This is a genomic window from Sphingobium sp. SJ10-10 (assembly GCF_036038995.2).
Lineage (GTDB): Bacteria > Pseudomonadota > Alphaproteobacteria > Sphingomonadales > Sphingomonadaceae > Sphingobium.
The window spans coordinates 906,509-963,572 of sequence record NZ_CP158132.1 but is presented as its reverse complement, the minus strand read 5'-3'; the positions used below and the strand labels follow the sequence as shown (position 1 = coordinate 963,572).

The 57,064-nt window shown below is 63.0% G+C and carries 51 protein-coding genes (2 of these 51 cut by a window edge); 25 read left to right on the top strand and 26 right to left on the bottom strand.

Going from position 1 to position 57,064, the window contains the following annotated elements; all coding sequences use genetic code 11:
* Positions 1–413 carry the 3' portion of a GTPase Era gene (era, locus tag VVT58_RS04615; protein ID WP_327754757.1) on the top strand. It extends 496 nt beyond the left edge of the window, so 413 of the gene's 909 nt are visible here — the last part of the coding sequence; the start codon falls outside the window, past its left edge; its stop codon occupies positions 411–413.
* Between the two features lie 164 nt (positions 414–577).
* Here era and topA read toward each other — a convergent pair whose 3' ends face one another.
* The 3 genes from topA to plsY form a co-directional block, all read right to left on the bottom strand.
* Positions 578–3,130 (bottom strand): type I DNA topoisomerase, encoded by a 2,553-nt coding sequence (gene topA, locus VVT58_RS04610; protein ID WP_327754756.1) that lies wholly within the window; start codon positions 3,128–3,130, stop codon positions 578–580.
* A 115-nt stretch (positions 3,131–3,245) separates the two neighbouring features.
* The gene (gene dprA, locus VVT58_RS04605) at positions 3,246–4,328 is read right to left on the bottom strand and encodes a DNA-processing protein DprA (RefSeq protein WP_327754755.1); all 1,083 of its coding nucleotides are present in this window, start codon (positions 4,326–4,328) and stop codon (positions 3,246–3,248) included.
* On the bottom strand, positions 4,325–4,942 hold the full coding sequence (gene plsY / locus VVT58_RS04600; RefSeq protein WP_327754754.1) for a glycerol-3-phosphate 1-O-acyltransferase PlsY: 618 nt from the start codon (positions 4,940–4,942) through the stop codon (positions 4,325–4,327). The genes dprA and plsY overlap by 4 nt, the downstream gene beginning before the upstream one ends.
* 221 nt (positions 4,943–5,163) lie before the next feature.
* Between plsY and murI the strand changes: the two genes are divergently transcribed.
* Positions 5,164–5,967 carry a glutamate racemase gene (gene murI, locus VVT58_RS04595; protein ID WP_327754812.1) on the top strand — a complete coding sequence of 268 codons (804 nt, stop codon included), beginning with the start codon at positions 5,164–5,166 and terminating at the stop codon, positions 5,965–5,967.
* 152 nt (positions 5,968–6,119) lie between these two features.
* Entirely contained in the window at positions 6,120–7,340 is a 1,221-nt protein-coding gene (hemA, locus tag VVT58_RS04590; protein WP_327754753.1) for a 5-aminolevulinate synthase, read from the top strand.
* Between the two features lie 129 nt (positions 7,341–7,469).
* Here the strand turns inward: hemA and VVT58_RS04585 are convergent, their stop codons facing one another.
* Positions 7,470–8,117, bottom strand: a complete 648-nt coding sequence (locus tag VVT58_RS04585) for a class I SAM-dependent methyltransferase (RefSeq protein WP_327754752.1) — start codon at positions 8,115–8,117, stop codon at positions 7,470–7,472.
* Positions 8,117–9,334, bottom strand: a complete 1,218-nt coding sequence (locus tag VVT58_RS04580) for a DUF3419 family protein (protein WP_327754751.1) — start codon at positions 9,332–9,334, stop codon at positions 8,117–8,119. Before VVT58_RS04580 ends, VVT58_RS04585 begins: the two co-directional genes overlap by 1 nt.
* A gap of 133 nt (positions 9,335–9,467) precedes the next feature.
* Here VVT58_RS04580 and VVT58_RS04575 point away from each other — a divergent pair, with 133 nt between their 5' ends.
* From VVT58_RS04575 to VVT58_RS04545, 7 genes are all read left to right on the top strand, one after another.
* Positions 9,468–10,460 carry a ligase-associated DNA damage response exonuclease gene (locus VVT58_RS04575; RefSeq protein ID WP_327754750.1) on the top strand — a complete coding sequence of 331 codons (993 nt, stop codon included), beginning with the start codon at positions 9,468–9,470 and terminating at the stop codon, positions 10,458–10,460.
* Complete coding sequence (locus tag VVT58_RS04570; RefSeq protein WP_327754749.1) at positions 10,460–12,043, top strand: cisplatin damage response ATP-dependent DNA ligase; 1,584 nt, start codon at positions 10,460–10,462, stop codon at positions 12,041–12,043. Before VVT58_RS04575 ends, VVT58_RS04570 begins: the two co-directional genes overlap by 1 nt.
* 52 nt (positions 12,044–12,095) lie before the next feature.
* Complete coding sequence (locus VVT58_RS04565; RefSeq protein WP_327754748.1) at positions 12,096–12,683, top strand: hypothetical protein; 588 nt, start codon at positions 12,096–12,098, stop codon at positions 12,681–12,683.
* Positions 12,684–12,770: 87 nt separating this feature from the next.
* Positions 12,771–13,121, top strand: a complete 351-nt coding sequence (locus VVT58_RS04560) for a GFA family protein (RefSeq protein WP_327754747.1) — start codon at positions 12,771–12,773, stop codon at positions 13,119–13,121.
* Between the two features lie 84 nt (positions 13,122–13,205).
* Positions 13,206–14,423, top strand: a complete 1,218-nt coding sequence (locus VVT58_RS04555; RefSeq protein ID WP_327754746.1) for a saccharopine dehydrogenase family protein — start codon at positions 13,206–13,208, stop codon at positions 14,421–14,423.
* A 108-nt stretch (positions 14,424–14,531) separates the two neighbouring features.
* On the top strand, positions 14,532–15,719 hold the full coding sequence (locus VVT58_RS04550) for a carboxynorspermidine decarboxylase (protein ID WP_327754745.1): 1,188 nt from the start codon (positions 14,532–14,534) through the stop codon (positions 15,717–15,719).
* 147 nt (positions 15,720–15,866) lie between these two features.
* Entirely contained in the window at positions 15,867–17,060 is a 1,194-nt protein-coding gene (locus tag VVT58_RS04545) for a type III PLP-dependent enzyme (protein WP_327754744.1), read from the top strand.
* 70 nt (positions 17,061–17,130) lie between these two features.
* Here VVT58_RS04545 and VVT58_RS04540 read toward each other — a convergent pair whose 3' ends face one another.
* The 7 genes from VVT58_RS04540 to VVT58_RS04510 form a co-directional block, all read right to left on the bottom strand.
* Positions 17,131–18,339 (bottom strand): class I SAM-dependent RNA methyltransferase, encoded by a 1,209-nt coding sequence (locus VVT58_RS04540; protein WP_327754743.1) that lies wholly within the window; start codon positions 18,337–18,339, stop codon positions 17,131–17,133.
* A 14-nt stretch (positions 18,340–18,353) separates the two neighbouring features.
* A complete protein-coding gene (locus tag VVT58_RS04535) occupies positions 18,354–19,748 on the bottom strand; it encodes an NAD(P)H-hydrate dehydratase (protein WP_327754811.1) in 1,395 nt (464 codons plus the stop codon).
* Complete coding sequence (locus VVT58_RS04530; protein ID WP_352000023.1) at positions 19,738–20,076, bottom strand: hypothetical protein; 339 nt, start codon at positions 20,074–20,076, stop codon at positions 19,738–19,740. Before VVT58_RS04530 ends, VVT58_RS04535 begins: the two co-directional genes overlap by 11 nt.
* Positions 20,077–20,137: 61 nt before the next feature.
* Complete coding sequence (locus VVT58_RS04525; RefSeq protein ID WP_327754741.1) at positions 20,138–20,854, bottom strand: N-formylglutamate amidohydrolase; 717 nt, start codon at positions 20,852–20,854, stop codon at positions 20,138–20,140.
* Positions 20,851–21,750: a 4-(cytidine 5'-diphospho)-2-C-methyl-D-erythritol kinase gene (locus VVT58_RS04520; RefSeq protein ID WP_327754740.1), complete on the bottom strand. Its 900-nt coding sequence runs from the start codon at positions 21,748–21,750 to the stop codon at positions 20,851–20,853. Before VVT58_RS04520 ends, VVT58_RS04525 begins: the two co-directional genes overlap by 4 nt.
* The gene (locus tag VVT58_RS04515; RefSeq protein ID WP_327754810.1) at positions 21,737–23,359 is read right to left on the bottom strand and encodes a tetratricopeptide repeat protein; all 1,623 of its coding nucleotides are present in this window, start codon (positions 23,357–23,359) and stop codon (positions 21,737–21,739) included. The genes VVT58_RS04520 and VVT58_RS04515 overlap by 14 nt, the downstream gene beginning before the upstream one ends.
* A gap of 19 nt (positions 23,360–23,378) precedes the next feature.
* Positions 23,379–25,031 carry an electron transfer flavoprotein-ubiquinone oxidoreductase gene (locus VVT58_RS04510; RefSeq protein ID WP_327754739.1) on the bottom strand — a complete coding sequence of 551 codons (1,653 nt, stop codon included), beginning with the start codon at positions 25,029–25,031 and terminating at the stop codon, positions 23,379–23,381.
* Between the two features lie 380 nt (positions 25,032–25,411).
* On the opposite strand from VVT58_RS04510, the gene VVT58_RS04505 reads away from it, so the two are divergent.
* The 3 genes from VVT58_RS04505 to moaB are packed head-to-tail and all read left to right on the top strand — an operon-like array spanning position 25,412 to position 28,202.
* Positions 25,412–25,876: a uracil-DNA glycosylase family protein gene (locus VVT58_RS04505; RefSeq protein ID WP_237229794.1), complete on the top strand. Its 465-nt coding sequence runs from the start codon at positions 25,412–25,414 to the stop codon at positions 25,874–25,876.
* The gene (locus VVT58_RS04500; protein WP_327754738.1) at positions 25,873–27,675 is read left to right on the top strand and encodes a lytic transglycosylase domain-containing protein; all 1,803 of its coding nucleotides are present in this window, start codon (positions 25,873–25,875) and stop codon (positions 27,673–27,675) included. Before VVT58_RS04505 ends, VVT58_RS04500 begins: the two co-directional genes overlap by 4 nt.
* Positions 27,675–28,202 (top strand): molybdenum cofactor biosynthesis protein B, encoded by a 528-nt coding sequence (gene moaB / locus VVT58_RS04495; RefSeq protein WP_327754737.1) that lies wholly within the window; start codon positions 27,675–27,677, stop codon positions 28,200–28,202. Before VVT58_RS04500 ends, moaB begins: the two co-directional genes overlap by 1 nt.
* Before the next feature lie 13 nt (positions 28,203–28,215).
* On the opposite strand, the gene VVT58_RS04490 is transcribed toward moaB, so the two are convergent.
* The gene (locus VVT58_RS04490; protein ID WP_327754736.1) at positions 28,216–28,725 is read right to left on the bottom strand and encodes a YbjN domain-containing protein; all 510 of its coding nucleotides are present in this window, start codon (positions 28,723–28,725) and stop codon (positions 28,216–28,218) included.
* An 81-nt stretch (positions 28,726–28,806) separates the two neighbouring features.
* Between VVT58_RS04490 and VVT58_RS04485 the strand changes: the two genes are divergently transcribed.
* The gene (locus VVT58_RS04485; RefSeq protein ID WP_327754735.1) at positions 28,807–29,874 is read left to right on the top strand and encodes a PA0069 family radical SAM protein; all 1,068 of its coding nucleotides are present in this window, start codon (positions 28,807–28,809) and stop codon (positions 29,872–29,874) included.
* Between the two features lie 8 nt (positions 29,875–29,882).
* Here VVT58_RS04485 and dnaE read toward each other — a convergent pair whose 3' ends face one another.
* A complete protein-coding gene (gene dnaE, locus VVT58_RS04480; protein WP_327754734.1) occupies positions 29,883–33,419 on the bottom strand; it encodes a DNA polymerase III subunit alpha in 3,537 nt (1,178 codons plus the stop codon).
* 128 nt (positions 33,420–33,547) lie between these two features.
* Between dnaE and VVT58_RS04475 the strand changes: the two genes are divergently transcribed.
* Positions 33,548–35,356 carry a diguanylate cyclase gene (locus tag VVT58_RS04475; protein WP_327754733.1) on the top strand — a complete coding sequence of 603 codons (1,809 nt, stop codon included), beginning with the start codon at positions 33,548–33,550 and terminating at the stop codon, positions 35,354–35,356.
* On the opposite strand, the gene VVT58_RS04470 is transcribed toward VVT58_RS04475, so the two are convergent.
* Together VVT58_RS04470 and VVT58_RS04465 are read right to left on the bottom strand one after the other, a co-directional pair.
* A complete protein-coding gene (locus tag VVT58_RS04470) occupies positions 35,342–36,031 on the bottom strand; it encodes an ABC transporter ATP-binding protein (protein WP_327754732.1) in 690 nt (229 codons plus the stop codon). The two genes, VVT58_RS04475 and VVT58_RS04470, sit on opposite strands and share 15 nt — an antisense overlap.
* The gene (locus VVT58_RS04465) at positions 36,024–37,274 is read right to left on the bottom strand and encodes a lipoprotein-releasing ABC transporter permease subunit (protein WP_327754731.1); all 1,251 of its coding nucleotides are present in this window, start codon (positions 37,272–37,274) and stop codon (positions 36,024–36,026) included. Before VVT58_RS04465 ends, VVT58_RS04470 begins: the two co-directional genes overlap by 8 nt.
* A gap of 481 nt (positions 37,275–37,755) precedes the next feature.
* Between VVT58_RS04465 and VVT58_RS04460 the strand changes: the two genes are divergently transcribed.
* Positions 37,756–38,220, top strand: a complete 465-nt coding sequence (locus VVT58_RS04460; protein ID WP_066557912.1) for an Hsp20 family protein — start codon at positions 37,756–37,758, stop codon at positions 38,218–38,220.
* 55 nt (positions 38,221–38,275) lie between these two features.
* Here the strand turns inward: VVT58_RS04460 and VVT58_RS04455 are convergent, their stop codons facing one another.
* The 8 genes from VVT58_RS04455 to ccmC form a co-directional block, all read right to left on the bottom strand.
* Positions 38,276–40,204 carry a potassium transporter Kup gene (locus tag VVT58_RS04455; RefSeq protein WP_327754730.1) on the bottom strand — a complete coding sequence of 643 codons (1,929 nt, stop codon included), beginning with the start codon at positions 40,202–40,204 and terminating at the stop codon, positions 38,276–38,278.
* Positions 40,205–40,344: 140 nt separating this feature from the next.
* Positions 40,345–41,016 (bottom strand): cytochrome C biosynthesis protein, encoded by a 672-nt coding sequence (locus VVT58_RS04450; protein WP_327754729.1) that lies wholly within the window; start codon positions 41,014–41,016, stop codon positions 40,345–40,347.
* A complete protein-coding gene (locus tag VVT58_RS04445; protein WP_327754728.1) occupies positions 41,013–41,423 on the bottom strand; it encodes a cytochrome c-type biogenesis protein in 411 nt (136 codons plus the stop codon). Before VVT58_RS04445 ends, VVT58_RS04450 begins: the two co-directional genes overlap by 4 nt.
* Positions 41,420–41,947 carry a DsbE family thiol:disulfide interchange protein gene (locus tag VVT58_RS04440; protein WP_327754727.1) on the bottom strand — a complete coding sequence of 176 codons (528 nt, stop codon included), beginning with the start codon at positions 41,945–41,947 and terminating at the stop codon, positions 41,420–41,422. Before VVT58_RS04440 ends, VVT58_RS04445 begins: the two co-directional genes overlap by 4 nt.
* Positions 41,944–43,884 (bottom strand): heme lyase CcmF/NrfE family subunit, encoded by a 1,941-nt coding sequence (locus VVT58_RS04435; protein WP_327754726.1) that lies wholly within the window; start codon positions 43,882–43,884, stop codon positions 41,944–41,946. The genes VVT58_RS04440 and VVT58_RS04435 overlap by 4 nt, the downstream gene beginning before the upstream one ends.
* A gap of 12 nt (positions 43,885–43,896) precedes the next feature.
* Positions 43,897–44,343, bottom strand: a complete 447-nt coding sequence (gene ccmE / locus VVT58_RS04430; RefSeq protein WP_327754725.1) for a cytochrome c maturation protein CcmE — start codon at positions 44,341–44,343, stop codon at positions 43,897–43,899.
* On the bottom strand, positions 44,340–44,465 hold the full coding sequence (locus VVT58_RS04425) for a hypothetical protein (protein WP_254911672.1): 126 nt from the start codon (positions 44,463–44,465) through the stop codon (positions 44,340–44,342). Before VVT58_RS04425 ends, ccmE begins: the two co-directional genes overlap by 4 nt.
* Before the next feature lie 3 nt (positions 44,466–44,468).
* Entirely contained in the window at positions 44,469–45,191 is a 723-nt protein-coding gene (gene ccmC / locus VVT58_RS04420) for a heme ABC transporter permease CcmC (protein WP_327754724.1), read from the bottom strand.
* 184 nt (positions 45,192–45,375) lie between these two features.
* Here ccmC and purF point away from each other — a divergent pair, with 184 nt between their 5' ends.
* Together purF and VVT58_RS04410 are read left to right on the top strand one after the other, a co-directional pair.
* A complete protein-coding gene (purF, locus tag VVT58_RS04415; protein WP_066557927.1) occupies positions 45,376–46,854 on the top strand; it encodes an amidophosphoribosyltransferase in 1,479 nt (492 codons plus the stop codon).
* A gap of 84 nt (positions 46,855–46,938) precedes the next feature.
* Positions 46,939–47,664, top strand: coding sequence for an SDR family NAD(P)-dependent oxidoreductase (locus tag VVT58_RS04410; RefSeq protein WP_327754723.1), 726 nt, complete (start codon positions 46,939–46,941; stop codon positions 47,662–47,664).
* A gap of 191 nt (positions 47,665–47,855) precedes the next feature.
* Here the strand turns inward: VVT58_RS04410 and VVT58_RS04405 are convergent, their stop codons facing one another.
* Positions 47,856–49,121, bottom strand: a complete 1,266-nt coding sequence (locus VVT58_RS04405) for a cyclopropane-fatty-acyl-phospholipid synthase family protein (RefSeq protein ID WP_327754722.1) — start codon at positions 49,119–49,121, stop codon at positions 47,856–47,858.
* Positions 49,122–49,156: 35 nt separating this feature from the next.
* On the bottom strand, positions 49,157–50,533 hold the full coding sequence (locus VVT58_RS04400) for a deoxyribodipyrimidine photo-lyase (protein ID WP_327754809.1): 1,377 nt from the start codon (positions 50,531–50,533) through the stop codon (positions 49,157–49,159).
* A 198-nt stretch (positions 50,534–50,731) separates the two neighbouring features.
* Between VVT58_RS04400 and VVT58_RS04395 the strand changes: the two genes are divergently transcribed.
* The 7 genes in view from VVT58_RS04395 to VVT58_RS04365 are tightly spaced (at most 46 nt apart) and all read left to right on the top strand, a layout consistent with a single transcriptional unit that may run on beyond the window.
* On the top strand, positions 50,732–51,217 hold the full coding sequence (locus tag VVT58_RS04395; RefSeq protein ID WP_327754721.1) for an RNA pyrophosphohydrolase: 486 nt from the start codon (positions 50,732–50,734) through the stop codon (positions 51,215–51,217).
* A 42-nt stretch (positions 51,218–51,259) separates the two neighbouring features.
* Complete coding sequence (locus VVT58_RS04390) at positions 51,260–52,159, top strand: DUF481 domain-containing protein (RefSeq protein ID WP_327754720.1); 900 nt, start codon at positions 51,260–51,262, stop codon at positions 52,157–52,159.
* 46 nt (positions 52,160–52,205) lie between these two features.
* Complete coding sequence (locus VVT58_RS04385) at positions 52,206–53,429, top strand: hydrolase (RefSeq protein ID WP_327754719.1); 1,224 nt, start codon at positions 52,206–52,208, stop codon at positions 53,427–53,429.
* Positions 53,426–54,445 (top strand): arginine N-succinyltransferase, encoded by a 1,020-nt coding sequence (locus VVT58_RS04380; RefSeq protein WP_327754718.1) that lies wholly within the window; start codon positions 53,426–53,428, stop codon positions 54,443–54,445. Before VVT58_RS04385 ends, VVT58_RS04380 begins: the two co-directional genes overlap by 4 nt.
* Positions 54,442–55,701: an N-succinylarginine dihydrolase gene (locus tag VVT58_RS04375; protein ID WP_327754717.1), complete on the top strand. Its 1,260-nt coding sequence runs from the start codon at positions 54,442–54,444 to the stop codon at positions 55,699–55,701. The genes VVT58_RS04380 and VVT58_RS04375 overlap by 4 nt, the downstream gene beginning before the upstream one ends.
* A gap of 25 nt (positions 55,702–55,726) precedes the next feature.
* A complete protein-coding gene (locus VVT58_RS04370; protein ID WP_066557959.1) occupies positions 55,727–55,954 on the top strand; it encodes a hypothetical protein in 228 nt (75 codons plus the stop codon).
* A gap of 38 nt (positions 55,955–55,992) precedes the next feature.
* Positions 55,993–57,064 carry the 5' portion of a cobyric acid synthase gene (locus tag VVT58_RS04365; protein ID WP_327754716.1) on the top strand. The gene runs 380 nt beyond the window's last position, so 1,072 of the gene's 1,452 nt are visible here — the first part of the coding sequence; it begins with the start codon at positions 55,993–55,995; its stop codon lies beyond the right edge, outside the window.

Sequence of the window (57,064 nt, the reverse complement as noted above, 5' to 3'; positions counted from 1 at the left end):
TCAAGACCGCCTTCGCCAACGCCATGCCCGAAGGCCCCTGGCACTTCCCGGAAGATCAGGTGTCCGACGCCACCGACCGCATGCTGGCGGCGGAGATCACGCGTGAGCAGCTCTATCACCAGCTTCACGCCGAACTTCCCTATGCCGCCGCCGTCGACACGGAAAAATATAGCGAACGCGAGGACGGTTCGGTCGAAATCCACCAACAGATCCTGGTCGGCCGGTCCAGCCAGCGCGCCATCGTGCTCGGCAAGGGCGGCCAGCGTCTCAAGGAAATCGGCTCAAAGGCCCGCGCCGAATTGGCAAACCTGCTGGGCGTCAAGGTCCACCTCTACCTCCACGTCAAGGTGAAGGAAGACTGGGAGGACGACCGGTTCATCTACCGGGATATCGGGCTGGACTGGGTGGAGTAGGGCGCCCAATCAATCAAACCCCAATTAATCAAACCCCAATTAATCAAACCCCAATTAATCAAACCATCGTCATCCCCGCGAAAGCGGGGATCCATCTCCTTTACGTTGAGCTTGGCGCAAGGTTGAGAAATGGATTCCCGCCTTCGCGGGAATGACGAAGTTGATTATTCCGCCGCCACCTTCTTCTTGGCCGGAGCCTTCTTGGCAGCAGGCTTCTTCGCCGCAGCCTTTTTCGCAGGCGCCTTCTTCCCCTTCTTCGCAGGCGCCGCAGCAGCCCGCGCATCGATCAATTGCGCCGCCTCCTCCAGCGTCAAGGCATCCTGCTCGACGGTCTTGGGCAGCGTCGCATTGGTCGTGCCGTCGGTCACATAAGGCCCATAGCGCCCCGCCATCAGCTTGATCTCTGCCTCCGTGCGCGGATGCTTGCCCAGCACCTTGAGCGGCTCCCGCGAGGATGAGCCACGCCCGCCCTTGTTCGCCGCATCGGCCAGCTTGGCCACGGCACTGTTCATGCCCACCTCGAAAATCTCGGCGGTGGAGGAGAGCCGCCCATATTTGCCGTCATGCAGCAGATAAGGCCCGAAGCGCCCGATATTGGCGACGATCGGCTTGCCCGTCTCCGGATGCAGCCCAATTTCACGCGGCAGGCTGAGCAGCTTCACCGCCCAGTCGAGCGTCATTTCGCCATCGGGCAAATCCTTGGGGATGGAGCCGCGCTTGGCCTCCTTGCCCTCGCCCATCTCGATATAGGGACCGAAGCGCCCGGACTTCCTGACGATGTCCTGCCCGGTTTCGGGATGCTGGCCCAGCACCTCCGGCCCGCTATCCTCGCCGCCTTCCTTGCCGCCCGGCTGCCCGAACTTGCGCGTAAATTTGCACTCAGGGTAATTGGAGCAGGCGATGAACGCGCCAAAACGCCCGCCACGCAGCGACAATTGCCCTTCGCCACACATAGGGCAGGCACGCGGATTGCTGCCGTCCGCCTTGGGCGGGAACAGCATCGGCTCCAGGAACTTGTCCAGTTCGGCAGTGATGTCGGAAGGCTTCTGCTCCATCACCTCGGCGGTCTTTGGCTTGAAGTCGCGCCAGAAGGCTTCCAGCACCGCCTGCCACTGGGCACGGCCGCCGGAAATCTCGTCCAGTTCGTCTTCAAGGCCCGCCGTGAAGTCATAGGACACGTAACGCTCGAAGAAACGTTCGAGGAAGGCCGTCACCAGCCGCCCGCTCTCCTCCGCGAAGAAGCGGTTCTTCTCGATCCGCACATAGTCGCGGTCCTTGAGCACCTGAAGCGTCGAGGCATAGGTGGACGGACGCCCGATCCCCAATTCCTCCAGCTTTTTCACAAGGCTCGCTTCCGAATAGCGCGGCGGCGGCTGCGTGAAATGCTGCTCGGCCATCACCTTCTTCTTGGCCGGCGCGTCGCCCGTCGCCATGCGCGGCAGCAGCTTGCTGTCATCGTCTTCCGTGTCGTCCCGGCCTTCTTCGTAAAGCGCCAGGAAGCCGGGGAAGATCACGACTTGCCCCGTCGCGCGCAGAGCATGCTGCCCGGTGCCATCCACCAGATCGATCGTCGTCCGCTCCAGCCGCGCCGAAGCCATCTGGCTCGCCAGCGCCCGCTTGAAGATCAGGTCGTAAAGCCGCGCATGATCGCCCGACCCCACCTTGTCCCGATAAAATTCGGTCGGGCGAATGGCCTCGTGCGCTTCCTGCGCGTTCTTGGCCTTGGTCTGATATTGGCGCGGCTTTTCGGGCAGATAACCGCCGTCATAGCGGTCTGCAATCGCCTTGCGCGCGGCGGAAATGGCGCTGCCGTCCATCTGCACGCCGTCGGTACGCATATAGGTGATCGCGCCATCCTCGTAGAGCTGCTGCGCGATCCGCATCGTGTGGCTGGCCGAGAAACCGAGCTTGCGCGCCGCTTCCTGCTGCAAGGTCGATGTCGTGAAAGGCGGCGGAGGGTTGCGCGATACCGGCTTGGTCTCGACCTTCTCGACAGTGAAGCGCCCGGCCTCCACGTCCGCCTTCGCGGCCATGGCGTCGCCTTCCTTGCCGATGGTCAGCCGCTCGATCTTCTCGCCGCGCCAGCGCACCAGCCGCGCGACAAAAGCCTGCCCGCCTTGCTCCATCTCGGCCGCGACCGACCAATATTCTTGAGCGACGAAGCTCTCGATCTCGCGCTCGCGTTCGACGACGAGCCGCAGCGCCACCGACTGCACGCGCCCCGCCGATTTCGCGCCGGGCAACTTGCGCCACAACACCGGCGACAGGGTGAAGCCCACCAGATAGTCCAGCGCCCGCCGCGCCCGATAGGCGTCGATCAAATCCTCATCCAAGGCACGCGGCTGCGCCATCGCCTCGGTCACCGCCTGCTTGGTGATCGCGTTGAAGGTCACGCGGTCCACCTTGGCGGGCAGCGCCTTCTTGGCGCGCAACACCTCCTGCACATGCCAACTGATCGCCTCACCCTCGCGATCAGGGTCAGTCGCCAGGATCAGGCGCGTCGCCTTCCGGGCTTCGTCGGTAATGGCCTTGAGCTGCTTGCCCTTGTCGCCATAATTTTCCCACTGCATGGCAAAGCCCGCATCGGGATCGACCGACCCGTCCTTGGCGGGCAGGTCGCGGATATGACCATAGCTCGCAAGCACATGGAAATCGCCACCCAGATATTTCTCGATGGTCTTCGCCTTGGCGGGCGATTCAACGATGACAAGCTGCATTCATGCCCCGATTAAAAAATCTCTCACGTACACGCGCGAGTCTGAAAGCTGTTGGCGCCCCGCGTCAAGCGCCAGCGATGTAGGCCGAGTTCATCCCCGGCGCCAGTGCGCAGGATCATGAAATGCTGACCTTTCCGCCCGCATGCCGCTCCAGCCGGGCCGCGAGTTCCAGTTCCAGCAGCACGGTCTGCACCAGTGCGGGGCCAAGGCCCGACAGTCGGATCAGCTCATCCACCGGCACAGGGGCAGACCCCAGCAGGGAAATGACCGCCGCCCGCTCCCGCTCGGCCACATCGCAGGATGGCGGTTCGCCCGCAAAATCCGCTCCGGCCTGACGCACCATGCGGGAATCGATCACGCCGATCGCCTCGATCACATCGGCGGCATTCTGGACCAGCACCGCGCCCTCGCGGATCAACTGGTTGCAGCCCTGCGCACGCGGACCGAGCGGTGAACCGGGCACCGCCATCACCTCCCGCCCCGCCTCGCCAGCCAGACGCGCCGTGATCAGGGAACCGGACTTGGGCGCGGCTTCGACAACGACGGTCCCCTTGGCCAGCCCGGCGATGATCCTGTTCCGCGCCGGAAATTGCCGTGCCAGAGGCTGGGTGCCCGGCGGATGTTCGGTCACGACCAGGCCTTCGCTCGCCAGTTGCTCCTGCAATTCGGCATTTTCGGGAGGAAAGGCGATGTCGATGCCGCAGGCGATGACGGCTATGGTGCCGCTCTCCAACGCACCCTGATGCGCGGCCGTATCGATCCCGCGCGCCAGTCCCGACACCACGACCGCCCCGCGCTGCCCCAGATCCTGCGCCAGCATCCGCGCAAAGCGGCAGGCCGCCGCGGATGCGTTGCGCGCTCCCACCATCGCCACGCATTCCCGCGCCGCCAGCGAGACATCGCCCCGCACGATCAGCGCAGGCGGAGCGCCCTCCATCACGTCCAGCAGATAGGGATAGTCGGCATCCCCCATGATCAGATAACGCCCACCCACGGCCCGGCTGCGCGCAATCTCCTGCTCGACGGCCTTCGCATCGATGATGCTTGCCTTGCCGCCGCCACGCGCCGCCAGATCGGGCAGAGCCTGCAAAGCCTCCCCCGCTGTTCCGAAGCGCGCCATCAACTGGCGGAATGTCACAGGCCCGATGCGCGGCGAACGGATCAGGCGCAGGCGGTTGAACCGCTCCTGCTCGCTCATTCCTCGACTACTGCGTTCTTCTTCGAAGCGCCGACCTTGGGCTCGGTTCCCTTTGCAAGCCGCGCGATATTCTCCCGGTGCCGCCACAGCACGATCAATGCCAGCGCCAATGCAACCGGCAGCAAATCGAACCGTCCGAAGCACCACATGGCGACCGGCGCGCTCACCGCCGCCGACATGCCGCCCACGGACGACCTTTTGGTCCCGAACAGCGCTCCCAGCCAGACGATCGCGAAGATAATCCCGGCAGGCCAGTAAAGCGCCGTCACCACGCCCATCATGGTCGCCACGCCCTTGCCGCCCGCAAAGCGCAGCCAGACCGGATAGCAATGCCCCATAAAGGCCATGGCGCCTGCCATCGGCCCGCCCCCCTCGACCAGCGCCGCGCCGATCAGCACGGCGGCCGCGCCCTTCAGCAGATCGAGCAGCAGGGTCGCCGCCGCCAGCCCCTTGCGCCCGGTCCGCAGGACATTGGTCGCGCCGATATTGCCCGACCCGATCTTGCGCAGGTCGCCCGCCCCGGTGAAGCGCGTCAGCAACAGCCCAAAGGGGATGGATCCCAGCAGATAACCGATCAGCAGGACGAACGCGGGAATTAGCCAGGGAGGAGTCATGATCTCGCCGTAATAGTTGCGGCGCGACCATAGCGTTCCCGGCGCACCGGGCAATGCCCAAAGCGCCCCATCGGAACAGGCATCTCCCTGATTTACGCCGGATCATGTTCAGGCGCGGACAGCAATGCGCTTGCTGGAAGAGGGCATGACCGATCCGAACGCATGGGCAGGTCCGGCGACCCGTTGACACCGGCGCCGGACGCCGCAACATGTCGGTCACAATGACAGTCGCACCCCATGCTCCCCTGCTGTTCTTCGATTCCGGCGTCGGCGGACTTTCCATTCTCGCGCCCACGCGGGCCGCGCTGCCCCATGCGCCGATCGTCTATGCGGCGGACAGCGCGGGCTTCCCCTATGGCACCAAGAGCGAGGCGGAGATCGCCGCGCGCGTGCCCGCGCTGCTTGGCCGCCTGGTGGAACGCTATCGCCCGCGCCTTGCGGTCATCGCCTGCAACACCGCATCCACCATCGCCCTTTCCGCTGTGAGGGCGGCGCTGGACATACCGGTCGTCGGCACCGTCCCTGCGATCAAGCCTGCCGCCCTGCTCTCGCAAAGCCGGGTGTTCGGCGTCCTCGGCACGGATGCAACCGTCCGCCAACCCTATGTGGACCGCCTTGCCGCCGAATTCGGTTCGGATTGCACCGTCCTGCGTCATGGTTCGGCGGCTCTCGTGCAACTGGCCGAAACGAAACTGCGCGGCGAACCGCTGGACCCCGCCATCGCCAGGGACGCCCTTGCCGGCCTGTTCGACCAGCCCGGCGGCGACCGGATGGACATAGTGGTCCTTGCCTGCACGCATTTCCCGCTGGTGGAGGATGAACTGGCTGCCGCCTCCCCCCGCCCGCTTCGATTCGTGCACGGCGGCGAAGGAATTGCGCGCCGCATCGCTTATCTCACCCAGGGACAGGAATGGCCCGCCGCTCCGCCCCCCGGAACGGCCGTCTTCACGCGACTGGACGAGAGCATCGAACCGCTTCGCCCTGCTCTTCGGGGCTATGGTTTGCAGCAGATCGATTGTCTTTGAAGGGGTGGACCTTTGGTCCAATCGCAAGCCATTCTATCAGCGTGATAGGTAATTCTCCCTAAGGCTGCGAGCGGTTATCACTGGTAATAGGCCACCACAGCAGGTAAATGCCCCCCTTAAAGAGGGGATGCGGGAATAGGGACAGGGCTTAAGTGAACTACAAGCACATCTTCACGCAGGCGATCGACCGGCTCCATAGCGAAGGTCGCTATCGGGTGTTCATCGACATCCTGCGCAACAAGGGCGCTTTTCCCAACGCCCGCTGCTTCCACGGTCATAATGGCCCGAAGCCGATCACCGTCTGGTGCTCCAACGACTATCTCGCCATGGGTCAGCATCCCAAGGTCGTCGCCGCCATGGAAGAGGCGCTGCATGATGTCGGCGCAGGTTCCGGCGGCACCCGCAATATCGGCGGCAACACCCATTATCATGTCGATCTGGAAGCCGAGCTGGCCGATCTGCACGGCAAGGAAGCCGCGCTGCTCTTCACCTCGGGCTATGTCTCGAACGAAGCGACCCTTTCGACCCTCGCCAAGATCCTGCCCGGCTGCATCATCTTCTCGGACGAGCTGAACCATGCTTCGATGATCGCGGGCATCCGCAATTCGGGCTGCGAAAAGCGCGTCTTCCGTCACAATGACGTAGAGCATCTGCGCGAACTGCTCGCCGCCGAAGATCCCGAAGTGCCCAAGCTGATCGCCTTCGAAAGCGTCTATTCGATGGATGGCGACATCGCCCCCATCGCGGAAATCTGCGATCTGGCGGACGAATATAACGCGCTCACCTATCTGGACGAAGTCCATGCTGTCGGCATGTACGGCGCCCGTGGCGGCGGCATTTCCGAACGGGATGAAGTCGCCGATCGCGTGACCATTATCGAGGGCACGCTGGGCAAGGCGTTCGGTGTCATGGGTGGTTATATCGCGGCCGACCAGATGATCGTCGATGTGATCCGCAGCTATGCGCCGGGCTTCATCTTCACGACCTCGCTATCGCCGGTGCTGGTCGCAGGCGTGCTGGCGAGCGTCCGCCACCTCAAGCAATCGAGCGAGGAGCGTGAAGGGCAGCAGGCGTCCGCCGCGACGCTCAAGCGCCTGATGGCCGAAGCTGGCTTGCCAGTCATGCCGTCGGTGACGCACATCGTCCCGCTGATGGTGGGCGATCCGGTCAAGGCCAAGCGGATCAGCGACATCCTGCTCGCGGAATATGGCGCCTATGTGCAGCCGATCAATTATCCCACGGTCCCGCGCGGTACGGAGCGTCTGCGCTTCACGCCGGGACCGGCGCACACCGAAGAGATGATGGGCGATCTGGTCAAGGCGCTGGTGGAAATCTGGGACCGGCTGGAACTGGAACTCAAGAAGGCAGCCTGACGACGCCTTTGCAAATATCGTTGAGGGTGGAAAGCGTACCTTCTGCTTTCCTTAAAGTACACCGTGCTCCTGCCTGCGCAGGAGCACGTATCGCTTAACGGCCGCAACTGACCAGAAAACAACCCGAACTCACACCCGGATCAGCCCACCCCTGACCGCATAGCCGCGATACAAGCTCCGGCTATGCGGAAAGCCGCCCATATCGGCCGCCAATCTTCCGATCGCCTGCTTGAGTTCCGCTCGCGGCGACACATGAAAACGCGCCAGCCAGCCAAATAGCGCCTGCTTCCAAAAGGCGGGCAGATCGTCCTGCTGACCGAAATCCACGACCTCCAGCTTGCCGCCATGCGCCACACAGCCCACCGCCTGCCTTAAAGCGCCTTCCCAATCCGGGATCATCGACAGCGCGTAGCTGATGAACACCCGCTCGAAATCCGTCCGCCCGAACAGCGCCGCCGCATCGAACGCACAGGCGTCTCCCTGCGCCAGCACGACCCGATCGGCCATGCCCGCCTTCGCCACGGCCTTGCGCGCCGTCTCCAGCATCGCCTCGCTGATGTCGACGCCGTAAAGCCGCGCCTCCGGCCAGGCCTTGCCCACGGCGATCAAATTCCGCCCGGTCCCGCAGCCGATTTCCAACACCGCCCCGCCCCGCGGCGGGGCAAGATCGGCAATCAGCCCATCCCGTCCCAGCAGGTAGAATTTCCGCGACAAGTCGTAAATATGCCGCTGATGCCGATAGACGCTGTCCATCAGCCCGCCATGCCCGCTGCCCATCACGCGTCCTTCAGCACATAAAGATGCACGCCGCCATAAATGGCCGATCGGTCCCGCGCCGTGTAATCGAGCGACTCCTCCGCCCGATAATCCCAGCGCGAGAGCACCGCATCGTCCACTCGTCCGGGCAGGATGCTCGGCTCGCCCGCCGTCCGGAACAGCACTCTCGCCCCCGACCGCGCCGTCCGCGTGATCTGCGCCCAGAGCGCGTTCAACTGCGCATCGTCCATCCAGTCCTGCGCATCGAGCAATATGTAGCGATCCGCCGATCCAGCCTCTTGCGACGCCAGAAAATCAGTGAAATTCACATGCCGGACATCCACCCGCCCGGCGCGCTCGACCACTGCCTGATGGTTGGCCGCCTGCAAATAGGGCGGCAACGGCCCCTCGCCCCCGTCATAGCCACGCCCAAAGGCCTGCACGGCGAAATAATTGTCCTTGAGGTCGAAATCGCAGGCCAGCTTCTCCAGCCGCGCCTTCAGCACGCTGTCCATCCGGTCGTCGCCCGCCAGCGCCTCATATTGCGCCGGCGGAATGCCCAGGCCGAAGAGCGAAGCCGGCTGGCTCGTCAGCCAGCGCATGAAGGCACTGTCGAACACGGGCGCCAGTTCAGCCTCGAAAATGGCGCGCTGCTCTTCCCGGCTCCGGGCGTCCAGCATCCGGCGCGGATTGACGCCATGCAACCGCGCCAGCAGATGCGCAGCGCCGATAAAGCGCCCCAGCAGCCCATGCTTGTAGATCCCCCGCGCAAACCCCCCGATGCGCCGCCGCCCGATAAAATCGCGGCCTTCCCAATAGCGCCGCGTCGCATCGTCCAGATGCGGCGCCACGAAGGTCCGGTAGGCCGCCACATTCTCCTTGCAGTCCGCCTTGGCGAAGAAGCGATGAAACGCCTCATAATCCGGCAAGGCCCGCGCCGCCGCCAGCTTCAGCCGATTGAGCGCGATATGCGCGGTATTGAGGTCCACCGCCGTGATCTTCGCCGGATCGGCGGTCAGATAGCTCAGCACATTGCACCCGCCCGAAGCGATGGTGACGACATGGCTGTCCGGCGCGATCGCCAACGCCTCCATATCGACCTCCGGATCTTCCCAGATCTGGGCATAAACCAGCCCCCGGAACGCGAAGGTAAAGGCGCGCTCCAGCAATCCCTGCCTGGAAAGATGCCGATGCCGATGCACCGCGCGGGTAACATTCCGATGAGCCCTAGATGCCATAAACCGTGCCTCCTCGCTGCCGGGGTCGTCCGGGCGCATAGGGCGGCGGCATGTCGCCCGCGTGACAATGAGGTTACGGCAATGTGAAGCACCTTGCGGAACCAACCCGCGCCATCCACCTTCTTTGCTAGCAATGCCTCACTGGATCGAACCGCACCCCACCGGCATCTATGTCCGCCCCGCCAATGCCTGGATCGATCCGTCGGTCCCGCAGGAGCGCGCCCTCGTCACCCACGGCCATGCCGACCATGCCAGGGGTGGCCACGGCCATGTCTGGGCCACGGAAGAAACCCTCGCCATCATGGCCCTGCGCTACGGCACGGCTTGCGGCACGGCGGTTCCCTATGGCGAGGAAATCCGCATGAACGGCGTCACGATCAGCTACGTCCCCGCCGGCCATGTCCTTGGCTCCGCCCAGATCGTCCTCAGCCACGCGGGCGAACGCGTCGTCGTGACCGGCGATTACAAGCGCCGCCCCGACCCCACCTGCAAAGCTTTCGAACCCGTCCCCTGCGACATCTTCGTCACCGAAGCGACCTTCGGCCTGCCGGTCTTCCGCCATCCCGACACAGGCAGCGAAGTCGACCGCCTCCTCGCCGCCCTCCATGCCAATCCCGATCGCTGCGTCCTCGTCGGCGCCTATGCCCTTGGCAAGGCCCAACGCCTCATCTGCGAATTGCGGGCGAGAGGGCATCACGATCCCATCCACATCCATGGCGCGCTGGAGAGGATGTGCGCGCTCTACCAACAATTCGGCGTCGACTTGGGCGATCTCCGCTCCGCCACCGGCCTTCCCGCCAAGGAGATGCGCGGCCGCATCGTCGTCTCGCCGCCGTCAGCGCTCAACGACCGCTGGAGCCGCCGCCTGCCCGATCCGATCACCGCCATGGCTTCAGGCTGGATGCGCATCCGCCAGCGCGCCCGTCAGCGCAATGTCGAACTGCCGCTGGTCATCTCCGACCATGCCGACTGGGACGAGCTGACCGACACCATCCGCGAAGTCGCCCCATCGGAAACCTGGATCACCCATGGGCGGGAGGAAGCATTGCTCCACTGGTGCATGACCCACCAGATGCGGGCGCGAGCCCTGGCATTGGTAGGCCGCGAAGATGAGGATGAGGGGTAATGCGCGCCTTCTCCCAACTGCTGGACGGCCTGGTCTACACACGTTCCCGCAACGGCAAGCTGGACCTTATCGCCAGCTACATGGCGCAAGCGCCTGATCCCGACCGTGGCTGGGCGCTCGCCGCCTTGACCGGCAATCTCGACCTGAAAGCCGTCAAGGCCTCCACCATAGCCGAAATGACCCGCGCCCGTGTCGATCCGGTCCTGTTCGAAATGAGCCGTGACTATGTCGGAGACCTGGCCGAAACCGTATCCCTCCTCTGGCCGAAACCCGCGGATCAGTCGCCGGAAATAGATGACGGCTCCCTCACCCTGTCGGCCATGGTCGACCGCCTCCATGCCACCAGCCGAGCCGCCGCCCCCGATACCCTGGCCCGGATGATGGATCATCTCGATGCGTCGGGCCGCTTCGCGCTGCTCAAGCTCGCCACCGGCGGCCTGCGCGTCGGCATCTCCGCCCGCCTCGCCAAGACCGGCTTCGCCCAAGCCTTCGGCCTCGATGTCGACGATGTGGAGGAATGCTGGCACGCCCTCACCCCGCCCTACACTCCTCTCTTCGCCTGGGCAGAGGGCAAGGCCGAGCGCCCCGACCCGGCAGGCACGCCCTTCTTCCGCCCCTTCATGCTCGCCCACCCTTTGGAAGCGGAAAGCGTCGACCTCAACCACTATGCCGCCGAGTGGAAATGGGACGGCATCCGCATCCAGATCGTCGGCACGCCCAGCGAGACCCGCCTCTACAGCCGCGCCGGAGACGACATCACCGGCAGCTTCCCCGACATAGCGCAGACCTTCCGCCACCATGCGGTCCTGGACGGCGAACTGCTCGTCAAAGGCGAATTCCAGGGAGGAGGAGCCGCCAGCTTCAACGCCCTCCAGCAACGCCTTGGCCGCAAGGCGGTGACGGCGAAGATGATGGACGACTATCCCGCCTTCGTCCGCCTCTACGACATATTGCTCGACGCCGACGAAGACCTGCGCGCGCTCCCCTGGGAGCAACGCCGCATGCGCCTTGAAACCACGGTGCCCCAGCTTGATCCACAGCGCTTCGACATTTCCGCTCTCATCGAAGCATCCGACTTTGAAACGCTGGCCGACCTCCGCGCAGGCGCCCGCGATGCCGCCATCGAAGGCGTGATGCTCAAGCGCCGCGACAGCCCCTATGTCGCGGGGCGCAAGGCGGCGCTCTGGTATAAATGGAAACGCGATCCGCTGACCGCCGACTGCGTGATGATGTACGCCCAGCGCGGCCACGGCAAACGCTCATCCTTCTATTCGGACTACACCTTTGGTTGCTGGACGGATGAAGGCGAACTGCTGCCAGTGGGAAAGGCCTATAGCGGCTTCACCGACGAGGAACTGAAATGGCTGGACCGTTTCGTGCGGGGAAATACGATCAACCGCTTCGGCCCGGTGCGCGAGGTGGAAAAGTCGCTGGTACTGGAGGTCGCTTTCGACAGCATCCACGAAAGCAAGCGGCATAAGTCCGGCCTTGCCATGCGCTTTCCCCGGATTGCGCGCATTCGCCGCGACAAGCCTGCGCATGAGGCGGATACGGTGGCAGGGTTGCGGCGGTTGGTGAGCTAGCCCGTTAAAAAGCTGACTTCCTTCTCAATTCAGAACGGAATACCCTTTCAGCATGGATCAACGTCAATTTAGTCGCGCCGAAGGAAGTTTGAGAATTTGCGCGCAGAAGGCCGATGCCTTGGAGAAAGCGATATTCGCTGCTGATGCTTGGCATCTATGGTCCGAGTTCCTCATAGAGCACCAACGTTGGTTCATCAGAATGCGTCATGCTCTCGCGCGCGGCCCCTCATCGGCTTGGCACGGCAAATTATTGAAGGTGCGACGCGACGACCCCATGCTTCAATACATGGAACATGCAAGGCATGCCGATGAGCATGGACTAGAAGATATTGCGACGATTACCGGCGGTATTCAAATTAAAGGAAATGGCAGCAAAATACCAATAAAGGTACAAGGACGCATAACGAGCGACCGAATTTGGATGCGCGCTACCCAGGGAAACAAACCTGCCATTGTTACTTCTAAACCAGAAGACCTTGAAGTTAAACCAGTTATCAACCGGAACATTAAATATCCCGTTCCACTGGAACACCTTCAATCACCGATTGGCAGTAAGCATCCTCGCGTGTTTGCTCGGTTATCCCAAGACTTTATGAGTGCACGGATGTATGAGGTTCGCGAAAATTTCGGCCTCTACTGAGCATTACGGAGAGTTTTGTCATATTCAGACGACCGGTTCGTCCGACTTTGTCCAGACATGAATTCGTTGTGCAAAAGGAGAGCCATCATGCCCTACACCGGAAGCTGCCACTGCGGCGCCGTCACCTTCACCGTAGCCGCCGACGCGCCGACCGAAGCGATGAGCTGCAACTGCTCCCATTGCCGCCGCAAGGGCTTCCTGCTGACCTTCGTGCCCGCCGACCAGTTCACCCTCGACAGCGGCGCAGACAGACTGACCGACTATCAATTCTACAAGCACAAGATCACGCATCAATTCTGCACCGTCTGCGGTTGCCAAGCTTTCGCGCAGGGCAAAGGACCGGACGGCTCAACCATGCAGGCTATCAACCTGCGCTGCGTGCCCTCCGTCGATCTCGACGCGCTCAACATCAAGAAAGTCGACGGCGCCAGCTTCTGACAGTCTGACTTTGCGCTGTCACGCACAGCCCCTATATGGGCGCTTTCGCGCGTCAGGCGCGGCTTGAGATATGGAGCAGTTGAATTGAGCAAGGTTCTGGTCATTGGCGCGGGCGGCGTCGGGTCTGTCGCGGTTCACAAGATGGCCCAAGTGAGCCTGACAAACAGTGACATTTTCAGCCATATCACGCTCGCCAGCCGCCGCATCGTGAGCTGCGAGAAAGTGGCCGAATCGGTCAAGGCGCGCACCGGCGTCACCATCGACGTGGCGCAGGTCGACGCCGACAATGTCGAAGAAACCATCGCCCTGATCGAGAAGGTCCAGCCCAAACTGGTCGTGAACCTGGCCCTGCCCTATCAGGACCTGGCGATCATGGACGCCTGCCTCGCGACCAAGACCGACTATCTCGACACCGCCAATTACGAGCCCCGCGACACCGCCAAGTTCGAATATAGCTGGCAATGGGCCTATCAGGAGCGCTTCAAGGAAGCCGGCATCATGGCGCTGCTGGGTTCGGGCTTCGACCCCGGCGTCACCAGCGTGTTTGCCAGCTACATCAAGAAGCATCTGCTCGACCGGATCGACACGCTCGACATTCTCGACTGCAATGGCGGCGACCATGGCCAGCATTTCGCCACCAACTTCAACCCGGAAATCAACATCCGCGAAGTCACCGCCCCCTCGCGCCACTGGGAAGGCGGCAAGTGGGTCGAAGGCCCGGCCCTGAAGCACAAGCAGGTGTTCGACTTCGAGTCTGTGGGGCAGAAGAACATGTACCTCATGTATCATGAGGAACTGGAATCGCTCGCCAAATTCTACCCGGAAATCAAGCGTATTCGTTTCTGGATGACCTTTGGCGATGCGTATCTGAAGCATCTCGAAGTGCTCCAGAATGTCGGCATGACCCGCATCGATCCGGTGATCTACAACGGGCAGGAAATCATCCCGCTCCAGTTCCTCAAGGCCGTGCTGCCCGAACCGTCGAGCCTGGGCTCGACCACCAAGGGCAAGACCAACATTGGCGACATCGCGACCGGCCATAAGGACGGCCAGCAAAAGACCGTCTATGTCTACAATGTCTGCGACCATGAGGACGCCTATGCCGAGACCGGCAATCAGGCGGTCAGCTACACCACCGGCGTCCCGGCGATGATCGGCGCGGCGATGATGCTGACCGGCGCGTGGAAGGGTGAAGGCGTGTTCAACATCGAGCAGTTCGATCCCGATCCCTTCATGGACATGCTGAACAAGCACGGTCTGCCCTGGCAGGTCAAGGAACTGGCCGCGCCGCTGGATTTTTGACGGTCCCGCAAGGGATCGTCACCCCAGCGAAGGCTGGGGTCTCGCGCCTCTAAGTTGTACCCTATCGCCTGAGATGCCAGCTTCCGCTGGCATGACGGAGTATACCCCATGGAAACCAAAGCCGGCGATCCCGCCGCCTTCGCCCATTTCGACCTGAGCCGCGTCCCCTCGCCCGCCTTCGTGGTGGATGAGGCCGCGGTGCGCCGCAACCTCAGCGTCCTGCGCGACATCCGCGACCGCGCAGGCATCAAGGTGCTGGGCGCGCTCAAGGCCTTCTCCATGTGGTCGCTTGGCGGCGTCGTCGCGGAATATCTCGACGGCGTCTGCGCCTCCGGCATCTACGAAGCCCGCCTCGGCCGCGAGGAATATGTCGGCCCCCATGGAGACAAGGAGGTCGCAACCTACTGCGCCGCCTACAAGCCCGAAGACCTGGCCGAAATCCTCAAAATCTCCGACCATGTCATCTTCAACAGCCCCGGCCAGATCGCCCGCCTGAAGCCCGTCATCGACGATGCGCGAAAGAACGGTGTGAACTTCGACATCGGCCTGCGCATCAACCCCCTCCATGCCGAGGGCGAAGTGCCCAAATATGACCCCTCGCAGCCGCACAGCCGCCTGGGTTTTCCCATCGACCAACTCCGCGCCGAGCATCTGGAGGGCGTCGACGGCCTCCACGTCCACAATCTCTGCGAACAGGATTTCCTGCCGCTGGAGCGTACCTGGGCCGCAATCGAATCCCGCGTCATGCCCCATGTCGGCGGCCTCAAATGGCTGAACTTCGGCGGCGGCCACCACGTCACCCGCTCCGACTATCAGATCGACGACCTGATAGCCTTTCTGCATCGCATCAAGGCGGCAACGAGCCTGGAACTCTATATCGAGCCGGGCGAAGCCATGGCCCTCGACGCAGGCATCCTGGTCGGAGAAATACTCGACGTGATCGACAACGGTATGCCGGTGGCGATCACCGACATCTCCGCCACATGCCACATGCCCGATGTCATCGAAGCGCCCTACCGCCCCGCCATGCTGCACGAGGAAACGGAAGGCCAGCCCACCCGACTCGGTGGCCCCTCCTGCCTCGCCGGAGACATTATCGGTGACTATCGAGTCCCCGGCGGCGCGACTCCGGGGCGCCGCATCGCCTTCCTCGATCAGGCGCATTATTCGATGGTAAAGACCAATACATTCAACGGCGTGCCCTTGCCATCCATCTGGCTCTGGAACTCGGAAACCGACGAACTCAAGCAAATCCGCCAGTTTTCCTACGAGGACTTTAAGTCCCGTCTCTCCTGACGCACATTTCATAGCCGCCCGCGCAACAAAATTTACGCATGCGCTTTACAGGGGGGACCCCTCAGCATATATCGGCCGTCCGCTGCCCCATGGGACTTCCACCGCAAGGCAGCTTTTTGCCAACGACTACACTGGAGGTCCCTTGAGTTGCACAAGCATCATAGCGCGCTGGGGGTAGCGACCACCCTCAAACCGGCAGCACCGGTAACGCTTATTCGTCCCCAGGCAGCAGCCCGGGCCGCCCGATTCTTCGCGGAGAAGTTTCCGGGGCGCTCGCTCTATGCGGTCAAGGCGAATCCGTCTCCCGATCTGATCCGTACGCTGTTCGCTTGCGGGATCACGCATTTCGACGTGGCCTCGATCGCGGAAGTGCGCCTCGTCGCGGAGACACTGGAGGGTCAGGCGAAACTCTGCTTCATGCACCCGGTCAAGGCCGAGGAAGCAATTGCAGAGGCTTACCTTGTCCATGGCGTGCGCACCTTTTCGCTCGACACGATGGACGAGCTGGAAAAGATACTGCGCGCCACAGACGATGCGACCGACCTTGAGCTGTGCGTGCGCCTGCGCGTTTCGTCCGAACATTCGGAACTCAGCCTCGCGTCCAAATTCGGCGCGGAGCTGGGCGAAACCCGCGAACTGCTGATGGCCACACGTCAGGCGGCCGATGCGCTGGGCATCTGCTTCCACGTCGGCAGCCAGGCCATGTCCCCGCAAGCCTATAGCGACGCCATCGAGCGCGTCCGCGCCGCGATCGTGGACGCGGCCGTCACGGTCGACATCATCGATGTCGGCGGCGGCTTCCCGTCAGTTTATCCCGGCATGGAACCGCCCGCGCTGGAGGCTTATTTCGACGCGATCCATCGCGGCTTCGAAAGCCTCCCGGTCAGCTATTCGTCGGAACTGTGGTGCGAACCCGGCCGCGCTTTATCGGCGGAGTATAGCTCGGTCGTCGTGCGGGTCGAGCGCCGTCGCGGCACCGAACTCTACATCAACGACGGCGCCTATGGCGCGCTGTTCGACGCGGCGCATATCGGCTGGCGCTTCCCTGTTGCCCTGCTGCGTGAGGAAGAGAGCGAGGCGGAACTGACCGGCTTCTCCTTCTACGGCCCGACCTGCGACGATATGGACCATATGGTCGGCCCCTTCATGCTGCCGGAAGATGTGCAGGCGGGTGACTATATCGAGATCGGAATGCTCGGCGCCTATGGCGCGGCGATGCGCACCGGTTTCAACGGCTTCACGTCCGAAGCGGTTATCGAGGTCGAGGATGAGCCCATGGCCAGCCTCTATGTCGACGCCGTCCCGGCCCGCCGTCGCGCAACTGTCATCAAACTGGGGTAGAGGCTCAGGCCTCCCCTTAGGAGAGGATGCAAGGTCCCTCGCCGCACTCCCCCGCGGCGAGGGACTAATCCTATCCGCGCCGGAAAATCCCGACCAGTTCCACATGGGTCGACCAGCGGAACTGCCCGACCGGGCGCACGCTCTCCAACCTGTATCCTCCGGCGATCAGATGCACCGCATCACGCGCAAAGCTGGCCGGATTGCAGGAAATATAGGCGATGACCGGCGCATTCGATGCAGCAAGCTGCATCACTTGTTCCCTCGCCCCGGCACGAGGCGGATCGATGACGATCCCCGCGAAACGATTGATTTCCGCGGGCGTCAGCGGCCGCCTGAACAAATCCCGATGATCCGCCACCATCCGCCGCTGCGCCCTGTTCGCCGCTGATTTCAGTGAGAGGATGAGATCACGGGCCGCTTCCGCCGCGTAGACCGGCCGGCTCTGGCCCAGAGCCAGCGCGAATGTGCCAAGCCCGCAGAAAAGATCGGCAATGGCGCCCTCTGACGGCATGGCTTGCTGCGCATCATGGACCAGCGCGGCTTCGCCGTCCCGCGTTGCCTGGAGAAAGGCGAAGGGTGGGAAAGCGACCGGCACGCCGCCAAAGTTGACCGTGACGGGTTCCGGCTCCCACCGGGTCTGCGGACCATCCCCCTCATCGATGGTCAGCCGGGCCAGCGCATGCATCTGCGCGAAAGCCAGCAGCGCTTCATCGGCGGCCAGACCTTCGATCCGCACCCCTTCCAGCAGCAGGTCAACACCCTGATCGGTCAGCGACATGCGGACATGCGCGGCGCGCTTGTCCGGCAGGATGATCCCGCACAACGTCCTGAGCGGCGCCAGCAGAGCGAACAGCGCGGGATCGAGTATTTCGCACATCGTCAGGTCGACCAGCATATGACTGCCCGATTCCGCAAAGCCGATGACGACTTTCCGCCCCTGCCTACTGGCCCGGAGAGAAGCACGGCGCCGGGCCTTTGGAGGCGAGATATGCGGCCGCAGGAGCGTGCCGGGCTCCACGCCCTGCCCGGCCAGGGCTCCAGCGACGCGGGCTGTCACGAAATCGGCATAGCTCGCATCGTCGATATGCTGAAGTTCGCACCCGCCGCAGATCGGAAAGTGCACGCATGGCGGGTCGACATGATGCGGCCCCCGCAAAATGCTGCCGTCAGCCGCGATCCGGTCGCCCGGCGCGGTCAGCGGAACATGGCGGCCATTGGCGGTCACGCCGTCCCCTTTGGCGGCGATGCGGACGATGATGTCAGTGTCGAGCTGGGTCACGTTCTTAGTCTTGGTTACAGGCGGCAGGCGATAGCCGCTGGCAGCTCCACAAGCAAATCATCCGCAATGAAAGCCGCGCCAGCCCGCCGTGCCGCCTCCCCATGCAGCCATAGCGCTTCGCATGCCGCCAGGAACCCATCGCCCGTGACGGCGAGCCGCCCGGCAACCAGACCTGCCAGAACATCCCCGGTTCCCGCCGTGGAAAGCCAGGAGGAACTGACCGAAGACAGAACGGCGCGCCCATCGGGTGCGGCAATGATGCTGTCGCTTCCCTTGTAGATCAGGATCGCGCGGGAGCGCTTTGCCGCCTCCAGAGCCCGGTCTATCTTGCTGCCCGGCAAATCTCCGAACAGCCGAGCGAATTCGCCCTCATGGGGCGTCAGGATCGAGCCGGGCGGAATGGCGTCCAGCCCTTCCTCCGCCAGCAGGAACAATGCATCGGCATCGAGGACAAGCGGATGCCTGGCAGCCAGCGCCGGTCGCAGCCTGTCCAAAGCGCTGCTGTCGCGCCCTAGCCCCGGTCCGACCAGAACTGCCTTGATCCTGGGATCGTTTAGCGATCTCGCGACATCGGCAGCATTGTCGGCGCGCTGGGTGACGAGAGCGCCCGGTCCTCCATGATCCCTGTCCTGAACGATGTGACGGACCATGCCTGCCCCTGCGCGAGCGGCTGCCTGGCTGGCGAGCAGGCCCGCTCCGCCCATTTCGCCGCCGACCACAGCCACCAGCCCTCGGCTATATTTGTGCGCGAAGGATCCCGGCTGATGCAATTGCGGTGGCGAAAGCCGGTGTATTTGCGCGCCGGACACATCGATGCCGATATCGGCGCAGACCAGCCGCTGCCAGCAGCCTGCCGCCGGTTGCAGCATATGGGCCGGCTTGAGCGCGCCCAAGGCAATGCAGACCCCCAATACCGGCACGTCGGAGAGCAATTCACCCGTATCCGTCTGGACCCCGCTCGGCAGATCCACGGCATAGCTGAAACTTGCCCGTTCCGTGAGCGTGCGCAATTTTACGGCTGGCTCCGCGTCCAATCCACGCGACAGGCCCGTACCGAACAGCGCGTCCACAACCTGCGTCGCAGGCGCGGCGTCGGCAAGGGACTCGACAGGCGCTCCCCAGGCCGCACGCGCCTTGAGACCGGAGTCCGTGCGGCTTTCGCCCAGGGCCGCGACGCGAACCGGCACGCCCCGCGCCCGCAGCAGCCGCGCGATCACGAAGCCGTCACCGCCATTATTGCCCGGACCGCACAGGACCAGCAGATCGCGCTTTCCACCCGCTCGCCAGATGATCTCCGCCGCGGCGGCGCCTGCCCTCTCCATCAGTGCATATTCCGGGACACCAGCGGCGATGACCGCCTGTTCAGCCTCTTTCATCTGCGCCGCTGTCAGGATCGCATCATTCCGCATCATTTCTTCCTCCAGCGAACTGCGCAGGCAGGCGGTAGCGATCCTGCCCGGCGCGCAATTCAATCTCGCCCTTGCCCGCAATGAGGATAGCGGCGTTTTCCGCTCCATCGGCGGGCACGACGCCGCGTCCGTCATGCACGATCAGAAAGCGACGAAAGCCGCCATCGGCATGGCGGATGGTCAGAAGATCATGATCGTGTTCGACCGGGCAATCGTCCTTCCAGGCGGCATCTGCGCCGATCGCGCAAGGGATCATTTCATGGCCCTCGTCGGCCAGACCCCCAGAGCCTGAAGGACGGCCGCATCCGGCCAGCGCTAAACACAACAACAAGCTCCCCTTCAAGGCCCGGTGTAGATGCATGGCTCTGATCATCCCGCTGTGCCGCCGTTCAGGCAAGTCGGCTGCGGCATTCCAGCACGACGGGAGCCAATATTCCGGCAAAATGCCTTTGCCCTTCTCCATCGCTGACCAGATCCTGCCGCATCTCTATACCCAGATAGGGGATGCCATTTGCCTCCGCATGGCGGTTCATTGTGGCGTTCAGCACCTTGCCCGAATAGGGCAGTTGGTCCCCCACCTTGAGTCCCGCCGCCGCCAGCAAAGGGATGGCGATCCGCGCCGCCCTGTCGTCCTGGTTATAAAGGACGCCGATATCCCAGGGGCGCTTCTGATCGGGATCGCTGGCCAGCCGGGGCGTGAAGCTGTGGACGGACAGGAGGAACGGAGACGACATGCCGTCGAGCAGCCATGCGACATGATGATGATAGGGATGATGGAAACGGATCATCCGCTCCGCCAGGTCGGCATGGCGGTTGCCCGGAATGACATGGCCGTCGCTCATGACCGGAAGCAGGCCCGGCGCGTCATCCTCCCGGTTGAGGTCGATCACAAGGCGGGAAACGCCGCCCAGCACGGCCTTGCAGCGCAATTCTTCGGCCAGCAGGGCGCTGACCTCCGCCACGCCGATGTCGACGGCGATATGATCGTTCAGCAATGCGGCATCGATCCCCAGGTCGACATCGTCCGGCACATGGGCGGAAGCATGGTCGGCAATGATCAGGATGTTCAGATCACCGCCGTCGACCTCGGTATACGCCTCGTTCATGCCGTCCTGATCCTCGTTTCCGCGACCCACCATGCGCCATGATCGGCGCGAAGCCTCTCCGCTGCCGCAGCCCTGTGACGATCCGTCTCGAACAGCGCGAAGCAGGTCGCGCCTGACCCCGACATGCGGGCGAGGCGCACTCCATCGCACGCTCTCAATGCCGCCAGCACATCCGCAATGACCGGAGCCGCTGCCATGGCTGGAGCCTCCAGATCGTTCCGTCCAGCGGCAATCAATTGCTCCAGATCGGTTGCCTCCAATGGGCCGCGATCCACCCGATCCCAGCCGCTAAAAACCTGCGCGGTGGAAACGGCGACGCCCGGATTGACCAGCAAGATCGGCATAGCGGAAAGCCCCGCGAGCGCCTGCTGCTGCAACACTTCCCCCCGTCCTCGCACCATCTGCGAAACGCTGCTGACGCAAGCGGGAACGTCCGAACCGAGCGTCAGCGCAATCCGTTCCAGCGTCTCACCAGCCACCGGCGCATTCCAGAGCCGCCTGAGCAATCGAAGGGTAGCCGCGGCGTCGGCGGAACCGCCGCCAATGCCCGATGCGACCGGCAAAATCTTGCTCAACCTGAGATCGGCGCCAAAGCCCTCCCCCAAATGAGCTTGCAATGCGCGTGCCGCCCTTATCACCAGATTGTCGGGGTCCGCGTCCAAGGAATGACCAAAGGGGCCGTCAATATCCAGCCCGATCATGCCGTCAGCCCGGATACGGCCCGACAGCCTGTCCCCCAATTCGGTAAAGACGAACAGGCTTTCGAGCGCATGATAGCCGTCCGCCCGCTTATGCCGGACGTGCAGCGCCAGATTGATCTTGGCAAAAGCGGTTTCGACCAGTTCGCCCGCATCCGCCGGGCAGGCAGCAGGCGCTTCCGCGTCAACGTGCGGCATATTCGGGCTTCATCCCCTCTCTGGTCTTGGCGGCCAGACGCTGCGCCGTCTCTCCCTCCGCAAAAACCGCCGCCGCGCGCCAGGCATAGCGGGCCTCGTATCGCCGTCCCGCCGCCCAGAGCGCATCGCCCAGATGTTCGTTGATGGTCGCGTCCGCTGGCGCACCCGCCGCCGCCCGTTCCAGCATCGGCACGGCGGCATCGATGTCGCCCGTCACGAACTGCGCCCAGCCCAGGGAATCCGTGATCGACGAGTCCTGCGGCTTCAAGGCGCTCGCCTTCTTCAGCAATTCCACCGCCGCATCCATATTCTGCCGCCGCTCGATCTGCGCATAGCCCAGATAGTTCAGCACCGTGGGTTCATTGGGCGCCAGCCTCGCCGCCCGTTCCAGCACTGCCCGCGCTTCGTTCCAATGCGCGCCCTGTTCCAGCGCGCTGCCTTCGAACAATAGCAGCGCCCAAGGGACGGCATCGGCCGGGTAGCCGGCCTGCGCCGTGCGGAAAGCTGAGGCGGCGCCCTCAAAATCCTTCTCCTGCGCCAGTAACTGGCCCAGCCTTACATGGCGTTCCGGCTCCGCGTCCGGCACGGCGGCCAGAGCGCGGGCAAGGCCGATCGCCTCCGCCCGCTTGCCCGCCGCCGCCAGCGCTTCTACCAGTTCGGCCTGCGCCAACGCCCCGTACCAGCCGGGGGCGGGAACCATGCGCGCCTCCTCGATCGCATAGGCCGCATGGCCGGCCCGGCTCAGCAAGTCCGCGGCGACGATATGGGCGGCGGGACCATCAGGATCGACAAAGGCGGCGATGCGCGCAAGCCGGATGCCCAGCGTTCCCGTACTGCCGTCCGACGAAATATCGGACGCCAACCGGGTAAGCAGACGGGCGAAACCTTGTCCCGCCGTCAGCGCTTTGCCATGGAGCGAAAGCGCTTTGCCACTGGCGACATCCGCCCTGGCCTGCGCGAAATTGGCTTCCTTTTCAGGCAGAAGCGCCAATGCTTCGGCCTTCGCTCCCCGTGCGGCCAATTGCCCCGCGAAGATCAGCCGCAGCGCGTCCATCTCCCCGGTCCGCAAGGCAAGAGCGCGGTTTATCGCGGACTGCGCGCTTGGGAGATCGCCGTTGCGCAAGGCCTGAAACGCCAGATGCTCGTCCAGATAGCGTCTCGCTAGGGATGCGAAGCGATCGGCGGGATCGATGACGGGCGGCGCATATCGCCCCTCGCCCACCGAAATCCAGCTACGGGTGATCGGCGCCAGAAAGGCGAAATTGCCCTCCGCCACCATCCGGTCGACAAGCAGGCGAGCGCCCGGCCAATCCTTCCGGTTCAGCGCCCCGGCGATCTGGAGCAAGGTGCCGTCACGCGGCAACAGGCCATCGCTTTCCAGCACTGTTGCGGAGCGCAGCGCCAGAGCCATGTCGCCGCTGATCACCGCCTGAAAATAGGAACGCCGGGCAACCTCCAGGCTGGCGGGATCGCCCGCCAGCGCTTCCCGATAGCTATTCAGCGCAAGTCCGGGAGCACCATCGCCATCGGCCAGGCGCCCCCGCATATAGGCATGCAATGCGCTGCCAGGGTCCACCGATGCGCCCGCCGCAGCGGGCAGCACCAGCATCATCGCAGCAAATAGACGCCTACATATTGGGATAGTTCGGCCCTCCACCGCCTTCGGGCACGACCCAGTTGATGTTCTGGGTCGGATCCTTGATGTCGCACGTCTTGCAGTGGACGCAGTTCTGCGCGTTGATCTGGAAGCGGGGATTGCCCTCGTCCAGCCCGACCACTTCATAGACGCCCGCCGGACAATAGCGTTGCGCCGGCTCGTCATAAAGGGGCAGGTTGTAGGAAATCGGGATCGACGGGTCTTTCAGTTGCAAATGGACCGGCTGGTCTTCCTCATGATTGGTGTTCGACAAGAACACCGAGGACAAGCGATCGAAGCTGATCACGCCGTCGGGCTTGGGATAGTCGATCTTTTTGCTGACTTCCTTGCGCCACAGCTTCTCGCAATCGGGCTTGTGCTTCATCGTGAAAGGCAAGCCGATCTTGAGCGTGCGCATCCACATGTCGATGCCCGCGAGCACAGTGCCGATGGTGTTGCCGAATTTCGACAGCAGCGGTTCGGCATTCTTGACCAGTTGCAGCTCGCTCGCGATCCAGCTCGACCGCAGACGATCCTCATAATCATGCAGCACGTCGCGGGCGCGCTCGTTCTGAATCGCCTCGAACGCCGCTTCGGCCGCCAGCATGCCGGACTTCATCGCCGTATGCGTGCCCTTGATGCGCGGCACGTTCACGAAGCCCGCCGAACAGCCGATCAACGCGCCGCCGGGGAAGACCAGCTTCGGGATCGACTGCCAGCCGCCCTCGTTGATGGCGCGCGCGCCATAGGAGACGCGGCGGCCGCCCTCCAGATATTTGCGGATTTCCGGATGCTGTTTCCAGCGCTGGAATTCCTCGAACGGATAGAGATAGGGGTTGCGGTAGCCGAGGCCGACCACGAAGCCCAAAGCCACCTGCCCATTGGCCTGATGGTAGAGGAAACCGCCGCCATAGGCATCGGTCAGCGGCCAGCCCTGGGTGTGAATCACCAGACCCGGCTTGTGCTTGGCGGGATCGATATCCCACAATTCCTTCATGCCGATGCCGTAGACCTGCGGCTCGCTGTCGGCATCCAGCGCGAACTGGCGCTTCAGGATCTTGGTCAGGTGCCCGCGCGCACCCTCCGCGAAGAAGGTATATTTGGCGTGCAGTTCCAGCCCCGGCTGATAATCGGGCTTGCGATTGCCTTCGCGGTCGATGCCCATGTCGCCGGTCGCGACGCCCTTCACCGATCCATCCTCATTGTAGAGGATTTCCGCCGCCGCAAAGCCAGGAAAAATCTCGACGCCCAGCCCCTCTGCCTGCTCGGCCAGCCAGCGGCAGAGATTGCCCAGCGATCCGGTATAGGTGCCCTTATTGTGCATCCAGCCCGGCGTCATGATGTGCGGCATGCTCATCTTGCCGCCCTTGGTCAGGAACCAGTGCTGGTTGTCCGTCACCGGCACTTCCGCCATCGGACAGCCCATGTCCCGCCATTGCGGGAACAGCTCGTCCAAGGCCTTCGGATCGACGACCGCGCCCGACAGGATATGCGCGCCGATTTCCGAACCCTTTTCCAGCACGCAAACCGACAATTCCTGCCCGGCTTCGTTCGCAAGCTGCTTCAACCGGATAGCCGATGACAGCCCAGCCGGGCCACCGCCGACGATGACGATGTCATAGGGCATCGAATCCCGTTCGCTCATAGTCCCTCCATTTTGCGGGCGCCGTCGGTTTTCCTCCCCAATCCGGTCGCCGCACTACCCAAACGTTTTGACACTCAGCGCGATGAAGAAACTTGACCACGGCGTCAACCTCTGGCCCAAGACAATCAATGCGGGGAATATTGCGGGAAAATTTGGCGGAGGCCGCCAATGCCTATATGGCGTGGTGGAATCTGGCCGGCGTGGATTGCGCGGTCGGTGAGGAGCCGGTCGATTGGTTGCGCCCAGCTCAGGCGCCCACTCGGACGCCGGTTTCCGTCCCCGGCGACATTCCCGCGCAAGCCAAGCCCCATAATTTCGAGACGTTCCTGACCTGGCTTGCCGAGGATGCGACGCAGCCGGAACGGCGATGGCCAGGCGCCATGATCCTGCCCGAAGGACCGACCCATGCGCCTCTGATGGTGATCACCGATATGCCCGATCCTGCGGACATCGGCGCCGGAGCCCTGCTCAGCGACCGGGCCGGGCAGCTATTCGATGCGATGTTGCGGGCGATCGGCCTGAAGCGTGCCGACATTCATCTGGCGTCCCTCTTCCTATCCCGGCCGCCGGGCGCCATGGTCGAGGCATCGGATCTGACGGCCGCAGCCGCACGGATGCGCACGCATGTGATGCTCGCCGCGCCGCGACGGTTATTATTGCTGGGCGACCGAACGATCCGCACCCTGTTGCCTGCGGCCGATTCAGGTTCACGGGTTTTTAACCATGATGGCGGCACCTTATCCGTCTTCGCCACATTTCATCCGCGTTTGTTGCTTGGGCAACCCGCGGCAAAGGCAGAATGTTGGCGTATATTGCAAGGTTTGATTGAGGAAATGCCCGAGTGATTCGCGCCGTAACCCGTTCGTCCTGGCTGGCCGCCGTTGCCTTCACAACATTGGCGGCCATGCCCGCAAACGCCGATACGACCAGCGCGGTATCCGCCCTTTCCATGGGCATGCCTTCATCCCCGCTTCAATTGAGCGAGGCAGATAAAAGCCGGTATAGCGCCATTTACGGAGCCTTGCGCGACCAGAAATGGACTGATGCCAGGGCAATGATCACCGCGCTGGATGCGCAGGACGCCATCCGCCCCGTCGCCCTGGCCGAACTTTATCTCGGCAAGAATTCGCCAAAGGTCGAATTGTTCGAACTGCTCGATCTGATCAACAAGGCGCCATGGCTCGACAAGGCCGATCAGCTTTCCCGGCTGGCGCAAAAACGCGGCGCGACCATCTTGCCGACGCTGCCGCAGGTGCAGAAGATGGTCTGGCTGGGCAGCGCGCCGCGCCGCGAATATGTTCCGGCCGTCAAGACCGACGCCCTGGCCCAGACGCTGGTCGGCCAGATTCAGCCCTTCATCAAGAATGATGATCCGGCCGGTGCCGAAGCGCTGCTCTTCAGTGGCGAAGCTGGTCTGACGCCCGAGGGACTGACCGAAGTGCGGCAGCGCATCGCCTGGGCCTATTATATCGAAAGCGACGACGCCAATGCCCGGCGCATGGCGGCAAGGGCCCTGGAAAGCCGCAGCGGCGGCGATTGGGCGGTTCAGGCCTATTGGACGACCGGCCTTGCCGCCTGGCGCCAGAATGATTGCCGCGCCGCCGCGCCTGCCTTCGCCAATGTCACGGCACTGGCAGGCAATAGCGACATGCGCGCGGCGGGCGCCTATTGGGCGGCACGCGCCTATATGGTTTGCGGAGAGCCTGAAAAGGTCGAAAATCTGCTGAAGACCGCCGCCCGTTCGGACGAAAGCTTTTATGGCCTGCTGGCGCGTGAAACGCTGGCGGTGCCGCTGGGCGGCGGGCCGGTCGCGCCTCGCTTCGGCGCTGCGGAATGGCAGCAACTCAAGGACAGCCCGAATGTGCGGGCGGCGATCGCTCTGGCTGCAATCGGTGAGAATGCGCGGGCGGACCAGATGCTTCGCTATCAGGCGAAGATCGGCGGGACCGGGCAATATGATGCGCTGCTTCGCCTGGCCGGCGCGCTGAGCCTACCGGAAACGCAGCTCTGGCTGGCCCATAACGGCCCGGTGGGCAAGCAGCCGGGCAGTTTCGCGCGCTTTCCGGCGCCCGATTGGCGGCCGGACGGCGGATGGCGTGTCGATCCGGCGCTGGTCTATGCCCACACGCTTCAGGAATCGGGTTTCCGCCGGGATGTCGTCAGCAGCGCCGGTGCGCGTGGCCTGATGCAGGTGCTGCCCAGCACCGGCAATCTGATGGGGCTAGCCGCGTCCGACCAGTTGTTCGTGCCGTCGACCAATATGGAATATGGCCAGCGCTATCTGGAAAATCTGCGCGACATGAGCGCGACCGGCGGATTGCTGCCCAAGGTCATGGCCGCCTATAATGCCGGTCCTCTGCCGGTCGAGCGTTGGAACAGCGAAGTGAAGGACAATGGCGATCCGCTGCTGTTCATCGAATCGCTGCCTTATTATGAGACCCGCGCCTATGTGAACATCGTGATGCGCAATTACTGGATGTATCAGATCCAGGCGAAGGGCAGCGCGGAGTCGCTGGCGGGCATGGCGCAGGGTCTGTGGCCGACCTTCCCAGGGGCCAAGGGCACGCGCCTCGTACGCCTGACGCCCAGGACGCCGATGGCCAGCGCAAATGTCAGCGCCAGCATCGCGGGCGGCTCCGACTGATGCCAATCGACGAAGGCAGGCCATTCCTGCCGGTCCGCATTGCGCTGCTGACGGTGTCGGACAGCCGCACAGCCGCTGACGATCGGTCCGGCGACATTTTGGCCGAACGCATAGCAGCGGCCGGTCACGTCCTGGCGACCCGTCATATCGAACGAGACGAACGATCGGCCATCGTCGCCCGTCTTCATGCCTGGATCGACGATCCGCAGATCGACTGCATCATCACCACGGGCGGAACGGGAGTCACCGGCCGGGATGTCACACCCGAGGCACTGGCGCAGGTGCAGGACAAGGAAATTCCCGGCTTTGGCGAACTGTTCCGCTGGCTCAGCTTTCAGACCATCGGCACATCGACGATCCAGTCACGCGCCACCGCCTGCGTCGCGCGGGGCACCTATATTTTCGCGCTGCCCGGATCGACCGGCGCGGTGAAGGACGCTTGGGACGGCATCCTCATCAGCCAACTCGACAATCGTTTCCGGCCCTGCAATTTTGTCGAATTGATGCCGCGTTTGACCGAACGCTAAGCGGCTTGAAAGATTATTTCTCGGGTGCCGGGTTGTCCTTGAAGAACTTTCCAGCCTCGCCCAGCATCACCGCCCACCAGTCGACCACATCCGCAAAATTCTTCTGATTGAGGCCGCCTACAGTCGTCACGTCATAGGCCAGGGCCAGTGACCCATCATCCCAGACCGACATCTGCGCGAACCGCTTGTCCTTGTTCCACTTATTGGCAAGTTGGGGCGTATTGCCGCCGTCATCCTCAAAGCTCACCTGAAATTGCAGGGAGCCGCACTGGCGCGTCTGCTCGCACTCATAGAAGAAGATCGTGTAATTATATCCGCTGGCCGCGCTCTCTATCTTCGGATTTCCGGTCTGGGCGCTCTTGCTCAAGGCGGCCTTATATCCTTCGGCCTGCAAAGCCCGGATCACCGTTTGCGGATCGCTCGCGCAAACCAGATTCGCGCCGCAAGGATCAGCATCAGCAGCTAGGCAAGGCGCTGCCAGCATAGCTATCCACAATCCCGCGATCACGGCAATCTTCCGCATAATGCCCCCTCTTTATCCTGAGCCATAGGTGCTGCGGCCGGAGCCTCTTGTCAATATGTTCTCTTTATGTTCTAATACTGCATGGCTGCGGAAAAGGGCAGAGGCGCGACACTGAACGGCGAAAGCCGCCGTTTCAACATGCCCGAGCGGATCGCGGATGGCGATTGGCTAGACGCCTTGCCGGAGATTGACGGCGCACCAACCAGACGGCGCACCGAGGTCACCGTAGAGCAGCCTCGCACGATCATCAGCCGCAACAACTCTCCCGACATCGCGTTCAACCAGTCGATCAACGCCTATCGAGGGTGCGAACATGGTTGCATCTACTGTTTCGCGCGCCCGACCCATGCCTATCATGATCTGTCGCCGGGCATCGATTTCGAAACCCGCCTGTTCGCCAAGCCCAATGCCGCTGAACTGCTGCGCAAGGAACTTTCCAGCAAATCCCATATGGTCACTCCGATCGCCATGGGTACCAATACCGATCCCTATCAGCCGATCGAACGGGATTGGAAGATTACAAGGCAATGCATTGAAATATTATGGGAATTCCGTCATCCTGTCTATATCACGACCAAGTCGGACCGGATATTGCGCGACATCGATCTGCTGGCTTCGATGGCCGAGGAAGGGCTGGTGGCGGTGATGATTTCAGTCACGTCGCTCGATCCGGCAACAGCCCGGACGCTGGAACCGCGCGCGCCGCATCCGCTTCGCAGGATCGAGGCGATCCGTATATTGTCGCAGGCCGGAGTGCCGGTCGTGGCCAGCATATCGCCGGTCATCCCCGCCATCACCGACCATGAGATAGAGGCTCTCGTCGCCTGCGTCGCATCCGCCGGGGCACGGAACGCAAGCTATATCCCCATCCGGTTGCCGCACGAAGTCGCCCCCTTGTTCCGCGCCTGGCTGGACGAACATTATCCCGATCGGGCGGCAAAAGTGATGGCCATCATCAAGGATATGCGGGGCGGTCGCGACAATGACCCGAATTTCGGCACTCGCATGCGCGGTCAGGGCGTCTGGGCGGACCTGATCCGCGCCCGCTTCCAAAAGGCGCGCAAACGAGCAGGCTTTACCGGAGAACGCGTGACCCTGCGCACGGATCTTTTCCGCAGACCGGAAGGAGCGCAAATGCGGCTATTTTGATATGAATATCACCCCGCCACCAGCCGCAAGCCGGACCGCCGGTTGCGCGCGCGATAACCGTCGGCCTTCGCTTCCATCCGTTCGAAATAGCCGATGTGCAGACCTGCTATCGTCGCGATGCTGTCCACCTGATCCGCGCCGATCAGATAATCGTCGCCCAGAAACAGCCGCGCCGCCTTGCCGCCGCCCACTGGCGCCCGAAGGAACACTTCGCTCCGCCCTCCCCTTGCGCGCGTCAATAGTTGCGCCAGGGCATCGATCGCCGCTACATCGCTGACATCGACGACCAACTCCATGCGAGAACTATTGGCCAGTTGACGGAAAGGCTCGACACCCCGGATCGTCACACGCGGCGTTTCCTCGCCCGGCAGCCGATCCAGCTCCACCATCAGCAAAGCGCAATCGCCTTCGCGGGCCATGTCCTCGATGGCCTTGCAGGCATCCTCATCGAAACAACTCGCCTGAAACTGGCCACTACTGTCGGAGAAAGTGGCGGCGGCGTAGCGGGCGCCACGCTTGGTTTCGCGCCATCGCACATCCTCGACCATGGCTGCCATCACGCCATTGGCCCGGCCGCCCTCAGCAACAGGTTCGGTGCAAATGGCGCCATAGCTTTTCGCCCCCCGCGCTTCAGCCAGATGCCGGTAACGATCGACCGGATGCGCGGAAAAATAGAAGCCGAATGCGTCCTTCTCCTGCGCCATGCGGTCCGCCGTCGACCAGGTCTGATGCGGCGGAATGCGAACATCCGCATGTGGCGTTTCGACATCCCCAAACAGGCCGCCCTGCCCGCTTTCTCGCGCCTCCGCAGCGCTGGAGGCCACGCTGAGGATCGTTTCGACCGCTGCATGAACCCCGGCCCGGTCCGCATGCACGCCGTCAAAGGCACCTGCCGCCGCCAGACTTTCCAACTGCCGCCGATTGAGCAGGCGCGGTTCGATCCGGTCCGCAAAATCGTCCAGCGACTTGAACGGACCACCCGCATCGCGCTCCGCGACCAGTTGCTCCATCGCCTTCTCGCCAACGCCTTTCAGACCGCCAAGTGCATAGCGCACGGCAAAGCTGAGGCGCGGATCGTCGCCTTCCCGCTCGATCGCCTCGACCGAGAAATCCGCCAGGCTGCGATTGATGTCAGGCGCCAGACAAGCCAGGCCCATGCGGCGCATGTCGTCCACGAACACCGTCAGCTTGTCGGTCAGGTGAATATCGAACGCCATGGACGCGGCATAGAATTCCGCCGGATAATGCGCCTTCAACCACGCCGTCTGATAGGCGAGCAGGGCATAGGCCGCCGCGTGCGATTTGTTGAAGCCATAGCCGGCGAACTTGTCGATCAAGTCGAACAGTTCGTTCGCCTTGCCCGCCGCGATGTCGCTCTTCGCGCAGCCATCGACGAAGCGGGCGCGCTGGGCGTCCATCTCCGCCTTGATCTTCTTGCCCATGGCGCGGCGCAAAAGGTCGGCGTCACCCAGCGAATAGCCAGCCAATATCTGCGCGGCCTGCATCACCTGTTCCTGGTAGACGAAGATGCCGTAGGTCTCTTCGAGGATCGGTTTCAGGAGAATATGAGGATATTCAATCTCTTCCTGGCCGTTTTTGCGACGCCCGAACATCGGAATATTGTCCATCGGGCCGGGGCGGTAGAGCGACACCAGCGCGATGATGTCCCCGAAATTGGTCGGTCGCACGGCCGCCAGCGTCTTGCGCATGCCTTCGGATTCGAGCTGGAACACGCCCACAGTGTCGCCGCGCTGGAGCAGTTCATAGACCGCCGGATCGTCCCAGCCGAGCGAATTGAGGTCGATCTCCACGCCGCGCCCTGCGAGAAGTTGCACCGCCTTCTGCAACACCGACAGAGTTTTGAGGCCGAGGAAGTCGAACTTCACAAGACCCGCGCCTTCGACATATTTCATGTCGAACTGCGTGACGGGCATGTCGGACCGGGGATCGCGATAGAGCGGCACCAGTTGCGACAGCGGCCGGTCCCCGATCACCACGCCCGCCGCGTGGGTGGAACTGTGGCGCGGAAAGCCTTCCAGCTTCATCGCATAATCGATCAGGCGCTTGACCTGCGCATCATTGTCATATTCCGCCTTGAACTCAGCCACGCCGTTCAGGGACCGTTCCAGCGTCCAGGGATCGGTCGGATGGTTGGGCACCAGCTTGGCAAGGCGATCGACCTGCCCATAGCTCATCTGCAGAACGCGGCCCGTGTCCTTCAGCACGGCGCGCGCCTTCAACTTACCGAAGGTGATGATCTGCGCGACATGATCCGCGCCATATTTCTGCTGGACGTAGCGGATCACTTCGCCGCGCCGGGTTTCGCAAAAGTCGATGTCGAAGTCCGGCATCGACACGCGTTCCGGGTTCAGGAAGCGTTCGAACAGCAGCCCCAATTGCAACGGATCGAGATCGGTGATCGTCAGCGCCCAGGCGACGACCGATCCAGCGCCCGAACCACGGCCCGGCCCCACCGGAATGTCGTGATCCTTCGCCCATTTGATGAAGTCGGCAACGATCAGGAAATAGCCAGGAAAGCCCATCTGGATGATGATGTCGGTTTCGAATTGCAGCCGGTCGAAATAGGGCTTGCGCGCTTCCTCGCCAGTGATGCCCGCCTTGGTCAGCCGCGCTTCCAGCCCATTTCTCGCCTGCTCGCGCAGCATCTTCGCCTCACCCTCGATATCGCCGGCAAGGCTTGGGAGGATGGGCTTGCGCTTGGGCGCCGCCACAGCGCAGCGCTGCGCCACCACCAGCGTGTTGGCCAGCGCTTCGGGCAGATCATCGAACAACCGCTTCATTTCCGCCGCCGGTTTCATCCAGGCGTCGGGCGAGCTGGTCCGTCGATCGGGCGTCTCGACATAGGCGCTGTCGGCAATGCAGAGCATCACATCATGCGCCTCATGAAAATGCGGCTCGGCAAAGCAGGTTGGGTTGGTCGCCACCAAGGGCAGGTCGCGGGCATAGGCAAGTTCGAGCAGTTCCGGCTCCGCCTTGCCCTCGACGGGGTCCAGACGGCGGCATATCTCAATATAGAGCCTGTCGGGGAACAGAGCCTCAAGCCGCTTCGCATAGGCGAGCGCCGCAGCGGGCTGATCCTCCGCGAACAGACGCGCCAGCGCACCCTCGCCCCCCGCCGTCAGCGCGATCAGGCCATCGGTGCGGCCTTCCAGACTATCCATGCTGATATGCGGCACTTCCTCGACCGGGCGGTCGAGATGCGCCATCGAAACCAGTGCGCAAAGATTGTCGTAACCCGTGGAATCCTGCGCATAGAGGGCGAGCCAGTCGTGCACGGGCGCCGCATTGGCCGGGCGGTCGGGCCGGGCTATGCCGACCATCGCGCCGATGACCGGCTGCACCCCCTCCCCCTTGCAGGCGTCGGAAAAGGCCATGGAACCGTAGAGGCCGTTCCGATCCGTGATGGCGGCAGCGGGAAAGCCCAGCGCCTTGGCCTGTTTCGCGATCTTTTTGGGGTCGATCGCCCCTTCCAGCATGGTGAAGGAAGAAAAAACGCGAAGGGGGACAAAACCGGCATGAGGCATCCGCCCATCTAGGCACTCCGACCGATTCGGCACCAGCCCCCAAGCCAAGAAAGTCGTGGGTAAAATTGCGCCATCGACGACCGGCGATTAACGTCTCTCCAAGATTTTAGGCTTAGCTTGAGGGGATTATGCGCTTATCCACGATCACCAACTACGCCTATGGCGCCACCGTGGCCCTGACACTGGCATCGGGCGCCGTCATGCTCATGGCGTCCAGCACGGAAGAGAAAGAACGGGCCGCCGTCGAACAGCGGGCCGCCTTCGATCAGATGACCGCTACGCTGGAGGAAGACACCTACCGCCAGACCGAACAGGCGCGGGCCTATGCGATCACGGGCGATCCTTCGCATATCATCGCCTACCGCCGGGAAAAGGCGACGCTCCGCTCTGTCGAACAGAGAATTGTCCATCTGCGCGATCGGGGAGCCAGCGTCAGCGAACTCGCGGCCCTGCAACAAGGGCTGCACTGGGCCGATGGACTGACCGATGAGCAGGAAGCGGCCATCAACGCCGCCGAAAAAGGCGATCAGGAAACCGCGCGCAAGATCCTGTTCGGTGACGAATATGGCCGGGAACTGGATCGCGTCGCTGCCCAGATCGGCAAGTTTCAATATATATTGGATCAACGGACGGAAAACACCGTCCGGCAGGCGACCGAATCGGCACGGCAATGGCGCTTCATGTCGGAAATCATGCTGGGCGCGACCGCCCTGCTGTTCCTGTGCGTCCTCTATTTCATCCTGAAGCAGCGCATCCTGCGCCCGGTGGTGCGATTGAGCGATGTCGTGACGCGACTGGCCGCGCAGGATTTCGCTGCCGTGCCGCCCGACTTCCCCCAAGTGGACGAAATTGGCGACATGGCCCAGGCCATCCGCATCTTCCGGGAAAACGGGCTGGAAAGGCAAAGGCTGGAACAGGAACGGGATACGGACCGTATCACGCGCGACCAGCTTTCGCGTATGACGCAGCGCCTGCAAGGATGCGACAGCATAGGCGATCTTGTCGAGGTCGTCCGGCGTTTCGCGCCTGAAATCGCGCCCGGTTTTGCCGGGCGGCTCTATATCCACGACACCCGCCGCAATGCGATGGTGCAGGCGTGCGACTGGCTGTCGCCCCGGCAGTCGGGCGAGGAATTCGCGCCGACGGCTTGTTGGGCGCTGCGGCGCGGGCAAATCCATAAACCGACCGGCGAACTGGTCGACATTCCCTGCGAGCATCTGGCCGGAAACGTACTGTCTCCCACCATCTGCATACCGCTGACGGCACAGGGGGAGAGTATCGGCCTGCTCTATGTCGAGCAGCCGGATGACGGGAGCGCCGATCAGATCAGCCGCACCGAACGATATCTGGAGATGCTGGCCGAGAATATCAGCCTGGCGCTTGCCAATCTGCGGTTGCGCGACGTGCTGCGGCAGATGGCGATGGCCGATCCGCTGACCGGCCTAGCCAACAGGCGCCGCTTCGACACGGTATACAAGGAGCAGGTGTTTCATGCCGAAAGCGCGATGACGCCGCTGGCCTGCTTGATGGTCGACATCGACCATTTCAAGCGGTTCAACGACACGCACGGCCATGATGCTGGCGACGCAGTGCTGCGCGCCGTGGGCGGAGTATTGAACGAAGCGCTACGCGAAAAGGACTGCGCTTTCCGCCTGGGCGGCGAGGAGTTCGTGCTGCTCATGCCGGGCTTCGCACAGGATCAGGCGATCGACCGGGCCATTCAGGTGCAACAGAAATTGCAGGATCTGCGCGTCGACCATCGGGGCGAGGAACTGGGGCCGATCACCGCATCCTTCGGCCTTGCCGTCTTTCCCGACCATGGCCGGGCGGAAAGGCTGGTCCGGACAGCCGATGCCGCGCTGCTTCGGGCGAAAAATCAGGGCCGCAACCAGATCGTCATCGCGACGGTCCGGGATGCGGCGTCACATCCGGCCTGAACCTTCCTCCAGCAGCCCTTCGTGAAGGCGGACCACCCGGTCCATCTTCTGGGCCAGCCTTTCATTATGCGTCGCCACCAGCGCGGCCGAGCCTTCCTCCCGCACCAGCCGCAGGAACTCGGCCAGCACGACATCGGCGGTCCGCTCGTCCAGATTGCCGGTCGGCTCGTCCGCCAGCACCAGAGCGGGCCGGTTGGCGAGCGCCCGCGCCACAGCCACGCGCTGCTGCTCGCCGCCGGACAACTGGCTCGGCCGGTGTTCGAGGCGATGCCCCAACCCCAATGATCCCAGCAGCGATTCGGCGCGGGCACGGGCGCTCGCCATGTCGGCGTCACGTATCACCTGCGGCAAAATGACATTCTCCGCCGCATTGAAGTCGGGCAGCAGATGATGGAACTGGTAGACGAAGCCCAGCGCGTCACGGCGCAACCGCGTCCGCCCGTCATTGTCGAGCTTCGCCGCTTCTTCGCCGCCTATGCGAATCGATCCGTCGAAACCACCCTCCAGCAGCCCGACCGCCTGGAGCAATGTCGATTTCCCCGATCCCGAAGGACCGAGCAACGCCACGATCTCCCCCGGCGCCACCGCCAGATCGATGCCGCGCAGCACCTCTATGGTGACGCCGCCCTGGGTGAAGCTGCGTTTGAGGCCGCCGACCTTCAATATCTCATTCATAGCGCAGCACCTGCACGGGATCGGTATTGGCGGCCTTGAACGCGGGATAGAGCGTCGCCAGGAAGCTGAAGATCAGCGCCATCAGGCAGATGATCGCGATCTCCACGGGATCGGGCTTGGCGGGCAATTCGGTGAGGAAGCGGATCGAGGGATCCCACAGATTCTGCCCGGTCAGGAACTGGATCGCGTTCACTACGCTCTGACGGAAGAACAGGAAGGTGAAGCCCAGCGCCATGCCCGCCGCCATGCCGAGCGACCCGATCGTCACGCCCACGGTCATGAATATCTTCACCAAGCCCACGCGGCTCGCCCCCATGGTGCGCAAAATCGCGATATCGCGCGTCTTTGCGCGCACCAGCATGATCAGCGACGAGAGGATGTTGAACACCGCCACCAGCACGATGATCGACAGCACCACGAACATCGCGACCCGTTCCACCGCCAGCGCCTCGAACAGGGACGCGTTCATCTGACGCCAGTCCGTCACGACGGCTCGGCCCGCGACCTTGCCGGCCAGCGGCTCCAATATCGCGGCGACCCGGTCGGCGTTCACGGTCTCGACCTCGATCATGCCGACCACGTCGCCCAGCAGCAACAAGGTCTGCGCGTCTTCCATGGGCATGACCACGAACGCCTTGTCATAATCATAGATGCCGACTTCGAAGATGGCGCCAACCTGATAGGAAACCTGTCGCGGGACGGTGCCGAAGGGCGTCGAGCGGCCCGCCGGATTGATGATGGTGATGCTGTCGCCCAACTGGATTCCCAGATTTTCCGCCAGGCGTGAGCCGAGCGCCACCTTGCCGCCATTGGGGGTCAGCGCGCTCAAGCTGCCTGCGACGACCTTTGCCTTCAGGGTCGCATTGTTGCGAATGTCGTTCACGGTCATGCCGCGTACCAGCACCGCTTCCACCCGGCCCTGAAAGCTGCCCAGCAAGGGCTGCTCGATCAGAGGCGTGGCGCTGGTCACGCCGGGCGTCGCCTTCGCCTCCTTCAGCACCGCCTTCCAGTCCGGCAGGCGCCCGCCATAGCCCTGAACGACGGCATGGCCATTGAGGCCGACGATCTTGTCGAACAGTTCGGCGCGAAAGCCGTTCATCACGCTCATCACGATGATGAGCGCCGCTACCCCCAACATCACCGCCACCAGGCTGATGCCGGCGACCAGGAAAATAAACCCTTCCCCTTTGCCGGGCAGCAGGTAACGCTTGGCAATCATGCGTTCGTATCGGGATAGAATCATGATGGCGCGGACGGCCTCTCGATTGGGATAGGGCAGCCCGTCTAGCACGCTCTCGACCGACGGCAAGCATTGCCGATTGTTGCATGGGAGCCACAGCCGTCTGGGGAAAATTACAATGCCCGGAAATAGCCCGTGACAGCGGCCTGCTCTGCCCATAGCAAAGGCCTCGAAGCACAGGTAAATGGCCGTGGTTCAGGGATACTGCATCCCGCTTCGAGCTTAGGGGGCTAAGAAGCGGTTGAGGCAGGCCAAGGGGGAGACGAGCAATCGTCCATTAGTACCCGGGTCGTGGAAACATGGCCCGGGTACTTTTCATTTGGGCCTTCGCCCGCGCCATATTCGCGTTTCAATAGCTCTTGAAACGCACTTCCGTCGAACCATATCGAATGCGTCCAACCGCCATATGGGGTTGGAAATGGTTCCGCCGGATGCCTTGTTCTGGGTCCGGCATGTTCATTTTGCTCTTTGGGAGATTATGACAATGCGTGGTTTTGACCTGACCCCCTATCGCCGCTCGACCGTGGGTTTCGACCGTCTGTTCGACCTCATTGAAAACAATGCCCGGTTGAGCCAAGGCGACAATTATCCCCCGTTCAACATCGAACGGCTTTCCGAAGATCGCTATCGCGTCACGCTCGCCGTGGCGGGATTCCGCGCCGATGAGATCGACATCACTGCCCAGCAGAACCTGCTTCAGGTGACTGGGCGGAAGGATGAAGCGCAGGGAGGCGCCCGCTCCCATTTCCTGCATGTCGGCATCGCCAATCGCAGCTTCGAACGCCGTTTCGAACTCGCTGATTTCGTGCGGGTGGAAAAGGCCGACTTGGCCGACGGTCTGCTGACGATCGAACTGGTGCGCGAAGTTCCCGAGGCGATGAAGCCGAAGAAGATCGCCATCAACGGTGGCCAGCTTGTGGAGATCAACGGCGACCGCGACGCTGCCTGATCCGCTTCACTTAAAAACGGGGCGCGGCGATCCTGCCGCGCCCCGTTTTTCTAGATCAGATCTCGACCTGACTGCCCAGTTCGACCACGCGATTGGTCGGCAGCCGGAAGAATTCCATCGCGCTTTCCGCGTTACGTAGCATCCAGGCGAAAATCTTCTCACGCCAGAGCGGCATGCCCGGCTTGGCGGACGGCAGCAGGGTCTGCCGCGCGAGGAAGAAGCTGGTGTCCATCATCCTGAACGCCTGACCGCAGCCAGTCACATTCTTGAGCGCGGCCGGAACGTCAGGCTCCTGCATGAAGCCATATTGCAGGACCAGGCGGAAGAATCCCCGACCCAGATCCTCCAGCCTGCAACGCCCATCATCCTCGACCACCGGCACATCCTTGATCTTGACGGTCAACAAGATGACGCGCTCATGCAAGACTTTGTTGTGCTTGAGATTGTGCAGCAACGCATGAGGCACGCCGTCGGGCGTCGAGGTCATGAAAACCGCCGTGCCCGGTACCCGGACGGCGCTGTTCGCGGCGGACGCGACGAAGACAGGGATCGGCATGGCCGCTTCGCGCAGCCGGTCCTGCACCAGTCGGCGTCCCCGCGACCAGGTGGTGAGCAGCGTGAAGATCACGAAGCCGATCAGCAGCGGGAACCAGCCGCCGGCGGGCACTTTCGTGAGATTGGCGGCCAGATAGGCGCCATCCACCAGGAACAGCACCGACAGCAACGGCGCGGAATAATACCAGCGCCACTTCCACAGGCGGTAGAGCAGCACGGTGAGCAGCACATTGTCGATGAACATCGCACCCGTGACGGCGATGCCATAAGCTGCGGTCAGGTTCGAGGAGGTCTGGAACACCAGCACCAGCAGGATCACCATGACCATGAGTCCCCAGTTAATCAGGGGAATGTAAATCTGGCCTGCGGTCGACGCGCTGGTATGGGCGATCCGCAAGCGCGGCATGAAGCCGAGCTGAATCGCCTGCTGCGTGACGGAGAAGGCGCCGGAGATCACCGCCTGGCTGGCGATGATCGCCGCCAGCGTCGCAAGGCCGACCAGCGGCAATTGGGCCCATTGCGGCGCCAGATAGTAAAAGGGGCTGTGCAGGGCCGAAGCGCCCTCGCGAAACAGCAGCGCGCCCTGCCCCATATAGTTCATCATCAGCGCGGGCAGGACGAAGGTCAGCCACGACACCCGGATCGGGCTGCGTCCGAAATGGCCCATATCGGCGTAGAGCGCTTCGGCGCCCGTCACCGCCAGCACGATCGCGCCCAAAGCGAGAAAGGCGGGCAGCGGATCGGTCACGAAGAACATGACGGCCCAATAAGGGTTGAACGCGTAGAGAATGCCGGGCGTCTTGGCGATGCTGATGATGCCCAGAACCGCGATCGTCAGGAAATAGAACAGCATGATCGGGCCGAACAGCGAAGCGACGCGATTCGTCCCCAATCCCTGTATCCAGAACAGGCCCAGCAGAATGATGATCGCCGCCGGCAGGATCAGCGGGGCAAGGTTGCTATTATAGACCGCCAGCCCCTCGACCGCCGACAGCACCGAAACGGCGGGCGTGATCATCGAGTCGCCATAGAAAAGCGATGTCGCGAACACGCCCAGCAATACGATCCCCCGCGACCATCGCTGCGTCTTGGTCTGGCCGTTGATCAGCGCCAGCAGGGCAAGGCTGCCTCCCTCCCCCTTATTGTCGGCGCGCATGATGACGGTGACATATTTGAGGGTCACTACCAGCATCATCGACCAGAACATCAGGCTGATGACGCCCAATATATGGTCCGGATCCAGGTCCAGATGATGATGGCCGGCAAAGGTTTCCCGGAATGCGTAAAGCGGGCTGGTGCCGATATCGCCGAACACGATCCCGATCGCGCCGACGACCAGCTTCAGCGTCGCCTTCTGTCCCGCATGGCCGTGATCATGGGCGCTTTCGTCATCGGCGCGCACGGCGGCGCCAGTGATCTCGTCAGCCATGGAGAAAATGCCGAATTGTCATGATCTTTGGACACCCGAACGGGGAAGCGACCGTCTTGTCATTTCATAGCCCCCGCAAACCGCCGCGCCCTATCATGGCTCCAGAGTGGTGGCAATGATGCCGCTGCGGCTTTGATCGCTTATCGGCTGTCAGGCCCAAGCCCAGACCCAAGCCCAGACCCAAGCCCAGACCCAAGCATTGCGTCGATACGCGCAATGTTGCTTTCGAGTTCCTTCTTGACCTCGCTGCCTTCGGGCGCGCTGGCGGCAAGCGGCGCCCAAAGCGCGCGCGCTTCCTTGAGCTGCCCCGCACGGGCAAGCGCCAGCCCGTAAAAATAGCGCGGCGCTGGACCTTCGGGATCGATCGCCATGGCCCGGCGATAGGCGAAATCGGCCGATGGGGACAGCACTCCGCCTGCATGCGCCACCAACGCATTGCCAAATCCCAACCACAAATTGGGATCTTCGGGCGTTTCGCGGAGACCGGACAGCAGTACATTCGCCGCTTCCTTGGTCTTCCCCTGACGCCCGAGACCATCCGACAGCATCAGCCACTGGCCCGCCTTGCCATAGCGCTCGGCAAGACCCCGGCGCTGTTCGGCAAGCTTCTCGTCAAAGGCCGCGCCGCCTTTGTCCGCCGCTTGCCGGGGTGAACCCGCCAATCCCGGTTTCCCCTGCCAAGCGTAGCCGGCAAGGCCCAGCAGCAGGGCAGCGGCGGTGATCTCCCAGGCCGGGCGCGGAATCCGGCCGATCGCTACAAGCGCCACGCTCACCATGATCACCAATGCGGCAGCGATGATCCAACCGGTCATGACCGCCTCCTCCGCTTGATCCGCCCGCGCAACAGCAGCAGTCCAAGCCCCAGCAGAACCAGCGGTGCGGCCCAAAGCGGCCAGAGGATCGGTGCGGCTGTCGGCTCATAGCTCACCCAGTCGCCATAGCGCTCGATCAGCCAGGCGCGGATATGTTCGGGCTGCTCGCCCGCCATGATGCGTTCACGGATCTGCGAGCGCAGATCACCGGCCATGCTGGCATTGCTGTCGGCTATCGACTGGCTCTGACAGGTGAGGCAGCGGATCGTTTCCATGAGCATTCGCGCCTTTTTCTCCAGCGCCGGGTCTTCGATCTGGCGATCGGCATAGGGCGCGGGCGGCAAAGCGGACTGCGCGAGGACAGGGACGCTCAGCATCAGCGCCAGCAAGGCGACCACCAACCTCATTGCGCGCTCCTCAGCCGGTCGAGGATCATCGGCACGTCATCCTCCCGGATGTCGCCCACATGCTGATAGGCGATGCGGCCCTTTCCATCGATGATGAAGCTTTCGGGAACGCCGGACGAACCCAGCGCGATCTGCACCTCGCTCCGCGCATCCAGGCCGATGCGGGTATAGGGATTGCCGTAGCGCTTGAGGAAAGCATCGACATCGGGGCGCGCATCGCGAATGGCTATGGCGTCGATTTCCACCCCTGCCTGCTTGAGCGCCAGCAATTGCGGCGCTTCAGCCGCACAGGGAACGCACCAGCTCGCGAAGACATTGAGCAGGCGCGGCTTGCCGGTCGCGAGCTCTGTGCTCGCAAGGGGCGGCCGGTCGCTCGCGGCGGCAGGCAGGACGAAGGCGGGCAGCGATTTGCCCACCAGTTTCGAGCTGATGATCCGGTCGTCCGGACGCAGCAGGCCGCTCGCGAACAGCCCGAAAAAGCCGAGGAACAGCGCCAGCGGCAGCCAGATGAGCAGCTTCCTCATGCGGTGGCCTCCATGGCCTTCCGCGCGCGCCATTTGAGCAGCCAGCCGCGCCGTTCCCGCCCGACCATTGCCAACGCGCCGCCCAGCGCGATCAGGAAGCCGCCGAACCAGATCAGCGTCACGAACGGCTTCCACCAGATGCGAAGCTGCCAGCGGCCCTCATCCGCCTCCTGCCCCAGCACGACGTAGAGCTGGCCGTTCCAGCGCGTCAACAGCGCAGCCTCCGTCGTGGTCGTCGGCGGCGAAGCGAAGAAGCGCGACTGAGGATGCAGTAGAACCGGCTCTCCGCCGCCCCGGCTCGCTTCCATATCGGCCTGGAGCGCGGTCCAATTGTCGCCCGCGATCGGCAATATCTGCTTGAAACGGAGCGTCCAGCCCGCCGTCTCCACCGTGTCGCCGGGGCGGGCGGCCACCAGCTTTTCCACCGTGAAGGCCGAATCGCAGGCCATGCCGGCCAAGCTGACCGCGCAGCCCAGATGAGCGATCACCATGCCCCAGGTAAAAAGCGGCGTCCGGCGCAGATTGCGCTTCCAGAGCGGCGCGAGGCTTCCCACGGCGACCGCCAGAGCGATCACCAGACCTAGGAAGGGCAATATGCCGATCCGCCCCCAGGCCAATGCCGCCAGTGCGAGGAAGACCAATATTCCCACCGCCAGCGGGACCGTCATGCGCCGGGTCACTTCCCGCATCCGGTCACGCCGCCAGCGGGTCAGAGGTCCCAGGATCATGACGAGCATCAATGTTAGCGCGACCGGACCCGCAATGCGGTCGAAATAGGGCGCGCCGACCGACACCTTATGACCAAAGGCTTCGGTCAGCAGCGGATAGAGCGTGCCGATCAGCACCAGCCCCAATATCACGGAGAGCAGCAGATTGTTGACGACCAGCATGGTTTCCCGACTGACCAACTCGAACGGCGCGCCTTCACGAACCGCGCCGACGCGCCAGCCGAACAGCGCCAGCGCTCCGCCGATGTAGATGCCGAGCAGCGCCAATATGAAAGTGCCACGCTCCGGATCGACGGCAAAGGCATGGACGCTGGTCAAAATGCCCGACCGGACCAGGAAAGTGCCGACCATCGACATGGAAAAGGCAATCACCGCCAGCATCACCGTCCAGGCGCGCAAGGCGTCTCGCGTCGCCAGCACAGTCACGCTATGCAGCAGCGCCGTCGCCGCCAGCCAAGGCATGAGCGAGGCATTTTCCACCGGATCCCAGAACCACCAGCCGCCCCAGCCCAGCTCATAATAGGCCCAATAGCTGCCCGCCGTTATGCCCAACGTCAGCAATATCCACGCGCCCAGAACCCAGGGCCGCATGGCGCGCGCGAAGGCGGCGTCCACCTGCCGGGTCAGCAGCGCGCCCACCGCGAAGGAAAAGGCGACCGACAGGCCGACATAGCCGAGGTAAAGCGTCGGCGGATGGAAGGCGAGGCCTGGATCCTGCAACAGCGGATTGAGCCCCTGCCCGTCCGCAGCCGGCGGATCGATGCGAGCAAAGGGATTGGAGGCGAAAAGCAGGAAAGCGTAGAAACCGAGGCTGATCGCCGCCTGCCCGCCCAGCGTCGCCATGTGCGTTTCGCGCCGCAACGCCCGCTCGAACAGGGCGACGGCGGCGCCCGCCACGCCCATCACCGTTACCCAGAGCAGCATCGACCCTTCATGATTGCCCCAGGTTCCGGCGAATTTGTAGAGCCAGGGCTTCATCGAATGGCTGTTGGTGACGACGAGCAGGACCGACATGTCGGATCGCAGGAACAGCGTGATCAGCAGGGCAAAGGCCATCGCCGTCAGCACCCCCTGCGCCACCGCCACGGGCCGCACCGCGCCCAGCAGTTCGCTCTTGCCTCCGGCAAGGCCGATCGCCGCCAATGCCAACTGAAGCAGGGCCAGCGACGCGGCAAGCCATAATGCGGCAAGGCCAGCCTCAGCGATCATGCCTGCTCCGCTTCACTGATCCGCCTTCATCTTGTGGGTCTTCTCGTCATAGCTCATGCCTTCCAGCTCACGCGGCATGTAGCGCTCATCATGTTTGGCCAGCAAATTGGTGGCCTGGAAGGTGCCGCCTGCATCGAACGCCCCCTCCGCCACCACGCCCGAACCTTCGCGAAAGAGATCAGGGGCAATGCCCTTGAAACTGGCAGGTACGATCGCCTTGCCGTCGGTGACGTCGAAATGGATGGTGACGCCGTCGCTGGCCCGCTTGAGGCTGCCCTTGACCACCATGCCGCCCAGCCGGATCGCCTTGCCCGGCTCGACGCCCTTGGTCTTCACGTCATTGGGGGCGTAAAAATAAGCCGCCTCGTCCTTGAGCGCGGACGCCGCCAGCAGGCCTGCGCCGATCAGTGCGGCCAATGCCACCACGGCCAAGATCAGTCTTTGATGCTTCGCCTTCATGCCCGGTCCGCCGTTGCCTTGCTCTCAGCGCCGCGCATCGCACGCCAACTGAGCAGGCTGATGAGGCCCGTACCCAACAAGGTCAGCGCATAGGCGCCGATGACGAAAGCCCACTGATTCATCCGTTATCCCCGAGCAAGCCGCTGCATCCGCGCTTCGATCTTGTTCTGCGCCAATATGGCGCGCATGCGCATCAGCACGATCGCGACGAAAAGCAAGGTAAATCCAAGCAGGGTGAAACCGAGCGGCCAGAGCAGCGCTGTATCGATGCTCGACCCGCGCAGGGTGATGCTGGGGCCTTGATGCAGGCTGTTCCACCACACCACGGACCGGTTGATGATCGGGATGTTGATCGCTCCGACCAGCCCGAAAATGGCAGTCACGGGACTGACCCCGCCGCTGCCCTGCCGCGCGCTGGCATTGGCGAGCGCGATATAGCCGAGATAGAGGAACAACAGCACCAGCATGGAAGTCATTCGCCCGTCCCATTCCCACCAGGTGCCCCAGGTCGGACGCCCCCAGATCGATCCGGTGATGAGGCAGATCGCGGTGAAAAAGGCTCCCGGCACGGCGATGGCCCGTCCCGCCACGGCGGCAAGCGGATGACGCCAGACCAGTTGCATCAGCGCGGCGATGGCGATGCCAGTCCATCCCCCCATGCCGAGCCAAGCGGCGGGAACATGGATATAAAGGATGCGCACCGTATCGCCCTGAAGATAATCCGCCGGCGTCACGAACAGGCCGCAGCCAGCCCCGGTCAGCAGCAAAATCAGCCCCGGCCAGAACAGCCAGACCGTCAGCGGCCGGGCAATTTTGAGGAAGCGTGCAGGATTGGCGAAACGATGCATGAGAAGAGGCTATTAGCTTTCCAAATGCCTCAAGGCCAGTAGGCCTTTTTCCCAATTTAAGTCGCCGGAAAATCGCGATTGCCCCCGGCCACGTCCCCTTTTTTGTGACAGACAGGCGACAAACCGTCCCTGACGCACTATATGCGCGCAAAAGCCGCCCTGATGAGTGCGGACAGGATTGGCAATGGACCATCAAAAACCCATGTTTACGACGAACCCGTTCGACGACGACAAACTGCGTGAGGAATGCGGCATTTTCGGCGTTTTCAACGCTGAAACCGCATCCGCCATGGTCGCTCTTGGCCTTCATGCGCTCCAGCATCGCGGCCAGGAAGCCGCGGGCATCACCAGTTGGGATGGCCATGATTTCCACACCCATCGGGCGATGGGGCATGTGGCTGGCAATTTCGACCGCGACGAAGTGATTCGGGCTCTTCCCGGCGGCGCGGCCTGCGGCCATGTCCGCTATTCGACTACCGGCGAAACCTCGCTGCGCAACGTCCAGCCTCTTTATGCAGAGCTGAGTTCGGGCGGTTTCGCCGTCGCGCATAACGGCAATATTTCCAATGCCATGAAGCTGCGCCGGGAACTGATCCGCCGCGGATCGATCTTCCAGTCGACCTCCGATACGGAGGTCATCATCCATCTGGTCGCCACCTCGACCTACCGGACGCTGCTCGACAAATTCATCGATGCGCTGAAGCAGGTCGAAGGCGCCTATTCGCTGATCGTCATGACGCCCGAAGGCATGGTCGCCTGCCGCGACCCGCTGGGCATCCGGCCGCTGGTGATGGGCAAGCTGGGCGATTCGATCATCTTCGCTTCCGAAACCGTCGCCTTCGACGTGGTGGGCGCGGAGCATGTCCGCTCGATCGATCCGGGCGAACTGGTCATCGTCACACATGACGGCGAAGTGCGCAGCCACCGCCCCTTTGGCGAGACGCACGCGCGCCCCTGCATTTTCGAACATGTCTATTTCAGCCGTCCCGATTCGGTCGTCGACGGCTCCAGCGTCTATTCCGTCCGCAAGGCGATCGGCGCGCAGCTTGCCATCGAAAATCCGGTCGAGGCGGACTATGTCATCCCGGTGCCCGACAGCGGCGTTCCGGCAGCGATCGGCTATGCCCAGCAGTCAGGCATTCCCTTCGAACTGGGCATCATCCGCTCGCACTATATCGGCCGCACCTTCATCCAGCCGGGCGACAAGGTCCGGCATCTGGGCGTGAAGCTGAAGCATAATGCCAATCGCGCCCTGATCGAGGGCAAGCGCATCGTCCTGATCGACGATTCGATCGTGCGCGGCACCACCTCGCTCAAGATCGTGCAGATGATGCGCGAAGCGGGCGCCAAGGAGGTGCATATGCGCATCGCCAGCCCGCCGACCAAACATAGCTGCTTCTACGGCGTCGACACGCCGGAGCGAACCAAGCTGCTGGCGCATCGTCTGGACATTGGCGGAATGCAGGATTTCATCCACGCCGACAGCCTGTCCTTCATCTCGATCGATGGCCTGTACAAGGCGCTGGGTGAAGCCAAGCGCGCAGACATCCGGCCGCAATATTGCGATGCCTGTTTCACCGGCGATTATCCCACGACCCTGACCGACCAGGACGAAGTCGTGGTGCAGAACCAGCTCGAATTGCTGGCCGAACGGGTGGTCTGAACCCCTTTTCTTTCGCTACATGGACGGGCCTGACGCTTTGCAGCTTCCGCCCCGTCTCTTCCTGACCCTGATGAGGGATATTCCATGTCGACTCAGCCTCTTTCCGGCCAGCCCCTTTCCGGTAAGCTTGCTCTCGTCACCGGGGCGAGCCGTGGCATCGGCGCCGCCACGGCAGAAGCATTGGCCGCCGCTGGCGCGCATGTCATCCTTACCGCCCGGACCAACGGCGGGCTGGAAGAGGTAGAGGATCGCATCCATCAGGCCGGCGGCAGCGCGACCATAGCGCCACTGGACCTGATCGACGGCGAAAGTGTCGGGCGATTGGCGCAAGCCATTTCAGGCCGCTGGCAGGCGCTCGACATATTGGTTCTCAATGCGGCGACGCTGGGCAGCCTCGCTTCGGTTCCAGCCATCGACGCGAAGGAATTCGCTCGTTTGCTGACGCTGAACATAGCCGCGCCCCAAGCCTTGATCGCCGCCTTTGACGGCATGCTCCGGGCGAGTGGCGATGCGCGGGTGGTGGCCATCACCTCCTCGGTCGGCGCAAAACCGCGGGCTTATTGGGGCGCTTATGGGGCTTCGAAAGCGGCGCTGGAAACGCTGGTCGGCGCCTATGGCGAGGAAGTGAAGAATATTTCCGCCATTCGTACCCATATCGTCGATCCGGGCGCCACGCGTACGGCGATGCGCGCGCGCGCTTTTCCGGGTGAAGATGCAGCGACGCTCAAGGAGCCGGCTATTGTGGGACGCGCTATTGTCGATCTGGTGATTGCGGATACGCCCGACGGATACCGGACGCGTATCGATTAGGCGTTCGGGATTCGATCGTGGCTGAAATTGGCCCTAAGCAGATGTTGATAATATCGTCATCCCAGCGAAAGCTGGAATCTCAGGCGATAGCGCACGGCCTAACCTCACGAGATCCCAGCTTTCGCTGGGATGACGGAAATGGTGTCAGCTCCATCCATTGCAGCCATAGGCTAAGCTGAATTCCTCACATTCTAAGCCGGCTTCACCAGCGTAACCTGCGCGACATCGATCGTGCCGCCGCGAAAGCCGCCTTCGCAATACATCAGATAATAGCGCCAGAGATCGACGAAATGCTGGTCGAAACTGGCGGGCAGCAGCCCCTTGTCGATCGCCCGGTCGAAGCGTTCGCGCCACCGCCGAAGCGTTTCGGCATAGTGCGGCCCAAAGCGGTGGACATCGCACCATTCCAGGCTCCGGGCTTCCGCCAGGGCGCGAAAGCGGCTTTCTGAAATCAGCATGCCGCCCGGAAATATATAGGTCTGGATGAAGTCGGCCCCGCGGGCATAGCTTTCGAATATCGCGTCATCGATCAATATATATTGAATTGCCGCCCGCCCTCCCGGCTTGAGCATCCTGGCGATCGCCTCAAGATAGGCGGGCCAATAGCGTTCCCCTACCGCCTCCACCATTTCCACGCTCGCGATCGCGTCATATTGCCCCTGGGCGTCGCGATAATCGCGAAGAATGATGTTCGCCCCAGACCCCAGCCGATCACGAGCATAGTGCGCCTGCTCGACCGACAGCGTAAGCCCGTCATAATGGATCGGGCAGCGCGCCATCGCCTGCTCGGCAAGGCCGCCCCAACCGCAGCCGATCTCCAGCAACGAGTCGCCTTCGCGCAGGTCGAGCCGGTCGAGAATGGCGTCGACCTTCCTCTGTTGCGCCCGTTCGAGACTTTCGATCCGGTCATCGGGATCGCGAAACAGGCCGCTGGAATAATGCATGGTCCGGTCGAGCCACAATCCATAGAAATCATTCCCCAGATCATAATGATAGGCGATGTTGCGGCGTGAACCCTTGCGGCTGTTGCGGCGCGCCCAATGCACCACCCGGCCGATCCAGCGGGCTGGCCCGCGTGGACGGGCGACATTGCCCAGGCTGACGGCATTGGCCATGAACAGGGCGAAAAGCGGAACCGGGTCGGGACTGGTCCACTCCCCGCGCGCCCAGGCTCTGTACCAGCCCGCCGATCCGCCAGCGATCAGGCGAAGCAGCGCCCGCCACCGCAGCAGATGAACCTCGCATTCCGGCCCCGGTTCTCGACAGCCGAGCAAGCGCTGGCTGCCGTCGGGCAGAATGGCGTGCAAGGAGCCCCTCTCCAGCCCCAGATCGATGCGGTCGAGCAGCTTGTGAAATTGCCGGGCCGCAAGCTGGCCCAGCCACGCGTGGCTGCGGCGATCCAGCGGGCGCCTGACCGGCACTGCCGCCCTGCCGCGACGAGGTTCGATGGCGTTCATTTTTCCATTCTGCCCGATGGTTTACGGCATCGCAATCATGGCCTGCTGTGACGCCAGGCGGCCAGAGCCCTCTCCCGTCCTTCCCTGTGGCCGATGCACTTGGCCGGATAATCGGGCGGGCGCACGCCATGAATGTCGGGGTCGTGAATGCGATCATCGTCCAGATGCGCCAACTCCGGCACCCATGTCCTGATATAGCCGGCGGCGTCGAACTTTTCCGACTGTGTCAGGGGCGCCATGATACGCGAAAAGATATTGGCATCGACGCCGCTGCCCGCAACCCATTGCCAGTTGACGCTGTTGTTGGCGTAGCTTGCATCGACCAGCGTATCCCAGAACCAGCGCGCGCCGTGCCGCCAGTCGATCAGCAGATGCTTGATCAGGAAACTTGCCGCGATCATGCGGACGCGATTGTGCATCCAGCCGGTCGTCCAGAGCTGGCGCATCCCCGCATCGACGATCGGATAGCCGGTGCACCCGGTTTTCCAGGCCTGGAAATCGCTTCCGGCCTCCCTAAGATCGCGCCAGGGCATGGCGTCGAACGCCTCCCGCGCATTTTCGGAACCATAAGTGGGCATCGCCCAGATCTGGGTGTGAGCATAATCGCGCCAGATCAGTTCCTTGAGGAAGGTGGTCGCATCGCCGGGCGCTCCGGCAACCCGGTGCCACACATAGGCGGGGGAGACCTCCCCGAAATGGAGATGGGGCGAAAGGCGCGAGCTTCCCTCCTGCGACGGCAGGTTCCGCGCTCTGTCATAATCCGCCGCCTTGTCCAGAAATGCCGCGACATTGGCCCGCGCCCCCGCCTCGCCAGGCGTCCAGTCGCGGGAAAAGGCCGCGGCCCAATCCGGCTTCGTCGGCAAAAGCCGCCAATCGTCGAGCGAATCGCTTTTCGGCCATTGCGGAGGCGCGTCTATATGCGAGGGCGCATGGGCTGGCGCAGCGGGGGGCATCTGTTCCATCACGGCGCGCGCGAAGGGCGTGTAGATTCGATAGCTGTTTCCTCCGCCCGTCCGCACCGCACCCGGCGGCAGCAACAACCCGCCATCGTGCAGGCAAAGGTCCAGCCTTTTGGCGAGCGCCTTTTCCGCATTGCGCCACCAGGGCTCATAATGGTGCAGCGCATGAACGCGCCGGGCTCCAGTCTCCTCGGCAATTTGGATGAGCTGATCGATGCAGTCGCCCTGCCTCAGAATCAGGCGGGAACCCTTGTCCCGCAGATTTTCATCCAGACTGGCCAGGCTGTGATGCAGCCACCAGCGCGATGCACCGCCGATTTTCCACTGACGGGGCGCCTGATCGTCCAGCACATAGACGGGAATCACCGGCCCCTCCTGCACGGCGGCGGCCAGCGCGGCCTGATCGGCAAGGCGCAGATCCTGGCGAAACCAGACGAGAACGGGGTTCGGCATGGAAGCGGCCATGCCATGGGCGGGGCGCGGTTCCAAGCCTTTGTCCCCATTTGATGCGAAGCGCTGCACAAATCGCCGCGTCGGACATTTTCGGCCATGGACGTGCGCCGTGGCGCCGCTTATTCTCGCACTGCACAAAGCGGCAAGCCGGGCGCAACGCCGGGGCGGCATGCTGGGGACAACGACCAGGGACTAAAGATGGCGTCGATGCCGAATGATTCAGAACTCGCCTACCGGCCGTGCGTCGGTATCATGCTCGTCAACATGGATGGCCAGGTCTTCGTGGGCCAGCGGATCGATAATGCGGTCGAAGCCTGGCAGATGCCGCAGGGCGGCATCGATGACGGCGAAGACATGAAGGCCGCCGCTCTCCGCGAACTGAACGAGGAGACCGGCATCATCCGCGAGCATGTCGAAATCATCGCCAAGGCCCGGGAAGAGCATTTCTATGACTTGCCGCCCGAGCTGATCGGCAAGCTGTGGGGCGGCAAATATCGCGGCCAGCGGCAATATTGGTTCCTTGCGCGCTTTCTGGGCGCCGACGAGGATATCGATATCCAGACGGCGCATCCGGAATTTCGCGAGTGGAAATGGGCCGAGCCGGAAAGCCTGCCCGACCTGATCGTGCCGTTTAAACGCAAGCTCTACCGCGATATTCTACAGGAATTCAGGGACTTGATCTGAAAGAGGGTTAAAATCAGCGATCATGCCCGTATGAGGAGGCGCATGCTTCATTGCCTGGCCCTTCTTCCCCTCCTCCTGTCGACGCCTGCCTGGGCCGACTATCCCGTGCTTCTGCCGCCATCGGTGCGGGAGATGCTGGAAGCGGCCATCGCCAACGGCAATGAGACCGAGATCGCCACGGTCGCCAAGATCGCCAAGCAGACCAATCCCGGTTCCGCCGACGAGATCCAGCGCATGGTCAACAGTTGGAAGGAACGGACCAAGGCCACGCAGGAAACCGTGATTCGGGAAGCCCGCTTTACCGAATTGTGGACGGGAAAGGTCGAAGCCGGCGGATTCCGCTCCACTGGCTCCACCAGCGAACTCGGCATCAGCGCCAACGCCGCGATCAAGCGGACAGGCATCCAATGGTCGCACAAGCTGGCCGCCAGCATCGATTACCGCCGCGCCAATGGCGTGACGTCACGCGAACGCTACACTGCCAGCTACGAACCGCGTTATGAATTCGATCCCAGGGGCTTCGCCTACGGGCTGACGCAATTCGAGCGGGACACATCGATCGGCTATGATGAGCGTTATACCGCCTCGGCCGGCATCGGTTACAAGGTGATCGTCAGCAAACCGATCGACCTTTCGCTGGATGCAGGCCCTTCGATCCGTCACGCCAAATATATCATCGGTGAGCGCGAGACCAAATTGGGAGCCCGCGCGTCCATGGACTTCGCCTGGCGGCTGGCGCCGACGCTGATTTTCAAGCAGACCGCGTCGGGCTATGCGGAAAGCGACGTCTATACGCTCAATTCGCTGACATCGCTCGTGACGAAGGTTGGGACGCGCTGGTCGGCCGCCTTTTCCTACAATGTGCAATATGAATCGGAAACGCTGCTGTCGGCGCGGGATTCCGATACGCTGAGCCGCCTGACCCTCACCTACGACTTTTAGGGCCGAGGGGTGGAGGCGCCGTCTCCGCTCTGATAGGGTCGCAAGGATGAGAGGCATTTCGTCGTTCGAACGGAGCGTCATGGAAAGCGCGGCAAACGCGCCCATGCTCGCCCAGACTGAAAAATGGGCGGCGGTGAACAGCGGGTCGCGCAATCTGCCTGGCCTCGCGACCATGGCGGCGATGCTGGCAGATGCCTTTGCCGGATTGCCGGGCGCGATTTCCCTGGTCGATCCCGACCCTGTCGAGACGGTCCGGCCCGATGGGCGCTTGGGAGTCTTGACTCATGGAAGCCATTTTCGCCTCTCGGTCCGGCCGGAGGCGCCCATGCAAATCCTGCTCACCGGCCATATGGATACGGTCTTTCCAGTCGATCACGCCTTTCAGGCGCTGCGATGGATCGATCCGGCGACCTTGAACGGGCCGGGCGTGGCGGACATGAAGGGTGGGCTCGCCGTCATGCTGGCTGCCTTGCACGCGGTGGAGACGGCGCCAGACGCGGAGCGACTTGGTTATGATGTGATCATCAACAGCGATGAGGAAGTCGGCAGCCCTTCCTCGGCAGCGCTGTTGCGACAGCTCGCGGTGGGCAAGCTTGCCGCCTTCACCTACGAACCGGCCCTGCCCGACGGGACGCTGGCAGGTGCGCGGGCGGGCAGCGGCAACTTCGCCATCATCGTCACCGGTAAGAGCGCGCATGCCGGGCGTAATCCGCAGGACGGGCGAAACGCGCTGCTGGCGGCGGCCGATCTCGCGCTGCGGCTGAAGGCGGGCAGCGGGAACGGCTTTTCCTGCAATCCAGCGCGGATCGAGGGCGGCGGCCCCAATAATGTCGTGCCCGATCATGCCCTTCTGCATGTCAATTTCCGGCCCAGGACGCCGGCTGACGAACAGGCCGCCGACGACCTGCTGAAAGACGCCATGGCGCAGGTTGCGCGGGATCATGAGGTGACGCTTCACCGCCATGGCGGATTTGGCCGTCCGCCCAAGCCGATGGATGCGCAGGCGGAAGCCTTGTTCGGGCTCGTGCGGCAATGCGGGGCAGATCTGGGCCTTTCCATTGCCTGGCGGGACACGGGTGGCGTGTGCGACGGTAATAATATCGCAGCATGCGGCGTGCCTGTGGTCGACACCATGGGCGTGCGCGGCGGCAATATTCACAGCGATTCGGAATATCTGATCGTCGACAGCCTGGCCGAAAGGGCACAATTGTCGGCATTGACGCTGCTTCGGATTGCCGAAGGACGTTTCACGAAGGGGATGAAGGCATGAGTTTTTTCATGCGAACAGCGCGTGCCGACGATTTGCAGACCCTTTATGAGATGGCGAAGCTGACCGGAGGTGGTTTCACGAATTTGCCGCCCGATCGCAAAGCGCTCGCCGCCAAGCTGGAACGGACCGAACAGGCGCTGGCCCGCCAGACCGAGAGCGTCGAGGACGAATTGATCGTCATGGTGCTGGAAAACAGCGAGACCGGGCAGGTCCGCGGCACCTGCCAGATTTTCAGCAAGGTGGGTCAGAACTGGCCTTTCTATTCCTATCGGCTGGGCGTGCTCACCCAGCATAGCCGGGAGCTTTCGCGGACCTTCCGGGCCGAGATGCTCTCGCTCGTCACCGATCTGGAAGGATCGACGGAAGTGGGCGGCCTGTTCCTGCATCCCCGCGAGCGGGCGGAGGGTCTGGGCCTGTTGCTGGCGCGCAGCCGTTATCTCTACATCCGCAACCATCGCGCTCGCTTCGGGGAGCGGATCATCGCTGAGTTGCGCGGCGTGATCGACGAAGCGGGCGGATCACCCTTTTGGGACGGTCTGGCCGGGCGTTTCTTCGGCATGAGCTTTCAGGAGGCGGACGAGTTCAATGCGGTGAACGGCAACCAGTTCATCGCGGACCTGATGCCCAAGACGCCGATCTACACCGCCATGCTGACCGACAGCGCCCGCGGCGTCATCGGCATGCCGCATCCCAATGGCCGGGCGGCGATGCGGATGCTGGAGACGGAGGGCTTCACCAATCCCGGCTATGTCGACATTTTCGACGGCGGGCCGACCATGGTGGGGCAGATCAATGCGCTGCGCACCATCGCCCACGCCGCCGACGTCACGCTGGGCGCCGTGCACGAAAAGGGCGGGGACAAGGTGCTGGTGGCGACCGGGCGGCTGGCGGATTATCGCTGCACCTATGGCTTCGTGGTCGAGCAGGACGATGGCAGCCTGTCGCTCGACCGGGATTCGGTCCAATTGCTGGGGCTGGAGCCGGGGCAGAATTTCACCATGGCGGAACGGGCATGACGGCGAGGGAAATCAATTTCGACGGGCTGGTCGGCCCCAGCCATAATTATGCGGGCTTGAGCCTCGGCAATCTGGCCTCTTCGCGCAATGCGGGAGCGGTGTCATATCCCAGGGCGGCAGCGTTGCAGGGGATCGAGAAGATGCGGTCGAACCTTCGCCTGGGGCTGACGCAAGGCCTGTTTCTGCCGCAATGGCGGCCCGATGGCGCGTGGCTGGCGGCGCTCGGAACCGATGTCGGCAATGCGGAAGCGCATATCCGCGCTGCCGCCATGTCGGCCTCTTCCATGTGGGCGGCCAATGCCGCCACCGTCTCACCCGCTGCCGACACGGCCGACGGACGCACGCATCTGACCGTCGCCAATCTCGTCACCATGCCTCATCGCAGCCATGAATGGCCGCAAACCCTGGCGCAATTGCGGATCGCCTTTTCCGACCAGAGCGCTTTTGCCGTCCACGGTCCCATCCCCGCCCCCTTTGGCGATGAGGGCGCGGCCAATCATATGCGCCTATGCAACAGCCATGGCGAAGCGGGCGTGGAGATATTCGTCTATGGCCAGTCGGGTGGCCCCTTCCCGGCCCGCCAGCATGTCGAGGCGAGCAAGGCCGTCGCCCGGCTGCACCAGCTCGATCCGGAGCGCACATTGTTCGTCATGCAGTCGGAAGAGGCCATCGCCGCGGGCGCCTTCCACAATGACGTCGTCGCCGTCGCCAATGAGCGCGTGCTCTTCACCCATGAACAGGCCTTTGCCGACAAGGGGCGTTTCTACGCCGATCTGCGCGCCAAGCTGCCTTCGGTTGAGATTGTAGAGGTTCCCGCCAGCGCGATCAGCCTATCCGACGCGATCCGCAGCTATATCTTCAACGCGCAGCTTGTGACTTTGCCCGATGGCACCATGGCGCTGATCCTGCCGACCGAGGCGCGGGATATGCCGGCCATATGGTCATGGCTGAAACAGATGGTTGCGGGCAACGGCCCGATCCGAAAACTGGTGCCCGTGGACGTGCGACAGTCCATGGCCAATGGCGGCGGCCCCGCCTGCCTGCGCCTGCGCGTCGTGGCCGATCCTGCCAATATCGATCCCCGCTTCCTGGTGGACGAGGCGACGCTGGACGGCATTGCCGACATCGTCCGGGATTATTGGCCCGAAACCATCGCGCCGGACGATCTGGCAGACACCCGGCTGATCGCCCGCATCGAACAATCATGGTTAACGCTTGTTGACCATTTGCAACTTTCGGGCGATTTAATTCCCTGACGGCAGACAAGCCGGGCGGAATCAGATGGAACGGATCAAGCGCCTCTTCACCATCAAGACCAAGTTCGAGGCATTTCTCGTAATCTACGCCCTGGCGCTTGGCGCGACCGAGCGGGGCTTTGTCTACATGCAACAATATCCGGGCACCGGCGGGCATCTGCTGGCGCTGGCCTGCACGGGCAGCGTGTTCATGGCCGGCGGCATGCTCCTGGACGCCGTGGAGATGCGGCGCAGCGCCTACAGCGCCTATTAAGCTTGTATCCGCCGCCTGCGCCATGCAGGAGCGGCGTCATGGCTGCCATCATGTTTCAGGGAACCGGATCGGACGTCGGCAAATCCTTGCTGGTTGCGGGATTTTGCCGCGCCCTGGTCCGTCGCGGATACGAAGTCCGGCCTTTCAAGCCGCAAAATATGTCCAATAATGCCGCCGTCACCGCCGATGGCGGAGAGATCGGGCGAGCGCAGGCGCTTCAAGCCATCGCGGCACGAGTCGAACCGCATACGGACATGAACCCGGTCCTGCTGAAACCGCAGGCCGATCGCACGTCGCAACTTGTCGTTCATGGCCAGGTCCGGGGGAAACTCAGCAGCGGGAATTTCCGGTCGGCGCGGGGAGAATTGCTGGAGGCTGTGCTGGCCAGCTATCGCCGGTTGCAGGCGCAATGCGATATCGTCGTGGTCGAAGGCGCCGGATCACCCGCGGAAGTGAACCTGCGGGCGGGCGACATCGCCAATATGGGCTTTGCGCGGGCCGCCGATGTTCCGGTGATCCTGGTGGGCGACATCGACCGGGGCGGCGTGATCGCGGCCATCGCTGGAACGAAAGTGGTGATCGATCCCGCCGACGCGGCGATGATCCATGGCTTCCTGATCAACAAATTCAGGGGCGATCCCGCGCTTTTCGAGGACGGCTATCGCCATATCGAGCAATTGACCGGATGGAGGGGCTTTGGCGTCATCCCCTGGCTCAGTCAGGCCAGCCGCCTGCCGAGCGAGGACGCGGTGGTGCTGGAACGCACGCAGGGCCGTCTGAACGAAAGGCTGATGATCGCCTGCCCGATCCTGCCGCGCATCGCCAATTTCGACGATCTCGACCCGCTGAAGCTGGAGCCCGGCGTCGATGTTGTCATGGTGCCGCCGGGCCAGCCCATCCCGGCAGAGGCCGCGCTCATCATCCTGCCCGGCTCCAAAGCCACCATTGCGGATTTGCAGGCGGTTCGAGATCAGGGGTGGGACATCGATATCCGCGCGCATCATCGGCGCGGCAGGCCGATATTGGGCATTTGCGGCGGCTATCAGATGTTGGGGCGACGAATAGACGATCCGGACGGAATCGAAGGTCCGCCCGGCAGTGTCGATGGCC

Excerpts from the sequence above, each read along its gene's own strand:
- VVT58_RS04395 (WP_327754721.1), top strand. The coding sequence starts at position 50,732 with ATGGCGTCGATGCCGAATGATTCAGAACTCGCCTACCGGCCGTGCGTC.
- VVT58_RS04565 (WP_327754748.1), top strand. The coding sequence starts at position 12,096 with ATGGATCAACGTCAATTTAGTCGCGCCGAAGGAAGTTTGAGAATTTGC.
- VVT58_RS04485 (WP_327754735.1), top strand. The coding sequence starts at position 28,807 with ATGGCTGCGGAAAAGGGCAGAGGCGCGACACTGAACGGCGAAAGCCGC.
- ccmE (WP_327754725.1), bottom strand. The coding sequence starts at position 44,343 with ATGAAGGCGAAGCATCAAAGACTGATCTTGGCCGTGGTGGCATTGGCC.
- VVT58_RS04370 (WP_066557959.1), top strand. The coding sequence starts at position 55,727 with ATGGAACGGATCAAGCGCCTCTTCACCATCAAGACCAAGTTCGAGGCA.
- VVT58_RS04380 (WP_327754718.1), top strand. The coding sequence starts at position 53,426 with ATGAGTTTTTTCATGCGAACAGCGCGTGCCGACGATTTGCAGACCCTT.
- dnaE (WP_327754734.1), bottom strand. The coding sequence starts at position 33,419 with ATGCCTCATGCCGGTTTTGTCCCCCTTCGCGTTTTTTCTTCCTTCACC.
- VVT58_RS04390 (WP_327754720.1), top strand. The coding sequence starts at position 51,260 with ATGCTTCATTGCCTGGCCCTTCTTCCCCTCCTCCTGTCGACGCCTGCC.
- VVT58_RS04560 (WP_327754747.1), top strand. The coding sequence starts at position 12,771 with ATGCCCTACACCGGAAGCTGCCACTGCGGCGCCGTCACCTTCACCGTA.
- VVT58_RS04460 (WP_066557912.1), top strand. The coding sequence starts at position 37,756 with ATGCGTGGTTTTGACCTGACCCCCTATCGCCGCTCGACCGTGGGTTTC.
- VVT58_RS04520 (WP_327754740.1), bottom strand. The coding sequence starts at position 21,750 with ATGCCGCACGTTGACGCGGAAGCGCCTGCTGCCTGCCCGGCGGATGCG.
- VVT58_RS04450 (WP_327754729.1), bottom strand. The coding sequence starts at position 41,016 with ATGACCGGTTGGATCATCGCTGCCGCATTGGTGATCATGGTGAGCGTG.
- VVT58_RS04385 (WP_327754719.1), top strand. The coding sequence starts at position 52,206 with ATGAGAGGCATTTCGTCGTTCGAACGGAGCGTCATGGAAAGCGCGGCA.
- dprA (WP_327754755.1), bottom strand. The coding sequence starts at position 4,328 with ATGAGCGAGCAGGAGCGGTTCAACCGCCTGCGCCTGATCCGTTCGCCG.
- VVT58_RS04440 (WP_327754727.1), bottom strand. The coding sequence starts at position 41,947 with ATGAGGAAGCTGCTCATCTGGCTGCCGCTGGCGCTGTTCCTCGGCTTT.
- VVT58_RS04455 (WP_327754730.1), bottom strand. The coding sequence starts at position 40,204 with ATGGCTGACGAGATCACTGGCGCCGCCGTGCGCGCCGATGACGAAAGC.
- VVT58_RS04470 (WP_327754732.1), bottom strand. The coding sequence starts at position 36,031 with ATGAATGAGATATTGAAGGTCGGCGGCCTCAAACGCAGCTTCACCCAG.
- VVT58_RS04475 (WP_327754733.1), top strand. The coding sequence starts at position 33,548 with ATGCGCTTATCCACGATCACCAACTACGCCTATGGCGCCACCGTGGCC.
- VVT58_RS04465 (WP_327754731.1), bottom strand. The coding sequence starts at position 37,274 with ATGATTCTATCCCGATACGAACGCATGATTGCCAAGCGTTACCTGCTG.
- VVT58_RS04410 (WP_327754723.1), top strand. The coding sequence starts at position 46,939 with ATGTCGACTCAGCCTCTTTCCGGCCAGCCCCTTTCCGGTAAGCTTGCT.
- VVT58_RS04445 (WP_327754728.1), bottom strand. The coding sequence starts at position 41,423 with ATGAGGTTGGTGGTCGCCTTGCTGGCGCTGATGCTGAGCGTCCCTGTC.
- VVT58_RS04550 (WP_327754745.1), top strand. The coding sequence starts at position 14,532 with ATGGAAACCAAAGCCGGCGATCCCGCCGCCTTCGCCCATTTCGACCTG.
- VVT58_RS04490 (WP_327754736.1), bottom strand. The coding sequence starts at position 28,725 with ATGCGGAAGATTGCCGTGATCGCGGGATTGTGGATAGCTATGCTGGCA.
- VVT58_RS04515 (WP_327754810.1), bottom strand. The coding sequence starts at position 23,359 with ATGCTGGTGCTGCCCGCTGCGGCGGGCGCATCGGTGGACCCTGGCAGC.
- plsY (WP_327754754.1), bottom strand. The coding sequence starts at position 4,942 with ATGACTCCTCCCTGGCTAATTCCCGCGTTCGTCCTGCTGATCGGTTAT.
- topA (WP_327754756.1), bottom strand. The coding sequence starts at position 3,130 with ATGCAGCTTGTCATCGTTGAATCGCCCGCCAAGGCGAAGACCATCGAG.
- VVT58_RS04510 (WP_327754739.1), bottom strand. The coding sequence starts at position 25,031 with ATGAGCGAACGGGATTCGATGCCCTATGACATCGTCATCGTCGGCGGT.
- VVT58_RS04505 (WP_237229794.1), top strand. The coding sequence starts at position 25,412 with ATGATCCTGCCCGAAGGACCGACCCATGCGCCTCTGATGGTGATCACC.
- VVT58_RS04575 (WP_327754750.1), top strand. The coding sequence starts at position 9,468 with ATGCCTCACTGGATCGAACCGCACCCCACCGGCATCTATGTCCGCCCC.
- VVT58_RS04400 (WP_327754809.1), bottom strand. The coding sequence starts at position 50,533 with ATGCCGAACCCCGTTCTCGTCTGGTTTCGCCAGGATCTGCGCCTTGCC.
- VVT58_RS04570 (WP_327754749.1), top strand. The coding sequence starts at position 10,460 with ATGCGCGCCTTCTCCCAACTGCTGGACGGCCTGGTCTACACACGTTCC.
- VVT58_RS04405 (WP_327754722.1), bottom strand. The coding sequence starts at position 49,121 with ATGAACGCCATCGAACCTCGTCGCGGCAGGGCGGCAGTGCCGGTCAGG.
- VVT58_RS04425 (WP_254911672.1), bottom strand. The coding sequence starts at position 44,465 with ATGAATCAGTGGGCTTTCGTCATCGGCGCCTATGCGCTGACCTTGTTG.
- VVT58_RS04525 (WP_327754741.1), bottom strand. The coding sequence starts at position 20,854 with ATGAACGAGGCGTATACCGAGGTCGACGGCGGTGATCTGAACATCCTG.
- moaB (WP_327754737.1), top strand. The coding sequence starts at position 27,675 with ATGCCAATCGACGAAGGCAGGCCATTCCTGCCGGTCCGCATTGCGCTG.
- purF (WP_066557927.1), top strand. The coding sequence starts at position 45,376 with ATGGACCATCAAAAACCCATGTTTACGACGAACCCGTTCGACGACGAC.
- ccmC (WP_327754724.1), bottom strand. The coding sequence starts at position 45,191 with ATGCATCGTTTCGCCAATCCTGCACGCTTCCTCAAAATTGCCCGGCCG.
- VVT58_RS04375 (WP_327754717.1), top strand. The coding sequence starts at position 54,442 with ATGACGGCGAGGGAAATCAATTTCGACGGGCTGGTCGGCCCCAGCCAT.
- murI (WP_327754812.1), top strand. The coding sequence starts at position 5,164 with ATGACAGTCGCACCCCATGCTCCCCTGCTGTTCTTCGATTCCGGCGTC.
- VVT58_RS04580 (WP_327754751.1), bottom strand. The coding sequence starts at position 9,334 with ATGGCATCTAGGGCTCATCGGAATGTTACCCGCGCGGTGCATCGGCAT.
- VVT58_RS04535 (WP_327754811.1), bottom strand. The coding sequence starts at position 19,748 with ATGCGGAATGATGCGATCCTGACAGCGGCGCAGATGAAAGAGGCTGAA.
- VVT58_RS04435 (WP_327754726.1), bottom strand. The coding sequence starts at position 43,884 with ATGATCGCTGAGGCTGGCCTTGCCGCATTATGGCTTGCCGCGTCGCTG.
- VVT58_RS04585 (WP_327754752.1), bottom strand. The coding sequence starts at position 8,117 with ATGGGCAGCGGGCATGGCGGGCTGATGGACAGCGTCTATCGGCATCAG.